This is a genomic window from Streptosporangium sp. NPDC002721 (assembly GCF_042888905.1).
Lineage (GTDB): Bacteria > Actinomycetota > Actinomycetes > Streptosporangiales > Streptosporangiaceae > Streptosporangium.
Genome location: NZ_JBIAQI010000016.1, coordinates 1 through 57,671 on the forward strand (window position 1 = coordinate 1; position 57,671 = coordinate 57,671).

At 71.0% G+C, this 57,671-nt stretch carries 45 protein-coding genes and 1 riboswitch (1 of these 46 running past the window's edge); of the genes, 26 read left to right on the plus strand and 19 right to left on the minus strand.

The annotated features are described in order from the left end of the window. The first annotated feature begins 414 nt into the window (after window positions 1-414). The 3 genes from ACFYWM_RS23265 (at window position 415) to ACFYWM_RS23275 (ending at window position 10,777) form a co-directional block, all read left to right on the plus strand. The gene (locus ACFYWM_RS23265) at window positions 415-8,310 is read left to right on the plus strand and encodes an RHS repeat-associated core domain-containing protein (RefSeq protein WP_389917536.1); all 7,896 of its coding nucleotides are present in this window, start codon (window positions 415-417) and stop codon (window positions 8,308-8,310) included. A 22-nt stretch (window positions 8,311-8,332) separates the two neighbouring features. Then, window positions 8,333-9,739, plus strand: a complete 1,407-nt coding sequence (locus ACFYWM_RS23270; protein ID WP_389917537.1) for a WD40 repeat domain-containing protein — start codon at window positions 8,333-8,335, stop codon at window positions 9,737-9,739. A 657-nt stretch (window positions 9,740-10,396) separates the two neighbouring features. Beyond that, window positions 10,397-10,777 carry a permease-like cell division protein FtsX gene (locus ACFYWM_RS23275; RefSeq protein WP_389917538.1) on the plus strand — a complete coding sequence of 127 codons (381 nt, stop codon included), beginning with the start codon at window positions 10,397-10,399 and terminating at the stop codon, window positions 10,775-10,777. Between the two features lie 742 nt (window positions 10,778-11,519). On the opposite strand, the gene cutA is transcribed toward ACFYWM_RS23275, so the two are convergent. The 6 genes from cutA to ACFYWM_RS23305 all read right to left on the minus strand — a co-directional run bounded on the left by cutA (window position 11,520) and on the right by ACFYWM_RS23305 (window position 18,774). Further along, on the minus strand, window positions 11,520-13,910 hold the full coding sequence (gene cutA, locus ACFYWM_RS23280; RefSeq protein WP_389917539.1) for an aerobic carbon-monoxide dehydrogenase large subunit: 2,391 nt from the start codon (window positions 13,908-13,910) through the stop codon (window positions 11,520-11,522). 46 nt (window positions 13,911-13,956) lie between these two features. Then, window positions 13,957-14,433, minus strand: a complete 477-nt coding sequence (locus tag ACFYWM_RS23285; protein WP_389917540.1) for a (2Fe-2S)-binding protein — start codon at window positions 14,431-14,433, stop codon at window positions 13,957-13,959. Further along, on the minus strand, window positions 14,426-15,295 hold the full coding sequence (locus tag ACFYWM_RS23290; protein WP_389917541.1) for an FAD binding domain-containing protein: 870 nt from the start codon (window positions 15,293-15,295) through the stop codon (window positions 14,426-14,428). The genes ACFYWM_RS23285 and ACFYWM_RS23290 overlap by 8 nt, the downstream gene beginning before the upstream one ends. After that, window positions 15,292-16,671 carry a uracil-xanthine permease family protein gene (locus ACFYWM_RS23295; protein ID WP_389917542.1) on the minus strand — a complete coding sequence of 460 codons (1,380 nt, stop codon included), beginning with the start codon at window positions 16,669-16,671 and terminating at the stop codon, window positions 15,292-15,294. The genes ACFYWM_RS23290 and ACFYWM_RS23295 overlap by 4 nt, the downstream gene beginning before the upstream one ends. A gap of 266 nt (window positions 16,672-16,937) precedes the next feature. Then, window positions 16,938-17,153 carry an RNA-binding S4 domain-containing protein gene (locus tag ACFYWM_RS23300; RefSeq protein WP_362681009.1) on the minus strand — a complete coding sequence of 72 codons (216 nt, stop codon included), beginning with the start codon at window positions 17,151-17,153 and terminating at the stop codon, window positions 16,938-16,940. 58 nt (window positions 17,154-17,211) lie between these two features. Continuing rightward, the gene (locus ACFYWM_RS23305) at window positions 17,212-18,774 is read right to left on the minus strand and encodes a PucR family transcriptional regulator (protein ID WP_389917543.1); all 1,563 of its coding nucleotides are present in this window, start codon (window positions 18,772-18,774) and stop codon (window positions 17,212-17,214) included. A 190-nt stretch (window positions 18,775-18,964) separates the two neighbouring features. Between ACFYWM_RS23305 and ACFYWM_RS23310 the strand changes: the two genes are divergently transcribed. From ACFYWM_RS23310 to ACFYWM_RS23330, 5 genes are all read left to right on the plus strand, one after another. After that, on the plus strand, window positions 18,965-19,858 hold the full coding sequence (locus ACFYWM_RS23310) for a DUF2877 domain-containing protein (RefSeq protein ID WP_389917544.1): 894 nt from the start codon (window positions 18,965-18,967) through the stop codon (window positions 19,856-19,858). Then, window positions 19,845-21,245, plus strand: a complete 1,401-nt coding sequence (locus ACFYWM_RS23315; RefSeq protein WP_389917545.1) for an FdrA family protein — start codon at window positions 19,845-19,847, stop codon at window positions 21,243-21,245. Before ACFYWM_RS23310 ends, ACFYWM_RS23315 begins: the two co-directional genes overlap by 14 nt. Window positions 21,246-21,313: 68 nt before the next feature. Then, window positions 21,314-22,720 carry a DUF1116 domain-containing protein gene (locus ACFYWM_RS23320; protein ID WP_389917546.1) on the plus strand — a complete coding sequence of 469 codons (1,407 nt, stop codon included), beginning with the start codon at window positions 21,314-21,316 and terminating at the stop codon, window positions 22,718-22,720. Window positions 22,721-22,940: 220 nt separating this feature from the next. After that, entirely contained in the window at window positions 22,941-25,067 is a 2,127-nt protein-coding gene (locus ACFYWM_RS23325) for a serine/threonine-protein kinase (protein ID WP_389917547.1), read from the plus strand. 72 nt (window positions 25,068-25,139) lie between these two features. Beyond that, window positions 25,140-26,441, plus strand: a complete 1,302-nt coding sequence (locus ACFYWM_RS23330; protein WP_389917548.1) for an MFS transporter — start codon at window positions 25,140-25,142, stop codon at window positions 26,439-26,441. Between the two features lie 146 nt (window positions 26,442-26,587). Here the strand turns inward: ACFYWM_RS23330 and ACFYWM_RS23335 are convergent, their stop codons facing one another. Together ACFYWM_RS23335 and ACFYWM_RS23340 are read right to left on the minus strand one after the other, a co-directional pair. Then, complete coding sequence (locus ACFYWM_RS23335) at window positions 26,588-28,183, minus strand: bifunctional 3'-5' exonuclease/DNA polymerase (RefSeq protein ID WP_389917549.1); 1,596 nt, start codon at window positions 28,181-28,183, stop codon at window positions 26,588-26,590. Between the two features lie 35 nt (window positions 28,184-28,218). Continuing rightward, window positions 28,219-29,724: a metallophosphoesterase family protein gene (locus ACFYWM_RS23340; RefSeq protein ID WP_389917550.1), complete on the minus strand. Its 1,506-nt coding sequence runs from the start codon at window positions 29,722-29,724 to the stop codon at window positions 28,219-28,221. Window positions 29,725-29,807: 83 nt separating this feature from the next. On the opposite strand from ACFYWM_RS23340, the gene ACFYWM_RS23345 reads away from it, so the two are divergent. Continuing rightward, a complete protein-coding gene (locus ACFYWM_RS23345; protein ID WP_389917551.1) occupies window positions 29,808-30,218 on the plus strand; it encodes an acyl-CoA thioesterase in 411 nt (136 codons plus the stop codon). 103 nt (window positions 30,219-30,321) lie between these two features. Here the strand turns inward: ACFYWM_RS23345 and ACFYWM_RS23350 are convergent, their stop codons facing one another. Continuing rightward, window positions 30,322-31,896, minus strand: a complete 1,575-nt coding sequence (locus tag ACFYWM_RS23350) for an FAD-binding oxidoreductase (RefSeq protein WP_389917721.1) — start codon at window positions 31,894-31,896, stop codon at window positions 30,322-30,324. A gap of 46 nt (window positions 31,897-31,942) precedes the next feature. Here ACFYWM_RS23350 and ACFYWM_RS23355 point away from each other — a divergent pair, with 46 nt between their 5' ends. From ACFYWM_RS23355 to ACFYWM_RS23370, 4 genes are all read left to right on the plus strand, one after another. Continuing rightward, window positions 31,943-32,563, plus strand: a complete 621-nt coding sequence (locus ACFYWM_RS23355; protein WP_389917552.1) for a TetR/AcrR family transcriptional regulator — start codon at window positions 31,943-31,945, stop codon at window positions 32,561-32,563. Next, window positions 32,560-34,104 (plus strand): glycerol-3-phosphate dehydrogenase/oxidase, encoded by a 1,545-nt coding sequence (locus ACFYWM_RS23360; protein WP_389917553.1) that lies wholly within the window; start codon window positions 32,560-32,562, stop codon window positions 34,102-34,104. The genes ACFYWM_RS23355 and ACFYWM_RS23360 overlap by 4 nt, the downstream gene beginning before the upstream one ends. Window positions 34,105-34,465: 361 nt before the next feature. Next, window positions 34,466-35,413: a sucrase ferredoxin gene (locus ACFYWM_RS23365; RefSeq protein ID WP_389917554.1), complete on the plus strand. Its 948-nt coding sequence runs from the start codon at window positions 34,466-34,468 to the stop codon at window positions 35,411-35,413. 104 nt (window positions 35,414-35,517) lie between these two features. Beyond that, complete coding sequence (locus ACFYWM_RS23370; protein WP_012893126.1) at window positions 35,518-35,832, plus strand: WhiB family transcriptional regulator; 315 nt, start codon at window positions 35,518-35,520, stop codon at window positions 35,830-35,832. Window positions 35,833-35,964: 132 nt separating this feature from the next. On the opposite strand, the gene rsgA is transcribed toward ACFYWM_RS23370, so the two are convergent. The 5 genes from rsgA to ACFYWM_RS23395 all read right to left on the minus strand — a co-directional run bounded on the left by rsgA (window position 35,965) and on the right by ACFYWM_RS23395 (window position 41,370). After that, a complete protein-coding gene (rsgA, locus tag ACFYWM_RS23375; RefSeq protein WP_389917555.1) occupies window positions 35,965-37,092 on the minus strand; it encodes a ribosome small subunit-dependent GTPase A in 1,128 nt (375 codons plus the stop codon). A gap of 524 nt (window positions 37,093-37,616) precedes the next feature. Beyond that, window positions 37,617-38,873 (minus strand): serine hydroxymethyltransferase, encoded by a 1,257-nt coding sequence (glyA, locus tag ACFYWM_RS23380; RefSeq protein ID WP_362681052.1) that lies wholly within the window; start codon window positions 38,871-38,873, stop codon window positions 37,617-37,619. A 32-nt stretch (window positions 38,874-38,905) separates the two neighbouring features. Further along, a riboswitch (ZMP/ZTP riboswitch) is annotated at window positions 38,906-38,989 on the minus strand. Then, on the minus strand, window positions 38,982-40,010 hold the full coding sequence (locus tag ACFYWM_RS23385) for a YihY/virulence factor BrkB family protein (protein WP_389917556.1): 1,029 nt from the start codon (window positions 40,008-40,010) through the stop codon (window positions 38,982-38,984). Its footprint overlaps the riboswitch before it by 8 nt. A gap of 91 nt (window positions 40,011-40,101) precedes the next feature. Beyond that, window positions 40,102-40,500: a YccF domain-containing protein gene (locus tag ACFYWM_RS23390; RefSeq protein ID WP_389917557.1), complete on the minus strand. Its 399-nt coding sequence runs from the start codon at window positions 40,498-40,500 to the stop codon at window positions 40,102-40,104. A gap of 72 nt (window positions 40,501-40,572) precedes the next feature. After that, window positions 40,573-41,370, minus strand: a complete 798-nt coding sequence (locus tag ACFYWM_RS23395) for a TIGR03084 family metal-binding protein (protein ID WP_389917558.1) — start codon at window positions 41,368-41,370, stop codon at window positions 40,573-40,575. Between the two features lie 72 nt (window positions 41,371-41,442). Here ACFYWM_RS23395 and ACFYWM_RS23400 point away from each other — a divergent pair, with 72 nt between their 5' ends. The 5 genes from ACFYWM_RS23400 (at window position 41,443) to ACFYWM_RS23420 (ending at window position 45,381) form a co-directional block, all read left to right on the plus strand. Beyond that, window positions 41,443-41,568 (plus strand): hypothetical protein, encoded by a 126-nt coding sequence (locus ACFYWM_RS23400; protein WP_389917559.1) that lies wholly within the window; start codon window positions 41,443-41,445, stop codon window positions 41,566-41,568. A gap of 365 nt (window positions 41,569-41,933) precedes the next feature. Next, window positions 41,934-43,616 carry a nitrite/sulfite reductase gene (locus tag ACFYWM_RS23405; protein ID WP_389917560.1) on the plus strand — a complete coding sequence of 561 codons (1,683 nt, stop codon included), beginning with the start codon at window positions 41,934-41,936 and terminating at the stop codon, window positions 43,614-43,616. 40 nt (window positions 43,617-43,656) lie between these two features. Further along, window positions 43,657-43,800 carry a hypothetical protein gene (locus ACFYWM_RS23410; protein ID WP_012893136.1) on the plus strand — a complete coding sequence of 48 codons (144 nt, stop codon included), beginning with the start codon at window positions 43,657-43,659 and terminating at the stop codon, window positions 43,798-43,800. Window positions 43,801-43,894: 94 nt separating this feature from the next. Beyond that, window positions 43,895-44,623, plus strand: coding sequence for a phosphoadenylyl-sulfate reductase (locus ACFYWM_RS23415; RefSeq protein ID WP_344746662.1), 729 nt, complete (start codon window positions 43,895-43,897; stop codon window positions 44,621-44,623). Continuing rightward, window positions 44,620-45,381 carry a sirohydrochlorin chelatase gene (locus ACFYWM_RS23420; RefSeq protein WP_389917561.1) on the plus strand — a complete coding sequence of 254 codons (762 nt, stop codon included), beginning with the start codon at window positions 44,620-44,622 and terminating at the stop codon, window positions 45,379-45,381. The genes ACFYWM_RS23415 and ACFYWM_RS23420 overlap by 4 nt, the downstream gene beginning before the upstream one ends. Window positions 45,382-45,518: 137 nt before the next feature. On the opposite strand, the gene ACFYWM_RS23425 is transcribed toward ACFYWM_RS23420, so the two are convergent. The 3 genes from ACFYWM_RS23425 to ACFYWM_RS23435 all read right to left on the minus strand — a co-directional run bounded on the left by ACFYWM_RS23425 (window position 45,519) and on the right by ACFYWM_RS23435 (window position 47,750). Further along, window positions 45,519-46,319 (minus strand): hypothetical protein, encoded by an 801-nt coding sequence (locus tag ACFYWM_RS23425; RefSeq protein WP_389917562.1) that lies wholly within the window; start codon window positions 46,317-46,319, stop codon window positions 45,519-45,521. A gap of 1 nt (window position 46,320) precedes the next feature. Next, window positions 46,321-46,818, minus strand: a complete 498-nt coding sequence (locus ACFYWM_RS23430; protein ID WP_389917563.1) for a SigE family RNA polymerase sigma factor — start codon at window positions 46,816-46,818, stop codon at window positions 46,321-46,323. A gap of 143 nt (window positions 46,819-46,961) precedes the next feature. After that, entirely contained in the window at window positions 46,962-47,750 is a 789-nt protein-coding gene (locus tag ACFYWM_RS23435) for a DUF1707 domain-containing protein (RefSeq protein ID WP_389917564.1), read from the minus strand. A gap of 143 nt (window positions 47,751-47,893) precedes the next feature. On the opposite strand from ACFYWM_RS23435, the gene ACFYWM_RS23440 reads away from it, so the two are divergent. The 4 genes from ACFYWM_RS23440 to glgX all read left to right on the plus strand — a co-directional run bounded on the left by ACFYWM_RS23440 (window position 47,894) and on the right by glgX (window position 54,284). Next, on the plus strand, window positions 47,894-49,342 hold the full coding sequence (locus ACFYWM_RS23440) for an ankyrin repeat domain-containing protein (RefSeq protein ID WP_389917565.1): 1,449 nt from the start codon (window positions 47,894-47,896) through the stop codon (window positions 49,340-49,342). Between the two features lie 265 nt (window positions 49,343-49,607). Next, a complete protein-coding gene (locus ACFYWM_RS23445) occupies window positions 49,608-51,227 on the plus strand; it encodes an isovaleryl-CoA dehydrogenase (RefSeq protein ID WP_389917566.1) in 1,620 nt (539 codons plus the stop codon). A 110-nt stretch (window positions 51,228-51,337) separates the two neighbouring features. After that, window positions 51,338-51,766, plus strand: a complete 429-nt coding sequence (locus ACFYWM_RS23450; protein ID WP_329083919.1) for an OsmC family protein — start codon at window positions 51,338-51,340, stop codon at window positions 51,764-51,766. 349 nt (window positions 51,767-52,115) lie between these two features. Further along, window positions 52,116-54,284 (plus strand): glycogen debranching protein GlgX, encoded by a 2,169-nt coding sequence (glgX, locus tag ACFYWM_RS23455; protein WP_389917567.1) that lies wholly within the window; start codon window positions 52,116-52,118, stop codon window positions 54,282-54,284. Between the two features lie 10 nt (window positions 54,285-54,294). Here the strand turns inward: glgX and ACFYWM_RS23460 are convergent, their stop codons facing one another. Next, window positions 54,295-54,681, minus strand: coding sequence for a hypothetical protein (locus ACFYWM_RS23460; protein WP_389917568.1), 387 nt, complete (start codon window positions 54,679-54,681; stop codon window positions 54,295-54,297). A 251-nt stretch (window positions 54,682-54,932) separates the two neighbouring features. Between ACFYWM_RS23460 and ACFYWM_RS23465 the strand changes: the two genes are divergently transcribed. The 4 genes from ACFYWM_RS23465 (at window position 54,933) to ACFYWM_RS23480 (ending at window position 57,309) form a co-directional block, all read left to right on the plus strand. Continuing rightward, window positions 54,933-55,670 carry a pyrimidine reductase family protein gene (locus ACFYWM_RS23465; RefSeq protein ID WP_389917569.1) on the plus strand — a complete coding sequence of 246 codons (738 nt, stop codon included), beginning with the start codon at window positions 54,933-54,935 and terminating at the stop codon, window positions 55,668-55,670. A 124-nt stretch (window positions 55,671-55,794) separates the two neighbouring features. Then, a complete protein-coding gene (locus ACFYWM_RS23470; protein ID WP_389917570.1) occupies window positions 55,795-56,166 on the plus strand; it encodes a hypothetical protein in 372 nt (123 codons plus the stop codon). A gap of 438 nt (window positions 56,167-56,604) precedes the next feature. Beyond that, complete coding sequence (gene msrB / locus ACFYWM_RS23475) at window positions 56,605-57,006, plus strand: peptide-methionine (R)-S-oxide reductase MsrB (RefSeq protein WP_389917571.1); 402 nt, start codon at window positions 56,605-56,607, stop codon at window positions 57,004-57,006. Between the two features lie 168 nt (window positions 57,007-57,174). Beyond that, the gene (locus tag ACFYWM_RS23480; protein ID WP_389917572.1) at window positions 57,175-57,309 is read left to right on the plus strand and encodes a hypothetical protein; all 135 of its coding nucleotides are present in this window, start codon (window positions 57,175-57,177) and stop codon (window positions 57,307-57,309) included. Here the strand turns inward: ACFYWM_RS23480 and ACFYWM_RS23485 are convergent. Continuing rightward, window positions 57,291-57,671, minus strand: partial view of a hypothetical protein gene (locus tag ACFYWM_RS23485; RefSeq protein ID WP_389917573.1) — the 3' portion only. It continues 231 nt past the right edge of the window; 381 of the gene's 612 nt are visible here — the last part of the coding sequence; the start codon falls outside the window, past its right edge; it ends in the stop codon at window positions 57,291-57,293. The genes ACFYWM_RS23480 and ACFYWM_RS23485 overlap by 19 nt on opposite strands.

A 57,671-nucleotide genomic window follows, 5' to 3' on the forward strand; every position in this document is an offset into this window, starting at 1 on the left:
GGAGTAGCCAGCCAATGGTCCGAATGGCAGGCCGGACGGATCGACACCTCCAAGCCCGTGGTCTCAGACCTCTCAGCCTCCCCAGGACAGCAGACCTCGGGGTTGTGGACATTGCCGTCCACCCAGCCGACCTTCTCCGCCGACGGCGGCGACCCCGAATCACGACCACTACGCCTGGAAGCCCAAGTCGAACACGACCCCTCAGCCAGCGCACAGGGCTCAGGACTGATCTGGTCCGACAGCGGTGACCTGTCGACCAGCGGGTGTTACACAACCGCCCCATGCTGGCTGCAAACCCCCGCCGTCACCTCAGGAAAACTGAAAGACGGCTGGCTCATCCGCTGGCGAGTACGAGCCTCCACCTCAACCGGAGTGACCAGCCAATGGTCCGAATGGCAGGAGGCCACGGTCTCGGTGAGCGGAACCGCCGGCAACGGCCTGGGCGCGGTGCCGGCCACCCGAGGCACCGACTCCTGGACGATGGCCTCGGCCACGCCATGGCTGTACGCGAAGGTGACCAGCGCCAACGGATCGAAACTGGTACTGGGCGCGGAGATCGAACACGACCCGGCCGCGCCCGCACAGGGCACCGGACCGATCTGGTCCGGTAAGGACACCACCTCCTACACCTCCGGCGGCAACGCATGGGTGCAGGTACCGGCCGGAAAACTCACCGACGGCATGAAGGTCCGCTGGCGGGTACGCGGCGTCACCACCGCGGGCGTCGAAGGCGAATGGTCACCCTGGCAGAACGCCACCGTGGACCTCGGAAAGCCGAGCGTCGACGGCCTGGGAATGAGTCCGGCGATTCGCGGCACGACGTCATGGACGGCAGAGTCGTTGACGCCATGGATGTACGCCAAGGTGACCGACCCGGAGAACCGGCCCGGCAAGCTCAATGTCGAGGTGGAGCACGACCCGGCGAAAACCGAGCAGGGCACCGGGCTGATCTGGTCGGGCGCCTCTGACAAGGAGTACGCGTCCGGGACCAACGCCTGGGCGGCCGTACCGGCTGAGAAGCTGACCGACGGCTGGCACATCCGCTGGCGGGCACGGGCCACGACCGCCTCCGGAGTGTCGGGGTCGTGGTCGGGCTGGGTGTACGCGACCGTGGCGGCGCTGCCGTTCGAGTCGTTCTCCCCGGCGCACAACAGTCAGGTGGGCACCCTGACGCCGGTGCTGTCGGCGAACGCGCGCCCCTTCAACAAGGGCGAGGTCAAGTACTGGTTCCAGATCTGCGCGGGCACCGCACCGAACTGGCGCTGGTGCAAGGACTCTGCGCAGACGACCGAAGGGTGGACCAAGGAAGGCACCTGGCAGGTAGACGACAAGCGGTTGAAGTGGGGTGAGACGTACTCGTGGATGGCCAAGGCTGCCACGACCTACACCACGGTGACCTCCTCGTGGCGGACCTTCACCCCCGCACCGGAGCAGGGCAACATCAACGGGCTGCTGGCCGCCGGCACGCAGGGCCGCGAGTTCAACCACACCTCGGGCAACTACGCCCATACCTCGACCGACGCCTCCGCGGCGGTGACAGGACCGCCGCTGTCGGTGAGCCGTACCTACAACAGCCTCGATCCCCGCACCGACGGTATGTTCGGCGCCGGGTGGACCACCCGGTGGGACATGCGGATCGAAACGGAGCCGACCGGGAACCTGCTGGTGACCTATCCCGGCGGCGAGCAGGTGCGGTTCGCGCCGACGGGCAACGGCAATTTCGCGCCCCCGCAGGGAACCTTCGCCACCCTGGCCACCGAGCAGGCGGGCGGCTGGCGATTGATGGACAAGTCGGCCACCTCCTACTGGTTCGACGCCTCCGGCCGCCTGGCAAAGATCACTGATTACCGGGGCCGGGCACAGGAGCTGACCCGCGACGCCGGCGGCAAGCTGACCAAGGTGACCACGACGGCCGGCCGGTCGCTGACATTCACCTGGGCAGGGAACCACGTGGCGAGCGTGTCCACCGACCCCGTGGACGGCAAACCGCTGACCTGGACCTACACCTACGAGGGTGACCAGCTGGTCAAGGTGTGCCCGCCGACCTCGGCGACCGCGTGCAACGGCTACACCTACGCCGCGGGCTCCCGCCACAAGAGCGTGATCACCGATTCGCGGCCGGAGTACCACTACCGGTTGAACGAAACAGAGACCCGTACCGGCACCATCGTCGCGAGCGCGGCGGGCTGGAACATCACCGAGGAGCAGGCCAAGCTCAACGGCACCACACCGGCCGACCTGGTGACCCGAGTGCCGGGCGCGCTGACCGGGTCGCCGGACACCGCGATGCGGTTCAAGGGCACGGCGAACTCGACCTTCGTGCAGCTGCCGCGGAACGCGGTCAGCGGCCAAGGCGGGGAACTGACGGTCGAGGCGTGGTTCAAGACCACCGCCTCCGGCACGGTCATCGGCATGCAGAACACGGCCGACAACACGCCGTCGGCGTCCGTTCCCCTGGTCTACGTGGGCACCGACGGTAAGTTGCGCGGCCAGTTCTTCACCGGTCTCTCCACCACCGTGCAGACGCCGATCACCTCCTCCGGAGCGGTGAACAACGGCGCCTGGCACCACGTGGTGCTGTCGGCGACCGAGACCAGGCCCGCCGGGAGCTCGACACCAGCGGAGCATACGCAGACGCTCTACCTTGACGGCGCCGCCGTGGGCACCCTGAAGGGGGAGATCCAGCACGGCGACATGTGGGAAACGCGGATCGGCTCCGGCCACTCCTCACCGGCCTGGCCGTTCACGACCACCGCCGCCGCGGTCTTCCCCTTCAACGGCGACATCGACGAGGTCGCGGTGTACGGCAAGCCGCTGGCGGCCGCCGCCGTACGGCGCCACTTCGCCGCCGTGACACCGCAGCCGCAGCTGACCCAGGCGACGTTGCCCTCGGGCCGGGCCTGGGCGGTCAACACCTACAACCCCGACGGCGGCCGGTTGGCCACACACACCGACGCCAACGGCGGTAAGTGGATCCTCGCCGACCCGGTGTACGAGAAGCAGACGACGCAGTCGACGTTCATGACGGTGAAGGTGACCGACCCGCACAACGGTGTGGTCACCTATGTGGCCGACGCGCAGCGCGGCTACCGGCCGGTGTCACAGACCGACCAGGTCGGGGCGACCACCAGGTGGGGCTACGACGTGGGCGGAAACCCGGCCAAGGTGATCGACGCCAACGGCAACGCGATGGAGCTGGCGTTCAACGAGCGCGGGAACCTGCTGTCGAAGAAGACCTGCCGCAGCACCGACAAGTGCTCCACGGAGTACCACTCCTACTTCGTGGACGCGGACAAGCCGTTCGACCCGCGCAACGACGTGAAGATCGCCCAGCGTGACGCCCGGTCGGGCTCGGCCACGGACGAGACCTACAAGACCTCGTGGACGTACAACGCCTTCGGTGAGGAGACAGGGCAAACCACGCCGGCTACCCCGGACTTCCCGCAGGGCCGCTCAACGGCGAAGGTGTACACCGACGGCAGCGAGCCCGCCGTCGGCGGTGGCCTCGCCCCGGCCGGTCTGGTGAAGTCCAGCAAGGACTTCAAGGGCAACGAGACCACGTACGCCTACACCGCCGCCGGAGACCTGGCAACGGAGACCGGCCCGACCGGCCTGGTCAAGAAGTACGAGCACGACGCGCTCGGCCGGCTGATCACGCAGACCGAGATCTCGGCGGCGTTCCCCGGCGGCGTCAAGACGACGATCACCCATGACGGGCTGGGCAAGGTCACCTCCCGCACGGGCACCGGCGTCAAGAACGACGTCACCGGAGTGACGCACACCTCGCAGTGGACCGGTACCTACGACGCGGACGGCCTACCGCTGACCGAGTCGGTGGCCGACCTGACCGGCGGCGACGCCAAGCGCACCACCACCTACACCTACGACGCCTACGGGCAGGTGGAGACCATCACCGGGCCGGAAGGCGGCGTGCAGCGATTCGCGTACGACCACAAGGGCCAGAAGACCGCCTTCACCGACGAACGCGGCACGACCCATCACTACGGTTACACACCGCGCGGCGAGCCGGCCACGACCACGCTCAAGGGCTGGACCGGCAGCCCGGTCAACCCGCAACCGGCCGCTGACGTGGTCATGAACTCCATGGCCTACGACCCGGCGGGACGGCTCGCCTCAGAGACCGACGCGATGGGGCGTACCACCGCATACACCTACTTCGCCGACAATCTCCCGGCAGAGAAGATCGCCAAGGGCGCCCGGCTGAACGGCTCGACCACCCCCAAGGACGTGCCGCTGGAGTCCAGGCTTTACGACGCCGCAGGCAACCCCACCCGGCAGATCACCGGCAACGGCACACTGCGAGTGGACGCCACCTACGACGCCGCCCGGCGCCTCGTCACCCAGACCGTGGATCCCGGCACGCTGAACCGCGTCACCACCGCCGCGTACGACGCCAACGACAACACGGTCAAGGTCAGCCAGAGCGTGGGGGGCACCGGCCGCACCGAGATCACCGAGTACGCCTACGACGCCGCCGACAAACCGACCCGCCAGACCGTGCGTAACGACGGGCAGGACCTGGTCACGACCTTCACCGTGGACGACCGCGGCCTGGTCACTGAGGTGACCGACCCGCGTGGCAATGCCTCCGGCGCCGACCGGGCCGCGTTCACCACCTCCGTGACCTACGACGCGGCCGGCCTGCCCACCCGGATCCAACTGCCGCCGGTCACGGTGGAACGCGCGGGCGCCGCGGCGGCCACCCTGCGTCCGACCACCAGGCTGGGCTACAACACCTTCGGCGACAGGACACGCCAGGTCGACGCCGAGGGCCGCACCACCACCTCCACGCTGGACCGGGCCGGGCGGATCGTCGAGCAGATCTTTCCCGCCTACACGCCGCCCGGCGGCCAGCCGATCACGCCCAAGGCGAGTGCCGGGTACGACGCCGCGGGCCAGCTGATCAGCTCCACGGACCGGCGTGGCCAGACCACCACGGCCGTCTACGACGCGCTCGGCCGCAAGGTGAAGGCCACCGCACCCAGAGTGGGCGCCGCACCGGCCGCGGTCTGGACCTACGACTACGACCTGCTGGGCGAGGCACTGGGGACCGCCGACCCCACCGGGGCCCGCTCGGAGTCCACCTATGACGACCTCGGCCGCCAGATCACCCTGACCACCATCGAGCGCAAGCCGTCCCAGGCCGCCTATGTCACCAAGATGGAGTACGACGACGCCGACCGGGTGGTCAAGACCATTCGGCCGACCGGCGACGCGAGCACACGCGCGTACGACGCCACCGGCGCGCTCACCACGCAGACCGACGCGCTGGGCAACACCACCACCTTCGCCTATGACCTTGCCGGACGACCCGTCAAGACGACCAACCCGCTAGGGCTGTCCACCACGGCCACCTACGACCTGGCCGCCAGGAAGACCCAAACCCAGGAACTGAACACCGGCGGCGCGCCGCTGCGTACCAATACGTTCGGCTACGACCTGGCCGGCAACCTGACCAGCCAGACATCGCCGGAGGGCCGCACCGTCACCCAGGTGTTCGACGCCGCAAACCGGCTGACCGAGGTACGGGAACCGGTCTCGGCCACCGAGACGATCACCAGCACCTTCGGCTACAGCGCCACCGGCGGCCAGACCCGCTCCACCGACGGGCGAGGAAACGCTACCCACACCACCTACAACACTCTCGGCCTGATCGAGTCGGTCATCGAGCCCAGCACCGCCGCACACCCGAACCCGGCCGACCGGACCTGGACCACCGGCTACGACGCCGCGGGCAACCCCGTGACCAGCCTCATCCCCGGTGGCGTCCGCGTCGACCGCGTCTTCGACGAGCTGAACCGGCTGACCAGACAGTCGGGCATCGGCGCCGAGGCGGCCACCGAGGACAAGACCTTCGACTACGACCTGGCCGGCAGGATCGTCAGCGCGAACGAGCTGAGCTTCACGCTGAACGACCGCGGCCTGCTGCTGAAGACCACCGGCGCGGGCGGTGACGTGAACGCCTACGCCTACGACGCCAACAACAGGCTCACCCAGCGCGTCGACATCACCGGCACGACCGCGTTCACCTGGGACGACGCCGACCGGCTCACCCAGTCGGTGGACCCGGTCAGCGCCACCGTGATCGGCTACGGCTACGACAACGCCTCCCGCCTGACCTCTATGACCTACGGCGCGGGCGCGCGCCGTGCCTACACCTACGACGAGCTCAACCGGTTGACCAAGGACCGGCTCACCACCTCCTCGGGCGGCGCCATCGCCTCCATCGAGTACGGCTATGACCTTGACGACAACCTGACCTCCAAGACGACCTCCGACACCGCGGGAGCGGGACGGAACATCTACACCTACGACTGGTCAAACCGGCTGACCTCCTGGACCGCCCCCGACAACAAGAAGACCGACTACACGTGGGACGCCGCGGGCAACCGGACCAAGGCCGGGGACAAGACGTTCACCTACGACGAACGCAACCGCCTGACCTCGGGCGACGGCCACACCTACACCTACACCGCACGCGGCACGCTCAAGGAGGACGCCAAGGGCATCGTCCACATCTCCAAGTTCGACGCCTTCGACCGCCTCATCAACGACGACACCGTCACCTACGACTACGACGCGCTCGACCGGATCCAGACCCGCACCCAGGGCGGGCAGACGGCCCACCACGTCTACGACGGGCTGACCGACAACCTCGTGGCCGTCACCGACGCCGCCAATGTCAAGAAGGCGAGCTTCGGCCGCGACGCGCTGGGCCGCACGCTCGGCATCAGTGACGGTGCCGGCGCCCAGCTGGCCTTCTCCGACCTGCGGGGAGACCTGGTCGGCGCCTTCACCGCGAACGGGACGGCACTGACCGACTCGGCGGCCTACGACCCGTTCGGCGAGGTGATCACCCGTACCGGGGCCACGCACGCGCTCGGCTACCAGGGCGGCTACACCGACCCCAACACCGGCAAGGTCAACATGGCGGCCCGCTGGTACCAGCCGAGCACGGGCAGCTTCGTCTCCCGCGACACCCTTACCCAGAACCCTGACCCCAGCGTGCAGCTCAACCGCTACGCCTACGCCAACAACAACCCGCTCACCAACATCGACCCTGATGGCCACAAGGCCACGAAGGCCGCGAAGATGGCGGCACAGGTAATGTTGACGTCGGTGAAGGCGACGATGACGATGACGCTGAAAACGGTCAAGTCGTCATCCAGCACCTCTGTGAACAGCGCTAAGTGCCCCAAGGGTGCCCAAAAGGGCAAAGGTGCGATTTGCAACGACGCGGCCGGCGAGTACAAGGACTGCAGGAAGGACAAAAACAGCACGGGAATCTGCCAGGGGATGAAAAATGACTACGTCAGTTGCCGTGGCGAGAAGCGGGCCGGTAACTATAAGGCCAACCACGGCGTCTGCTCTGATTTTGCGAACGAGTACGTGACGTGCCGCACAGGTAGCGACTATTACAGCGGACAGAGCCACGGCGTCTGCGGGGGTGCGGGCAGAGAGGTCCGTCGCTGCCAGTACGGAGAACTCGGCGGCGCTCGGGAAGGATACGGTCAGACGACCGGAGTCTGCGGACAGGTGCGATTCAACTACTACTCATGCCGCGCCGACAAGAGAGGCGACGATCCGGGATGCAGCACCTTCTCCGAAGTAAGCTATAAATGTGCGCTGCATAAGAACGTCCAGTGTAACGATCTGGAGGGTAAGTTCCTCGGGTGTTACAAGGGCGGCAGAGGCGGCTCAGCGAACGAATGCGCCTTCGGCGTGAACATGCTGGTTCACTGCCGCGACAGCGCAAATAGGAAGGTCTTCCAGAATAAGAACACCTGTAACAACACCTGGAATACCTTCTCCAAAGAATGCCAGGGCTCGAAAGGACTCGACGGCACGGTCTGTACCAAGGGTGAGAGTTGGCAGGACGTGTCCTATGCGATCTGTGAGAAGCGTGAACGCGGCCACTCGTGTGCGACCTATATCAGTCCGCAGGACGGATTGGATATCGACCAGGGCGGCGAATTGCCTCTTGTGTTCGTGACCGCTGGGCTCGACATCTGCGCGGCCGTCCTAGGTGTGGCTAAACCTGTTATCGCCGGAGGTTGTGGCATCGCGAAAGCGATGATCGACGTCATTAATGGTGTCATCAAGGAGATTGAACAGAGCGCAATAAGCGCTGCGCTCAATGGGAGCAAGGAACACGGGGAGTCAGGAGGTATTCAAGTGATCACTCGGACCTATGACTGCGTGAGCGGCACCCCAACCCGCTCGCTCAGCCATGGGCAGTGCGGCCCGCAGTACGAGCACGTCATCCGAAAAGAGTACGCGCCATTGTGAGTCGGACGGTTTGGAGACCTAAGTGAACAACCTGCCATGGGCCCAGCAAGCGGATTCGCGTGGCGACGTCCGCTGGAGAACGTTCGCGATCGGGCTCGCCGCGCTCCTGGCCACTTGCCTGGTCGTCGTGGGGCTCGCGTGGAAGCGCGAGCACGACAGGGCGTCGACCCAGGAGCGTGTCGCACTGGCCCACGGGCTCGCGCTGCACGCCGCTGACCTGCGTGACGCCGCCCCCGGCACGGCCCGGATCCTCGGCCTAGCGGCAGTCAAAATCCACTCCGACCCGCAGACGCGGGCGGGGCTGATCGACACGCTGGTCGCGGATCGCGGCGAGGAGCTCACGCCGGACGCCTCCGGAGAGGTGGCGCTGAGCGGCGACGGGCGGATCGCCCTGACCGATAGCGGTGACGGCGTCGGCGACGAGGTGAGCGTATGGGACCTCACGACCTGGCTCGATCCTAAAATCGTCGAGAAACCCGATCGGGTCACCGCGTTGAAGGGCAACAGGAAGGGAGTGGAGACGATGGCGCTGTCCTTCGACGGGCGGACCGCGCTGACCGGCGACGGCGCCACGATCGTGTGGGACCTTACCAATCTGGCCAGGCCGATCCGGATGGCCACGTTAGCGGGTGAGGGGAACGGCGGCGGGAGGGCACTGGCGTTGTCGCGCGACGGCCGTACGGCGGTGATCGGCAACAGTGCCGGCGACATGGCCGTATGGAATCTGACTGACCGGTCTCGTCCAGCGCGCCTGTCGGTGACGAGAGCACATGCCTCCTCCGTTCGCGATCTCGGACTCAGCGCGGACGGCGGGGTCGCCGTCACCGCGGACAACGACGGAACAGTGACGGTTTGGGACCTCGCCGACCCCTCGCGCCCGGTCAAGTCGGCCGACTTGGCACGGTCTGCGGCAACGACGGCGATCAGCGCGGACGGGCGCGTCGTCCTCGTTGGGAACGCGCGTCGGGTCGAAACCTGGAATCTCGACGACCGGTCGAGTCCGGCTCGCACAGCCGTGTTCGAAGTGCCTCTCGGTGACATGCATGACATGGTCCTGACCGCCGACGGGAAGACCGCCCTGCTCGCCGGACCGAGCGATTCCGGAAGCCTCTGGGATCTCTCCGACCCGTCCAAGCCGACCCGGCTGGCCGCGCTGAAGGGGTATGGGCGGGAGATCGGGTCCGTGGTTCTCGGCGCCGACGGCGGCATCGTCCTGGCGGCCGGCCCCGGCGGGGTCTCCGTATGGGATCTCAGGAATCTGGCCGAGGTCGTCGCCGACCCGGAGCGAGCGGCTTGTCGAGGCCATACCAACGCGCAGCTCAGCAAGGCGGATTGGGCTCGCTACACGGGTGGCGCCGACTGGTCGGACTACGCGGTGGAGGGCATGGACGTTCTTGTTGTCTGCTCCATGAACCCGGATCTCAGTTGAGGTCCTCGCTGAGGAACGTGCGACAGCGGAGGGTTCCCCGGCCACGAGAAGTCGGGTTCACGCGCTTGCACGTACTTCGTGCCGCCGCGGAGGGAGCGCGTCTCGCATCACCTGCCGTTGCCTTCGGTGTTTTCGCGCAGCGGGGACGAAACAAGGCGGGAAGCCGCTTTGGAGCATACGGGTGATTCAAAGGACACTTGTTGTGTAGAGCGCGGGCAATATCGTTTGCTCACTGTGAATGACCTGAGAAACACCCCGTGCAGCAATCGCCGTTCGTGTGATTATTGCGTGCACGTCCCGCACCTGCTGAAACGGCCAAATAAGAGCCCCAGGCGATTCTCGGGACATACTTGGCTTCTGTCTAAGCCTGCGGTTCAAGGTAATATCGAAGGCTCGACCGGCGTTCGGTTCTTCCGGGATCTTGGTCGGTATGATTTCTGGCCCTGGTGAGGAAAATCCTCCATCGAAAGGCGTCTCCGGTTCCGAAAAGGTCGTGTCGGCTGTTCTTCGGCGGCGGCTTTTGATAACAGTGATTGTTGCGACGGTTGCCGTCGTCCTGCGTGTGGTGGCGGGTTTCTTGCTCCGGGAACGGCCGTCCCTCACCGTCATGCCTCCGCCCGACGGGCCCTGGCCGGAGACGCTCTTCTCCGTCTGGCTGTGTCCGGACAAGAAGGGGAGGGGGCCGAGAAATGCCGGGGCGGATTCACCGGCCGACAGCGGCAGGCGGTCGAGACGGCGATCCGCGGGGTGCCCAGTGTTGAGAAGTTCGCGTTCGTGAGTGCCGAAGAGGCGGCCAGGCAGACGGCCGAGCAGTTTGGTGAGGAGAGTCTCCTGACCGAGGAGGAGGCGCCACCATCGTTCGACGGCCACCTGCGGAACGTCGGTGACAAGGACGTGACGCGTCCCCTGATGGACAGCCTGCGAGCAGCTGTGGAAGACCTGCCTGGCGTGATGTCCGTCAACTTCTCCACCGAACAGCTCTTTTGGGACGGGAAATCGGATCTGTCGATCCAGCTCTGCGGGGAGGACCCGGAGTAGGAAGCGCCCTGTAAGGGGCAGGGACGGCCAACCGGGCAGGAGCGAGAGGCGATACTCGCGACGGTCGACGGGATAGACAGGGTCTATTCCAGGAGGCCAAGCACGCGCGCAAGGTCGCCGGGCACAGGCTGGGCGAGCCGCCCGCCCTTGATGAAGTGGCCGAGAGCTACGAGATCAAGATTACCGACAGGCGGTGTGAGTACCCGCGGTGTACGAAGCGTGCGTCTATCGAGGGGCCGGACGGCTCTGCAAGGACGCCGTTCCCGTCTATGCCGACTGCCGCGGTCCCGATGCGAGCGGTGTGGTGACGAAGCGGAGCATCTGCGTCGAGGGAAACATCGAATACGAATACTGCAGGCATGCCTGAGGGGTCACCGTCAGCGGGGACGTCTGGCATGCCCGCGACGGCGGTTTACCAGACCTGCCAGCGTGGATCGCCGGTCCCCGAATGCGAGGCCAGGAGAGACGCATACGCGAAAACCCATCATCAGTAGCGTTATCACCTCATGGGTGGGATAGATGCCACGGCCCCGGCATGGTGAAGACGTGCCCACCCATCGTGATGTGCGTTCACGGCCGGAACAGTGTGAGCGGTCGGGGGCGTCGTCGCGGTGATACCGCCGGGCGTAGGCCGTGTTGGCGTGCCCTTTCCGGCGGAACGCGTCGGTGGTGAGATTCCCGCGGGCCGCCATCGGGCCGCGCTGAGAAGGCACGCCCCCGGAAGCCCCGACGACGACGAAAATCAGCCCGTGGCGGCGCGGCGCAGGTCGAACAAATCCGATGGGGAAATGGGCATCCTGTCGATCCGGATCCCCTCCGCGTCCTCGATCGCCGAGGCGAGCACCGCCGAGACCGGGATCACCCCCGCCTCCCCCGCGCCCTTGATGCCCAGCGGGTTCAGCGGGGACGGCGTCTCCAGGTGGGCGGTCTCGATGTGGGGGACCTCGGTGGCGTACGGCATCAGGAAGTCCATGAACGAGGCGTTCAGCAGCTGGCCGTGGCCGTCGTAGACCATCTTCTCGTACAGGGCCCCGCCGACGCCCTGGGCGACGCCGCCGTGGATCTGGCCCTCGACGATCATCGGGTTGATCAGCCTGCCGCAGTCGTGGACGACGGCGTAGCGCAGGATGCGGATCTCGGCGGTGAGCGGGTCGGTCTCCACGATGGCCGCGTGCATGCCGGAGGCGAAGGTCGAGCGGATCGGCGAGTAGTAGTCGCGGCCCTCCAGCCCCGGCTCCTCCCCCTCGGCCACCGGCGGCCGGTCGTAGGACGCGGCGCCCGCGAACTGGGTGGCCCTCGCCGCCTCCTCGTCGAAGGCGTAGCGCAGCGGGTTGGACAGCACCGCCACGGTCGCCAGCGGGATCGACGCGCCGGGGGTGCCCGCCACCCGCACCTCACCGTCGACGATCTCCAGGTCGCGGGGATCGGCCTCCAGCGCGTCGGCGGCGATCCGCAGGGCCTTCTCCTTCACCTTCCGGCAGGCGAGCGCGATCGCGTTGCCGCTCATCACCGCGGCCCGCGAGGCGAACGTGCCGACCGCGTAGCCGAACCTGCGGGTGTCGCCGGTGACGACCGAGACCCGCTCCATCGGCACGCCCAGCTCGGACGCGGCGATCTGGGCGAACACCGTCTCGTGGCCCTGGCCCTGCGAGGTGAGGCCGGTGGAGACGTGCACCCGGCCGTCGGAGGTGACCTGGACGTGCCCGCCCTCGTACGGGCCGACGCCGGTGCCCTCGACGTAGCAGCCGACGCCGATCCCGATCGTGCGGCCCTCCTCGGCGGCGCGGGCCTTCAGCGCGGGGAAGTCGTCCCAGCCGATCAGCTCCTTGAGCGTCCGCAGCGACTCGGGGTAGTCGCCGCTGTCGTAGATCAGCGGGCGGCCGTCCTGGAAGATCAGGCCCTGGTCGTAGGGGAACTCGTCGGGCTGGATGAAGTTGGCCGCGCGCACCGCCGTGCGGTCGGCCCCGAGGTGCTCGGCGATGTGGTCCATGGTGCGCTCCATGCAGAACACCCCCTGGGGGCGGCCCGCGCCCCGGTACGGGGTGACCTGCACGGTGTTGGTGTAGATCGAGGAGAACTCGACCCGGTAGGCGCCGATCCGGTACGGGCCCAGCAGCTGGGTGGAGGTGATGATCGGCACGATGATCCCGTACGGCGTGTAGGCGCCATGGTCATGCAGGATCTCGACGTCCAGGCCGAGCACCCGGCCCTCGTCGTCGAAGCCGACCCGGACCGACTGCACCTGGGCCCGCTCGTGCGCGGAGGAGACGAAGTGCTCGCGCCGGTCCTCGGTCCACTTGACCTGGTGGCCGAGCGTGATCGCCGCCCACGGGACCAGGATCTCCTCCGGCCACGGGTGGACGATCTTCACGCCGAAGCCGCCGCCCACGTCGGGGGCGATCACCTCGACCTTCGGCAGCGGCAGGCCGAGCTTGGCCGCGATCGCCATCCGGACGCTGGTGGAGGTCTGGGTGCTGGAGTGCACGCGCAGGGAGTGGTCGTCGGCGTCCCAGCGGGCGTGCACGCCGCGTCCCTCCAGCGGCATGGACGCGCTGCGCTCGATGTCGAGCCGGAAGGACAGCGTGTGCGGCGCGGCGTCGATCGCCTCGCGCGCACCGAGCCCGGCGGCCGAGGGCACCTCCTGGACCAGGTGCGCGCCGACGTTGCCGGGCACGCCCTCGTGGACGAGCTGCGCCGACTGCGCGGCCTCCTCCACGCCGACCACCGGCTTGAGGACCTCGTAGTCGACCCGGATGAGCGCGCAGGCGTCCTCGGCGAGGTAGCGGTCGCGGGCGACGACCATCACGACGGGCTCGCCGACGTGCCTGACGATCTCGCGGGCCAGCGGGTACGCGGTGCGGCCATGGGTGAGCGCCGGGTGCGGGATGAGCAGCGGCAGCGGCTCGGCGAGCGCGCCGGGCAGGTCCTCCCAGGTGTAGATCGCCACCAGCCCGTCGACCTCGATGGCGTCCGAGACGTCGATGTCGCGGATCCTGGCGTGGGCGTGCGGGGAGCGGACGAACGCCGCCTCCAGCGATCCGGCTCCCAGGTCGTCGACGTAGAGGCCCCTGCCGGTCAGCAGCCGGGGGTCCTCGCGCCGGACGACCGGCTCGCCGAACAGTTTCGTGGTCATGATCGCCTCACCTGCCGGCCCACGGGGAAGTGTCCCCCACGCCCGCTCACGGCTCCTCCGCCATGATCTCGGCCGCGCGGTGGACGGACTTGACGATGTTCTGGTAGCCCGTGCACCGGCACAGGTTGCCGGAGATGCCCTCCAGCACCTCCTCGTCGGTCGGCGCCGGGTTGTCGCGCAGCAGCGCGGTCACCGTACACAGGAAACCGGGGGTGCAGAAGCCGCACTGCAGGCCGTGGCACTCGGCGAAGGCCCGCTGCACCGGCGAGAGCGCGCCGTCACCGCCCGCGAGCCCCTCGACGGTGGTGATCTCGCGCCCGTCCACGGTGACCGCGAACGTCAGGCAGGAGCGGACGGGCTCGCCGTCCAGCAGCACCGTGCAGCACCCGCAGACCCCGTGCTCGCATCCCACGTGCGTGCCGGTCAGCCCGAGGTCGTGCCGCAGGCAGTCGGACAGCAGCTGCCGCGCCGGGACCTCGGCCTGCCGGAGCACCCCGTTGACGGTCAGCGTGATCTCATGCATCCGCGGCCTCCCTGGCGGCGTCACGGAGTGCCCGCTCGGCGAGGACTCCGGCGAGATGCCGCCGGTAGGCGGCGGTCGCGTGGATGTCGGCCTCGGGATCGACCCGTTCCCGTACGGCCTGGGCCGCCGAGTCCCAGCCGGCCGAGGCGGCCGGGCGGTGGCCGACGGCCTCGGTGACGTCGACGAGCAGCGGGACGGGGCCGAGGCTCACGCACGCCACCGTGGCCGAGGTGATTCGCAGGTCGTCGTCCAGGACGACCAGCGCCGCGATCCCGGCGAGGGCGTAGTCGCCGTGCCGCCGGGCGACCTCGCGGAACGCGGTGCCCGAGCGCGGGGGCGGCGCGGGGAAGAACGCGGAGACGGCCAGCTCGCCCGGGGCGACCGCCGACTCCAGCGGGCCGGTGAAGAAGTCACCGGCGGGGACCTCCCTGGTCGCGCCGGACCGCTCCAGCCGTACCGAACCCCTCAGCAGGGCGAGGACGGCGGGCAGCTCGGCGGCGGGGTCGGCGTGGGCCAGGCTGCCGACCACGGTCCCGCGGTTGCGGATCACCGGGTGGGCCACCAGCCGGAGCGCCCGGCGCAGCAGCGGCTGGGCGGCGGCGACCCGCTCGTGCCGTTCCACCTGGGTGTGCCTGGCCAGCGCGCCGACCCGGACGCCCGCCGGTCCGACGTCGACGAACGCCAGCTCCGCCAGCCGGTTGATGTCGACCAGGTGGGCGGGGGCGGCGAGCCGCATGTTCATCAGCGGGATCAGGCTCTGCCCCCCGGCGAGCACCTTGCCCTGCTCCCCGGCCCCGGCGAGGGCGTCGAGCGCCTCGCCGAGGGAGCGGGGTGCGTGGTATTCGAACGGGGGTGGCTTCACCCGGTGGCCTCTCGTCGTGGCTCGGACACCTCCGCCGGACCGGTGCCGCCCCGCCCGGCGATGACCCGGAGCAGGTGGTATCCGGCCACCACCACGATGGTGCCGAGGGCGATGCCCTCCAGCGTGAAGTCCGAACCGATCATATGCGTGACCGGGCCGATGGCGAGGATGATCCCGGCCCCGATCGGGACGAGGTTCACGGGGTCGGAGAAGTCGACCCGGTTCTCGATCCAGATCTTCGCGCCGAGCAGGCCGATCATGCCGTACAGGATGACGGTGATGCCGCCGAGCACGCCGCCCGGCGTGGCCGCGACCAGCGCGCCGAACTTGGGGCAGAGGCCGAACAGGATCGCGATGACGGCGGCGATGTAGTAGGCGGCCGTCGAGTAGACACGGGTGGCGGCCATCACGCCGATGTTCTCGGCGTAGGTGGTGGTCGGGGAGCCGCCGAAGGCGCTGGCGACGACGGTGGCGGCGCCGTCGGCGGCGACCGCCCGGCCCATGTACGGGTCCACGTCCGTCCTGGTCATCTCGCCGACGGCCTTGACGTGGCCTACGTTCTCGGCGAACAGCGCGATCGCGGCCGGCAGGACCAGCAGCACGGCGGAGAACCTGACGTCGGGCAGGTGCATGCTCGGCAGGCCGATCCAGTCGGCCGCGGCCACCGCCTCGAAGCTCACCCTGGGGTGCGTGTCGACCTCGCCGGTGGCCGCGTTGAAGGCGGTGATGTTCCCGAAGACCCTGTCGGCCACCCAGGAGAGCGCGAAGCCGATGACCAGGCCGAGAAGGATGCCGATCCTGCCGATGAAGCCCTTGAAGAGGCCGATGATGACGAACGTCACGACCATCGTGATCAGCGCGATCCACTGGTCCTGCTTCCAGTAGACGTCGGCGACCACGTACGCCAGGCCGAAGCCGATCAGCATGACGACGGCGCCGGTGACGACCGGCGGGAAGATCCGGTGGATCACCCCCACACCCAGGAAGTGCACCGCCACGCCCAGCAGCGCGAGGACCAGGCCGACGACCAGGATGGCGCCGGTGACGATGGCGTCGACGGCCGGGGTGTCGCCGCCGAAGAACCCCCGGATGGAGGCCACCCCGGCCACGAACGACGCGCTGGTCCCGAGGTAGCTGGGGACCTTCCCCTTCACGATGAGCAGGAACATGATCGTTCCGACGCCCGAGAACATGATGGCGACGTTGGGGTCGAGTCCCATCACCAGGGGGAAGACGAAGGTCGCGCCGAACATCGCCACGACGTGCTGGGCCCCGAACCCGACCATCCGCGGCCACGACAGCCGCTCGTCGGGTCTGACCACCTCTCCCGGGGCGAGCGTCCTGCCGTCACCGTGTTTCGTCCAACCTGCAACCATCGAGCCCCACCTCTCACCGGGCCGTCGGTCGGTGAACCACCCCGCGGGCTTCCCTCCGGCGAATCCCCTTACAGCTGTTGCGGGCACGTTAGGACGGAAAGCATGCCCTTACACCGTCATGATCTGCCAAATCTGAGCGGCCGACCAGTGGACACCTCGCGCACGGCCCGCCGACCCGCCCGGTGAGGATCGCGTACGGCGCCGCGGGCCTGGCGGGGACCACGCGCGACGTCCCGGCCGGCCCGGCTCCCCTGCCACGACACGCGCTACTTCGCCACCACGTGGATCTCGAAGCCGTCGCCGGTCACCACCTGGCCGTCGCGGATCTTGCAGGTCTTGCGGAGCTCGACCTCCCCGTCCACCAGCACGTTGCCGTCGGCGATGAAGTGCTTGGCCTGCCCGCCCGTCTCGGTGACGCCGCAGTATTTGAGCAGGTCGCACAGCGGGATGTACTCGGTGTCCAGCTCGAAGGTCTCGTTCACGCCGACCAGCTTAGATCCCGCGTAGGCGCCGGACGCGGCCGCGCATCCGGGCGAGGCGTCAGATCCCGCGCATCCGCAGGACGTGCAGGGCGAGGGTGAGGTTCAGGCGCAGGTGGGCGTCCTCGGTGAAGCCGCCGAGCATGCGCTCCAGCTTGCCGATCCGGTAGCGCAGCGTGTTGTAGTGGAAGTGCAGCCTGCGCGCCGTCTCGGCCACGTTGAGGTTGGTCTCCAGCAGCACCTGCAGCGTACGGCGCAGGTCGGCGTTCTCCGCGTCGTCGTCGGAGGCGAGCGGGCCGAGGGTCTCGCGGACGAAGGCGTGCAGCTCGGCGGTGTCGTTGACCAGGGACAGCAGCCGGTAGACGCCGAGCTGGTCGAAGTGCGCGACCGCGCCGTTGCCGTGGAGCTGGCGGCCCACCCGCGCGGCCTTCAGCGCCTGGCCGTACGCCTCGGGCAGCGCCTCGGCCCCGACGGCGACGCGGCTGGCGCCGGTGGAGAAGGTGGCGGGCAGGGACTCGGCGAAGGCCGCGGCGGCGTCCTTGGCCAGGCGGCCCGCGTCGACGGACGCGTCCACGACGGTGACGACCTCGTGGGAGAACCCGGCCACCGCGCCGCGCGCGTCGTGGCGGCGCATCGCACCGGTCCAGCAGGTGACCAGGCGGTCCTGGGCGGCCCGCTCGTCACCCTCGGGGTCGAGCTCGGCCACCAGCACGGTGACCGGGCGCTGCAGGTCCCAGCCGAAGGCCCTGGCCCGGGAGGCGACCCGCTCGGAGCCCCCGGCCCTGCCGGTGAGCACGTCGCGCAGGAAGTCGGCCCGGTACTTGCTCTCGACGGCGTTGACCGCCTCCTGCCGGGTCACCACCAGCGCGGCGACCGTCGCGGCACGTTCCAGAATGCCGACGTCGCCGTCACCGACGGACCCGACCGGGCCGCAGGCGACGATCCTGCCGTGGTGGTGGCCGCCCGCCACGACCGGCACCGAGGTGTGGTGCCCGTCGGGGGCGTCACGCAGTGTGGCCACGTGCTCGACGGGCCCGGCCGCGGCCAGCACGTGCCCCGTCCCGTCCAGCACGGCCACCCCCACGCCGAGCAGCCCGGCGACCTCGGCCGTCACCTCGCGCAGCCCGCCCCCGGCGAGCACGACCTGGACCAGCGCCCGGTGCGCCTCCTCGGCCCTGGCCAGCACGGCGGCCTGGCGGTTGAGGATGTCGGTCAGGACCTGGTTGAGGATGTCGTCGAAGCCGACGTTGTCGGGAAGCTGGATGAGCGGGAAGCCCAGCCGATCGGCCTGCTCCACCATCTCCTCGGGCAGCTCGTCGAGATAGCGGCCGAGCTTGATGGCGAGCGCGGCCAGGCCGCGCTCGTCGAGGTCGGCCACCAGCCTGCCGAGCGACTGGGGGGTGTTGCGCAGCGGGTATCCGGTGGTGAGCAGCAGCTCGTGCGGCTTGACCCAGGCCAGTACGTCGGGCACCTCCATCACGTTGAGGCGCTGCACGACGCGGTCCAGGCCCCGCTCCCCCGCGATCAGCCGGGCTCCCGCCAGTGTCGAGACGCCGAGGACCTCGCCGACGGCGACGCCATGGATGATCGTTCCGGTGCTCGCCGGCCGCACGGGGGGTTCCATGAGGTGATTGTGACTGATGGACACGTCTGTCAGGAAGAGCCAACCTTTGGGCAGACTGTTGGCAGCTTTCTCCGTACGGCCTGTGTCCACGCCCGTTCTACGGTCTGCTCAATGGATGGGGGAGTCCGTGAGCGAGCGAACCGCTGGAGAGAGCACGTTCAACACCCACGGGGCCGGCCGAGGAGCGCTCATGAGCGTTGGAACGCGCCCAAGGGCGCGGCGCGTGCACGTACGGACGCACGGGACCGGCGCGGCCAGCACCGCCCTGCGCCAGATGCTGGAGGCGCCCCGACGCCCGGCGCGGGTGCTGGCGGCCTTCCCCGCCGGCGTCTACCTTGAGGTACGCACCGAGCTGGAACCGCAGGTCATCGCGGTGGTGACCGGGGAGGCCACCCGCCTGCCCAACGCCATGGTGGTCACCGGCCCGATGCCGAAGGTGGCGGTGGGCGACGAGGCGTCCGTCGGCGACGGCTCGATCGACGTCGGGCGGCTCAGCCTGCGGGCCCACCGCTGGTGGAACCCGGCCCCGCCGCTCGGCCCGGTGGACGCGGCGCGGCTGGCCCGCTCGCTGCCGGCGATGGCGGAGCTGTGCGAGCGGTCGCCGAGGCGTCCCGGGCTGGAGGGCAACGGGGCGGCCGGGCTGCTGGCCCAGGGGTGCGCCGAGGGCTCGCTGCTCAAGAGCGTGATGGCCGCCGAGCAGCTGGTCGGCCTGGGTCCCGGGCTCACGCCGAGCGGCGACGACGTGCTCGCGGGCCTGCTGGTCGCGCTGCGCCACCTGGGCGGGGCGACGGGGGCGGGCCGGGCCGTGTGGCTGGCCGACTGGCTGGCCGCGGCGGTCACCTTCGACGTGCGCGGCAGGACCACCCCCATCTCGGCGGCGCTGCTGCACTGCGCCGCCCGGGGCGAGGCCAGCGGCGAGGTGCTGGCCGTGCTGCGGGGCACGACGGGACGGCAGTCCCTGGAGCCGGCGCTGCACCGCCTCCTGCAGCTGGGCCACACCTCCGGGGCGGACCTGGCGTGGGGGCTGCGGATCGGGCTCGCGGCGGTGATCGATCTGGAAGGCGGGGGCGATGGCGAGTACTGACGTGGTCCGGACGCGCACGGGGGTCTACCACGACTCCGTGAGCCTGATGCGGGTCAGCCGCGCGGCGTCCGCGCTGCCCGGCGTGGAGGTCGCCGTGGTGGCGATGGCCACCGAGCTCAACCTCGCGGTCGCCGCCGAGCTGGGGTTCGGCCTTCCCCCGGCGGACCCCGCCGACCTGCTGATCGCGCTGCGCGGCGAGGCGGACGCCCTGGAGGCCGCGTCCGCGGAACTCGACGGGCTGCTCGCCGCGCTGTCGGCCCCGTCCGCGGGCGGCGGCGGCGCCGAACGCCCCCCGCGCACCGTCCGCGCCGCGGCCCGCGAGCGCGCCGCCGGCCTGGTCCTGGTCTCGGTGCCGGGCCCGCACGCGTTCGCCGAGGCGCTGGACGCGGTCGAGGCGGGCCTGTCCGTGATGATCTTCAGTGACAACGTGCCGGTCGAGCAGGAGGTGCTGCTCAAGAGGCGCGCCGCCGAGCGCGGCGTGCTGGTCATGGGCCCCGACTGCGGCACCGCGGTGGTCGGCGGGGCGGGCCTGGGCTTCGCGAACGTCCTGCGGCCGGGCCCGGTCGGGCTGGTGGCCGCCTCGGGGACCGGCGCGCAGCAGGTGGCCTGCCTGCTCGACCTGGCCGGGGTGGGGGTCTCCCACGTGCTGGGGGTGGGCGGGCGCGACCTGTCCTCGGAGGTGGGCGGGCTGTCCACGCTGCGGGCCCTGGAGGCCCTCGACGCCGACCCCGCCACCGAGCTGATCGTCCTGATCTCCAAACCCCCGGCCCCCGAGGTCGCGGCGGCCGTCGAGGAGGCCGTCGCGAAACTCGGCACGCCGGTCGTGACCGCGCTGCTGGGTCCCGGCCGGGAGGACCTGACCTCGGTGACCGAGGCCGCGCTGCGCGCCCTCGGCGTCCCGGTCCCCGCCTGGCCCTCCTGGCCCGCCCCCGAGACGCCCGATGCGCCTTCGAGGGGGAACGTGCGGGGCATCTACTCGGGCGGGACGCTGTGCGCGGAGGCGCGGCTGGTCGCCGGGACCGGTGAGTTCACCGACTTCGGCGACGACGCCTACACGGTCGGCCGGGCCCACCCGATGATCGACCCGACGCTCCGGCTGGAGGCCCTGGCCGAGGTGCCGCCCGGTGACGTCGTACTGCTCGACGTGGTGCTCGGGCACGGCGCCGACCCCGACCCCTCCGCCGGGCTCGCGCCCGCGATCGCCGAGGCCGTCGCGAGAGGGGTGACGGCGGTGGTCGCGCTGGTCGGCTCCGAGGGCGACCCGCAGGGGCTGGCCGCGCAGGCCGGGGCCCTGAACGCCGCGGGGGCCGCGGTGTTCACGTCCAACGCCGAGGCCGCCGGGTACGCCGCGCGGGCGGCCGCCGGGACCGCCGCGAACGCCCGTTGACCCTTCACCGGAAGGCGAAGGTCTCCAGGCTCGTTTTCGAGCCCGGGTCTCAGGTTCAGGGAGAAGTGATGACGCTGTCCATGCTGTCCGGCGAGCCGGAAGTGATCACGGTGGGGGCCGACGTGCTCGGCGAGGCGCTGGACGCGCAGGCCGTCCCGAGGGTCCGGGTGGACTGGCGCCCGCCGATGCCCGGCACCGAGGCCGACCTGGCCAGGGTGCTGGCCGACCCGCGCAGGGTTGGCGCCAACGAGACGGCCGTGGGCCGCCTGGTCTCGGCGCGGCCGCAGCTCGTCGGGGTGCGGCCCGCGCACGAGGTGCTCGACCTGCCGGAGGGGACGTTCCTGCACGCGGGGCCGCCGATCGAGTGGGAACGGGCGTCGGGCCCGCTGCGGGGGGCGCTCATCGGGGCGATGCTGCTGGAGGGGCTGGCCGCCGACGCGGAGGAGGCCGAGGAGCGGCTCGCCGCCGGGCGGGCCCGGTTCGACTCCTGCCACCACCACCGGACCGTCGGGCCGATGGCGGGCGTGGTCACCCCGTCGATGTGGATGTTCGAGGTCCGCGACGCCGAGCACGGCGGCACCGCCTACTGCTCGCTCAACGAGGGCCTGGGCAAGGTGCTGCGCTACGGCGCGTACGGGCCCGAGGTGCTGGAGCGGCTGCGCTGGATGGCCGGGGTGCTCGGCCCGGTGCTCCAGGCCACCCTGCGGCGGAGCGGGCCGCTCGACCTCAGGTCGCTGGCCGCGCAGGCCCTGCAGATGGGCGACGAGCTGCACAACCGCAACCGCGCCGCCACCTCGCTGCTGGTGCGCGAGCTCGCCCCCGGCGTGGTGGAGGCCGCTCCCGGCCACGCCGCCGAGGTCCTGCGCTTCGTCAACGGCAACGACCACTTCTTCCTCAACGCGGGCATGGCCGCGTGCAAGGTCAGCACGGACGCCGCGCGGGACGTCCCCGGTTCCACGATGGTCGTCGCGATGGCCCGCAACGGCACCGACTTCGGGGTCCAGGTCTCCGGGCTGGGCGACCGGTGGTTTACCGGTCCCGCGGGCGTGCCGGACGGCCTCTACCTGGGCGCGTACGGCCCCGACGACGCCAATCCCGACATCGGCGACTCGACGATCACCGAGACGGCGGGGCTGGGCGGCTTCGCGATGGCCGCGGCCCCGGCGATCGTGCGGTTCGTCGGCGGGAACGTGTCGGACGCGACGGCCGCCACCCGGTCCATGTACGAGATCACCCTGGCCGAGCACCCCGCGTACCAGATCCCGGGGCTGGACTTCCGGGGCACCCCGGTCGGCGTCGACGTCACGCTGGTCGCCAGGACGGGCCTGCTGCCCACCGTGAACACCGGCATCGCCGGGCGGGTGGCCGGGACCGGACAGGTCGGCGCCGGCCTGGTCAGCCCGCCCGCCTCGGCCTTCACCTCCGCCCTGGCCGCGCTGGCCGAGGCAGCCGATCGTGAACATCGGACGTCTTAAAGATCTTTCATCTATTAAGATTGGGTAAAGCTGACAATCTGTCCATCCGCCGGTAGCATTCGGCGACGTCGGAGCGCGGGCGCAGGCTCAGTGGTCTGAGGAATACCGATCCTGACAAATACCGTCACGTGCTTTCTCAGCATGCAAACTTCCATGGCCGAATGCCATCTCGCTATCGTGTCCACCGCACAAAAGCGCTGGTTATGGGGAACGGGGAACGATGACCGATCGCTTGCTCGGGAGAAACCCCCAGGGGCCTGAGGGCGGCGATCCCGCCGGCGGAACACCGGAGGGCCAGGGCAGGCTGGTGGGCAGGCGCTACCGCCTGGTGTCGCCGGTGGGCCGTGGTGGGATGGGCATGGTGTGGCACGCGCACGACGTCCTGCTCGACCGCGACGTCGCGGTCAAGGAGCTGATCCTCCCCTACGGGCTCGACCACGCAGGCACCCAGGGAGCCCACCGGCGGATGCTGCGCGAGGCCCGCTCGGCGGCCCGGCTCAGCCACCCCGGCATCGTCACCGTCCACGACGTCGTCGAGGAGGACGGCCGCCCCTGGATCGTGATGGAGCTGGTCCGCGCCTGGTCACTGGAGCAGGCCGTACGGCAGAGCGGGCCGCTGCCGGTGGTCCAGGCCGCCGAGATCGGCGTCCGGGTGCTCGACGCGCTCCGCCACGCCCACGCCGCCGGGATCATGCACCGCGACGTCAAGCCGGGCAACGTGCTGCTCACCTCCGACCGGGTGGTCCTCACCGACTTCGGCATCGCCGCCATAGAGGGCGACGTCGCGATCACCCAGACCGGCCTGCTGATGGGCTCGCCCGCCTACATCCCGCCGGAGCGGCTCTCGGGCCAGCCGGTTACGCAGTCCTCCGACCTGTGGGCTTTCGGCGCCACTCTGTACGCGGCGGTCGAGGGGCGGCCCCCCTACGAGGGGCCGGACGCGGTGGCCGTGCTCGGCGCGATCCTCACCCAGGAGCCCAGCCGCCCGCAGCGGGCCGGCGCCCTGATCACCGTCATCGAGGGCCTGCTCCGCAAGAACCCCGCCGACCGGATGAGCGCCTCGCAGGTGTCCGACCTGCTCGACCGGGTGCTGCGCAGCCACGGCTCCAGCACCCCGAACCGCGCGCCCGCCCCTTCCGGCCCCTCGCCCTCGTCGATGCCGGTCCCTGGCGACTCCATGCCGATGCACCTGATGCCCCCGCTGGACGTACCGTCGGGGCCGATGCCCTCCCGGATCATCGAGACGCCCTCGGGCCCGATCCGGGTGCCCTACGGCTCGGGCAACGACTCCTCCGGCGGCCACCCGCTCCCCTACGACGCGCTCGCCGGCCCGTCGGGGTCCCACCGCGCGGACCTGCTGTCCTTCCCCGGCCCCGGCCCCACCACCGGCGGGTTCCCCCGGGTGGGCGGCCCCCTGGACGGCGCGGCCACCGGCCTGGGCGGCGGGCACCAGCGCGGCTACGACGCGCTGCGCATCCCGGCGACCGGCCCCGACGGCAACCCGTTCGACCCGCTGACCAGCTTCTCCGGCGACCTGCCCGCCGCCGCGCCGTCCGCGCCGGCGGCCGCACCGCGGCGCGGCGGGCAGAGCGAGGCGTCCCGGGCCCGCGAGGCGGCGCTCTGGCCCACCCCCTCCTCCCAGGAGGCGCCCTCCCGCCCCTCCCTACGCGACTCGCAGACCATGACCTCCCCCAGCCGGAGCGGGGGGCGCGTGAGCTCGCGCCGCGCGCCGGGAAACGGCGGCGACGGCCCCGACCTGCGCCTGCTGATGCTCGGCGGGGGCGGCGTGCTGGCCATCGTGGTCGCCGGGCTGCTCGTCTTCCTGCCCGGCGGCAACCCCGACCCCGCGACCCCCGCGACCCCCTCCGCGGCGATCGCCACGACGGCCGACCCGGCGACGCCCGACGGGCCGAGCGAGGTCCCCGCGGGCTTCAAGCTGGAGAACGCGGCGGGTGTCTCCGGCGCGGTGCCCGACGACTGGACGGTGAAGGAGGGCCCCGCCGGAGCGGCCACCTTCTCCGGGCCGAGGGGAGGCGGGCAGAGCCTCGTCGTCACCAAGGTGGCGGTCGCGGAGCCGGTGCTCGCGCTGAGCAGGGCGAGCAAGAAGGGCCTGGACGAGTACACCGAGGTCGGCGTGACCACGGTGGACTACCGCACGTGGAAGGCCGCGGACTGGGAGTACACCTACGTCCAGCCCAACGGCGTCCCGATGCACGGGCTGACGCGCTACGTCGCCGTCAACGGCCTGACCGCCTACCAGATCACGTTCAAGGTTCAGGACCTGGACTGGGAGAAGAACTCGGAGATCCTCCAGACGTTCTTCGCCACCTTCGTGCCGACCGACTGACCCCGCGGCCGTCCTTACCCTCTCGGCGAAACGGCCTCGTGGCGCGGTCATGAGCGATGGCAGACTTCGCTCGTGACCGCGAACCCCACCAACCCCGCGAAGCCCGGCAATCCCCCCGGCGAGGAACGGATCGCCGTCGTGCGGCGGCGGACGCTCGCCGTCCTGTCCGCCGCCCAGATCAGCGGCGGGATCGGGGTCGCCGTGGGGCTCACCTTCAGCTCGGTGACCGTGGAGGACCTCTCCGGCTCCACCGCGCTCAGCGGGCTGGCCGGGACCGCGACCGTGCTGGGCGCCGCGCTGTTCGCGCTGCCCACCGCGAGATCGTCCGGCAGGGGCGGCCGGAGGGCCGGGCTCACCCTGGCCTACGGGTGCGCGCTGCTCGGCTGCCTGGTCTCGCTGCTCGCCGTCGGCCTGGGGTCGTGGCCGCTGCTGCTGGCCGGGCTGGTGCTGTTCGGCGCGGCCAGCGCGGGCGGCCTGGCCTCACGTTACGCCGCGACCGACCTGTCCCCGCCGGGGCACTCGGCCCGGCACCTGTCGCTGGTGGTGTGGGCCACCACCATTGGATCGGTCGCCGGGCCGAACCTCGCGGAGCCCGCCGAACGGTTCAGCGCCGGGTTCGGGCTGTCGGCGGGCAGCGGCCCGTTCGCCCTCGCCCTGCTGAGCTTCGCGGTCGCCCTCGGCGTCATCGTGGTCGCCCTGCGCCCCGATCCGCTGCTCCTGGCCCGCGCCGCGCTCCCGGTCCCGGAGTCCCCCGGCCCCACCCTGGAGGCGGCCGGTTCCCCGAAGGGCGGCGGGGGCACGTTCCGTACCGCCTGGCGGGTGCTGCGCGGGACGCCCGTGGCGGGCCGCGCGCTGGTCGCGATCGCGGTCAGCCACACCGCGATGGTCTCGATCATGTCCATGACGCCGGTCCACCTCGACCACGGCGGCTCGACGTACACGGTCATCGGCATCGTGATCAGCCTGCACATCGCGGGGATGTACGTCCTGTCGCCCGTGGTCGGCTGGCTGGCCGACCGGGTCGGCAGGACACCGGTGCTGGTGCTGGGGATGGGCCTGCTGCTGGCCGCCGCCGCCCTCGCGGGCGGCGCCGGGGCGCACGACGTCACGCGGGTGACCGTCGGCCTGGTCCTGCTCGGCCTGGGCTGGTCGTGCGGGCTGATCTCCGGCTCGGCGATGCTCAGCGAGGCCGTGACGCTGGAGCACCGCACCCCGGTGCAGGGCCTCTCGGACCTGCTGATGAACGTCTGCGGCGCGACCGGCACCGTGATCGCCGGGGTGATCGTCGGCACCCTGTCGTACGGCGTGCTCGGCGCGGCCGTCGCGGTCATGGTGACGGTTACCGGCGCCTGGCTGGCCCTGGCCCGCACCTGAGCCACGACCGGGGTCTGAGCCTGGGCGTGGGCCTGGAGTTGGAGCTGAGCTTGGACCGGCCCCGAGGCCGGAGCCGGGGCCGGGGCCAAGACCGAAGCCGGGACCGAGGCTGAGGCCGGGGCCGGCGCCAGGGCCGTCGCCGGGGGTCATTTGGCGTCGGCGTAGCACCTGACCGGGACGGCCTGCATGGGGAAGCGCACCGGGGTCGCCCCGAACAGCAGCCGGGTCGCCTCCTCGGCGGCCCTGCCGACCGCCGCGACGACCTCGCCGGCCTGCTCGGCCGGGCAGTGCACCATCACCTCGTCGTGCTGGAAGAACACCAGCCTGGCCGGGTCGGGCAGCAGGCCGCGCAGCACGGCCATCAGCGTGAGCGCCCACTCGGCCGCGGTCGCCTGGACGACGAAGTTGCGGGTGAACCGGCCGCGGTCGCGGGCCGCGCGGGCTCCCTCGGGACCGGAGACCAGCTTCCGCCAGCCCTCGGAGGGCGGCGGCGAGGTGCGGCCCAGCCAGGAGCGGACCACCTTGCCCTCCTCACCCGTCCTGGCGGCGTCCTCCACGAACTGGTAGGCGCGGGGGAAGCGCTGGCGCATCACGGGCAGCAGCCTGGCCGCGTCTCCGCTGGTGCCTCCGTACATCGCCGACAGCATGGCGAGCTTGGCGTTGTCGCGCTCGCCGCCGAACGCCTGCGACAGCGCCTGGTAGAGGTCGGCCTCCCCGGCGGCCCTGGCCAGGCCGCCGTCTCCCGCCATCGCGGCCAGCACCCGCGGCTCCAGCTGGGCCGCGTCGGCGACGACGAGCGTCCAGCCCTCGTCGGCCACGACGACCTTGCGCATCAGCTTGTGGATCTGCAGGGCCCCGCCGCCGTTGGTGGCCCAGCGGCCCGTCACCACGCCGCCCACGACGTACTCGGGCCGGAAGCGGTGGTCGCGCACCCACTGGTCGGCCCAGGCCCAGCCGTGGAAGCTGTAGAACCTGGACATCTCCTTGTAGGCGAGCAGGGGCGCGACGCCCGGGTGCTCGACCCGCTTGATGTCGTGGGCCCGGGTGGAGGCGACCGGCACGCCCGCCGCCTTGAACGCCCTCACGATCTGCTGCGGGGAGTCGGGGTTGAACGAGGTGCCGAAGGCCGCCGCCACCTGGTCGGCCAGAGCCTGGAGCTTGGCGGGCCGCATGCCGTGCACCGGGCGCGGGCCGAGCAGGCCGGTCAGCAGCTCGTCGTGCACGTCCCGCCGCCAGGGCATGCCCTCCCGGGCCATCTCGGCGGCGATCAGCGCCCCGGCGGACTCGGCGGCGACCAGCAGCCGGAACCGCCTCGGGTCGGCGGTGGCCTCGACGCGCCGCAGCTGGTCGGCGTAGACGTCGGCGACCAGGTCCGCGTCGGGCGGGGGCGCCTCCTCCTCGAAGAGGGTGGCCTGCCGCGCCCGGGAACCGTGGTGGTCGTCGGGCACGGGAAGGCCGTGCAGCCGGGCGTGGGCCGCGGCGGCGGACCTCGGCTCGCCGAAACGCCCCTCGTGGGCCAGGAGCAGGCCCTCGGTCAGCGCCAGATCGTGGCAGCGCGCCAGCCGCACCCCCGCGGCGAGCAGCGCGGGATAGACCTCCCGCGTGTCGGCCCAGACCCAGCGCGGGCTCCGGGCCTCCAGCTCGCGGACGGCGGGGACCAGATCGGCGACGGCCTCGGCGGGCCCGTCGTCCACGCGCAGCACGCCCCCGCCCCCGGGAGCCGCCGCGACCGACACGTGCATACGCCCAGCCTGCCACGACCGTACGACATTCTCGCTCAGACGAGCGGTATGGAGATCTCGTCCTCGATCGGGGGTTCGATCTCCTGCTGCAGGCAGCCGGTGGCCGCGAAGCAGCGGATCGTCAGGACCTCGGGGGTCACCGAGACGTGCAGGAAGCTCTTGAAGAACGGCGGGGTGTCCCAGTCGGACAGCTCCGACAGGTAGCGGTGGAAGGTCCGGCCCACGGGCAGCCGCAGCGGCATCGGCCAGCCGCCGAGGATCCGGGCCGCCCACCTCATCCGCCGGGTGATCGGCACGGGCGGGATGTCCCGTACCGGGGTGTTGCCGATCTGGCGGGACATCAGCGCCGCGCTCTCGTCGGGGGTGAGGTAGAGCCAGCGCATGCGCAGCCGGTCGCTGTAGAGCCTGCTGTAGAACGACAGCGAGTCGCCGCGCAGCGGGTAGCAGCGGTAGTCGTCCTCGTCCAGGCCGCCGACGGTGACCCTCGGGATGGTGTGGGTGGCGTGCATGAAGGCACCGGAGCCGCCCGCCACGAGGTACTGGATGGTCCGGTCGCCGACCTTGATCGGGAAACGCTGGTAGTTGTGCACGTCGCCACCTATCGCCGCGACGTAGTTGTGCGCCGGGTCGGTGACGATGTCGTCGATGGTGCCGCCGCCGGCCAGCTTCGACGGCTTGTGGTCGTTGCGGGTGTAGATGGGCTTGCCGGTGATCAGCAGCTTGGGCCGGGGGTCGCGCGAGACCGTGCGCAGCCAGTCGGCCTGCTCCCTGTCGATGTCGCCGCGGATGCCGGTGTCCACGCCGACGATGAGCAGCCCCGGCGTCTCCATCGCCCAGTAGGGGGCGGGCTGCACGGCCCGCTGCCCGGGCCTCGCCCGCCGCTCGCGCGCCCTGGCCAGCCGGGCCTCGTCGATCTTCTCCGGCTTGCGCCAGAGCAGGCCGCGCAGCCCGGAGGGCGACAGCTTGAAGCCCTCGTTCTCGGCCTCCAGCGCCGGGGCGTCGCAGAAGACGCGCATGAAGCCGCCGAGCCCGTCGTACCAGTCGTGGTTGCCGGGGATCGCGTAGATCGGCGCCGGGTAGTCCTGGTACGGGCGGAAGAACTTGTCCTCGTACTCGTTGCCCGAGCCGGTGGGGTAGATCACGTCACTGGCGACGACCGCGAAGGCGGTGCCCTCGCCGATCTTGAGCATGCCCGGCACCACGGCGTACTGCGAGGCGTCGCCCTCCCCCGTGTCGCCGAGGACCAGGAAGGAGAACTCGGGGCCGACGTCCATCGGGACGCGGAAGGAGGGGTCGACGCCCCGGTCCCGCTGGGAGCCCACCCAGCGCGCCCGCACCTGGCCCGAGGGGTCTCCGAACAGGATCGCGAGGACCTCGTTCCGCGAGCGCCAGATGGTGCGCGGGTTCAGCCAGGAGAAGGTCTCCTTGCTGGGCAGCAGGTTCGTGAAGGTGCCCGTCTGGGCGCAGGACCAGCCCGCGCCCTCCTTCGACACCCGGGAGGACGCCTCGCGCCCGCGTTCCGCCTGTCCTGTGTCAACCATGCCTCATATCTTGGCAATGATCTTAAAGAGCCGCACGTCCTCCGGCGATCCGGGGCGCCCGCTCTCTGGAATACAGTTCTAGTGTGTACGCCTACTGGGAGACCGTTCCGACCAGGTGGAAGGACAACGACGTCTACGGCCACGTCAACAACGCCGTCCACTACTCGATGATGGACACGGTGATCAACACCTGGCTGATCAGGACCGCGGGCCTGGACATCCACGACGGCGACGCCATCGGCCTGTGCGTCGAGTCGCACTGCGTCTACCGGGCCTCGGTGTCCTTCCCCGAGGCCGTCAGGGTCGGGCTGCGGGTCGGTCACCTGGGCCGCTCCAGCGTCCGCTACGAGCTGGGGCTGTTCCGCGAGGACGGCGAGACGGTCGTGGCCGAGGGCCACTTCGTCCACGTGTTCGTCGACCGGGAGACCCGCAGGCCGGCCGGGATCCCCGGGCCGCTCCGCGAGGCCGTGGAGAAGCTCGTGGTCACCGGCTGAACCTCCCCACCCGGACACCGCGAGCCGAATTTCCCGGCAGGACCTCCCCGCCGGGCCTCCCCGGCCGGGCACCACGGGCCGGACTTCCCCGTCGAGCCTCCCGTCACCTCTCCGGGGGGACGAGCACCCCGGGGTTGAGGACGCCCTCGGGGTCGAGCCTGTCCTTGATCCCGCGCAGGATCTCCACGCCCAGGTCGCCGATCTCGGTCGCGTAGGCCTCCCGGTGGTCGCGGCCGACGCCGTGGTGGTGCGAGACGGTGCCCCCGGCCGCGACGATCGCCTCGTTGACCGACCGCTTGGCCGCCTCCCACTCCCCGACGGGGTCCTCGCCCTGCGCCGTGACGACCGTGAAGTACAGGGAGGCGCCGGTGCCGTACACATGGGAGATGTGGCACATGACCAGCGGCGAGCCGAGCGAGGCGTGCAGCGAGAGCCGTACGGCGTCGTAGAGGCGGGGCAGGTTGGACCAGAACCCGGCCGTCTCCAGCGTCTCGACGGTCGCCCCGGCGGCGAGCAGCGAGTCGCGCAGGTAGGGCGCGGAGTAGCGCCCGTGGGCCCACGACTCCCCCGGCTCCGTGCCGAGGGGGACGCCGCCGAGCCCCGACAGCACGGCCGCGACCCGCTCGCGCAGGGCGGGCACCTCGGAGAAGCCCTCGTACCCGGCGATCGCCAGGCAGCCCGCGCCGGTCGGAGAGGCGCCGATCTCGCCGGGGCGGGCCAGGCCGACCATCGTCTCGGTCTCGTCGGACAGGCGCAGCACGGTGGGCACGACGCCCTCCTGGACGAGGTGGCGCAGCGCGGCCGACCCCTCGGCGAACGACGCGAACCGCCACCCCTCGTAGACCCGCTCGGCGGGCGCGCGCCGGACGCGGAGCCGCAGGGAGGTGATCACGCCGAAGGCCCCCTCGGAGCCGAGGATCACCTGGCGCAGGTCGGGCCCGGCCGCCGACCTGGGCGCCCGGCCGAGTTCGAGGGTGCCGCGCGGGGTGGCCACGGTCATGCCGACCACCATGTCGTCGAAGCGCCCGTACCCGGCCGAGGCCTGGCCGCTGGAGCGGGCGGCGGCGAAACCTCCCAGCGTGGCGTACTCGAACGACTGCGGGAAGTGACCTAGGGTGAACCCGTGCCCGGCCAGAAGCCGCTCGGCCTCCGGGGTCCGCAGCCCCGGCCCCATCTCGGCGACCATCGACTCGGCGTCGACGGCGACCAGCCCGTTCAGCCTGGCGAGGTCCAGCGCGACGACACCGGCGAAGCCCCGCCGGGTGGCGACCAGGCCGCCGACCACGGAGGTCCCGCCACCGAAGGGGACCACCGCGACCCGGTGCGCGGCGCAGGCCGCCAGCACCTCCAGCACCTCCTGATGAGAGCCGGGCAGCACCACGGCGTCGGGGGCGTCGGAGCCGTCCCCGGCGCGCATGCGCATCAGGTCGGGGGTGGACTTGCCCCGGGTGTGCCGGACGCGGGTCTCGTCGTCGGAGCGCACGTGGCCGTCGCCGACGACGCCGCGCAGCTCCGCCAGTACGGGCGGGGGAAGGGTCGCGGCGGGCAGCCGCACCTCGCCGAGCTCGGCGGCCCGCTCCCTCCGGGGGCGCACGCCCAGCACGTCCCGGAGCAGTTTTGTGACCGGTTCCGGCAGGTCGGCGGCCTTGCGGGGGTCGCCCCAGCCGGACCAGAGCATGGGATCCGCTATCTTCGTCGGGTTTTCCACCCTTACACTGTGACACATGACGTCTATTCGTCACAATGCAGACATGGAGAGCGACAACCGGGTGCTGGACGCCGCCCGCGAGGCGGTCCTCGCGGTGGGGGTGCGGCGCACCACGCTCACCGACGTGGCGCGCAGGGCCGGGCTCTCCCGCATGACGATCTACCGCCGCTGGCCCGACGTGCGCACCCTCGTCGCCGACCTGATGACCCGCGAGTGGGTGCGCGTCGCGGATCGGTTCGCGACCGACGACCCGGTCACCTCGGCGGTGGCGGTGGTACGGGCATTGCGCGGCCACCCGCTCTGGCGAAAGATCGTCGAGGTCGACCCGGAGCTGCTGCTGCCCTACCTGCTGAACCGCAGGGGCGCCAGCCAGCAGGTCATGCTCGCGCTCGTCGAGGCCGCGATCGTCCGAGGTCAGGAGGGGGGCAGCGTGCGCCCCGGCGACCCGGCGAGGCTGTCCAGGGCCCTGCTGCTGACCGCCCAGTCGTTCCTGCTCTCCGGCTCGACCATGCTCGACCCGGCCGCTCCGGACGGCCCGACCGACCCGACCGATCCACCCGGCCCGACCGGCCTGGACGACCTGAATGACCTGGACGCCGAGCTCACCACGCTCCTGGAAAGGTACCTGCGACCGTGAACTCCTCTCTCAACGCCGCCCGCCGCGAGCGCGAGCTGGCCGAGGTACGTGACCTCGTGGTGGACGTGCTGGTGGTGGGCCTGGGCGCCACCGGCGCCGGGGTCGCGCTCGACGCGGCCTCCCGGGGCCTCTCCGTGGCCGCGATCGACGCCCACGACATCGCCTTCGGAACCTCCAGGTGGAGTTCCAAGATGATCCACGGCGGGCTCCGCTACCTGGCCAAGGGGCAGATCGGGGTGGCGTACGAGAGCGCGGTCGAACGCGGCCGCCTGCTCGGGCGCACCGCGCCGCACCTGGTCAGGGCCCACCCCTACCTGCTGCCGCTGGTCCCCGAGGTCTCCCGCCGCCACGCGGCGCTGGTGATGACCGGCTACCGCGTCGGCGAGGGGCTGCGCGTCGCCGCGCGCACGCCCCGCCACCTCCTGCCCGGCCCCTCGCGGATCTCCGCCGCGCAGGCCCTCGCCCTCGCCTCGCCGCTGAGCTCGCGGGGGCTGCGCGGCGCCCTGCTGTCGTGGGACGGGCGGCTGGCCGACGACGCCCGCCTGGTCGTCACCGTGGCCAGGACGGCCGCCGCCCTGGGGACGAGGGTCCTGACGCGCTGCCGGGCGCTGGAGCTGTCCGGCGAGGGCGCGCTGGTCCGCGACGAGCTCACCGGCGACACCTTCACGATCCGGGCCAGGACGGTGGTCAACGCCACCGGCGTCTGGGCCGCCGGGCTGCACCCGGGCATCCAGCTGCGCCCCTCGCGCGGCACCCACCTGGTGCTGCGGCCCGACACGCTGCCGGGCCTGACCGCGGGACTGCACGTGCCGATCCCCGGCGAGAGCAACCGCTTCGCCCTGGTCCTCCCCCAGCCCGACGGGCGGGTCCACGTCGGTCTCACCGACGAACCGGTGGACGGCCCCGTCCCGGACGTCCCGCCGGTGCCGGAGGAGGACGTGACCTTCCTGCTGGCCGTCCTGAACTCCGTGCTGGAGGAGCCGATCCGGCGCCAGGACGTGGCCGGGACCTACGCGGGGCTGCGGCCGCTGCTCGCCGCCGACGGCCGCACCGCCGACCTGTCCAGGAAGCACTCGCTGCTCACCACCCCGGACGGGATGGTGACGATCGTGGGCGGCAAGCTGACCACGTACCGCCGGATGGCCGAGGACGCGGTCGACCGGGCCGTGTCACTGGGCAGGCTCGACGCGGGCCGGAGCCGTACGAGGGAGCTGCCCCTCATCGGGGCCGTATCCGCGAGCGGCCCCGACGGCGCGGGCGGCGGGCAGGGCTCGGACGGTGACGGAGGGGATCGGGAGACCGCCCGGCTGCTGGAGCGGTACGGGAGCGAGGCGGGTGCCGTACGGGCCCTGATGGCGGAGGACCCCTGGCTGGCCGAACCCGGGCCGACCGGGGTCACCGGGGCCGAGCTCGTCTGGGCGGTCAGGCACGAGGGCGCCCTGGACGTGGACGACCTCCTCGACCGGCGGACCAGGATCGGCCTCGTCCCGCAGGACCGCGCCGCGGCCCTCCCCCTGGCCCACGCCGCGCTGGCCTACTGACCTCCCACCACCGGCCGTACCGGCCGTACCGGCCCCCACCGCTCACCGCACGGCCCTCGTACCGGCCCGCCGGCCCCTTACCGCTCATCGCACGCCTCGCCGGGGAGGGCGGCGCCGCTCGCCGCACGGCCTGTCGACAGGCCGCTGTTCGCCGGGCGTGGTGGATCGACGCCCCGCCGCTCCCTGGCCCCACCGGCCCCCTCGCCCACCGGGAGCCGGGAAGGCCGTCCGGCCGAGGACACCTTTCCCGCGACCGCCCCGCCACGGGCACATCACCGTCACACGCCTGTGATCGTTTCACTCTCGCCACGCCGGTTCGCCTGTTAGGTTAGTCTTACCTAAGTCAGAGCGAGGAGAGAGCGTGAGCACGGGGAACGGCGTGAGCAGGGCGGACACGGCGCCCAGGGGGTGCGCGCACCCGCCGGGCTGCCACACCGGCGAGCTGCCGGTCTACGCCAGCGCGACCGTCGGGGCCCGCTTCTGGCTGCTCATCGAGCACCCCGGCCCCTGGGCCTCCCACCTGGAGGACTGCAGCCTCCCCGAGGACGTCCACATCCTTATCAAACGCGCCACACGGCTCGGCATCCGGCCCCAGCTGATCCGTCGTCCCGACCGCAGGAACCCCGTGACCACCGGCATTCACGTCATGGTCGCCGACTCCGGTTCCGCCGAGCCCTGGATCGCCGAAGGCGTCATCGCAGGTCCGGACGATCTTAACCTTGACAGCGTGGTGGCCGGAGTGGTCCCGGAGTCCTGCATACTTGTGAGTGAGCCGGTTTTTCTGGTCTGCACGCATGCCAAGCGCAACGCGTGCTGCGCCCGCATTGGACTACCCCTAGCTCGGTCCTTGGCAAAAACATTGCCGGACACAGTATGGGAAACATCACATGTTGGCGGCGATCGATACGCCGCCAACCTCGTGTGCTTGCCACACGGGCTTTACTACGGCAGCATGTCTCAGGCTGCTGCGATCGCGGCAGCCGACGCGTACCGGTCCGGCGAGGTCATCCTCGACCGTTTCCGGGGACGCGCAGGCATCCCTGAGCCACTGCAGGCCGCTGAGCATTTCATCCGCATTCATACGGGTGATCTCTCGGTTGGCGGAGTGGCCGTGGAATCCTCCAGGTTGGACGGCGCCGTCACCGAGGCATTTGTGCGCGGTAGTGGCGCTCGTTTTCGGGTAGTGGTTGAACCCATGACGCTAACAACGCCATGTGGTACGGCTTGCGCCGATACGATCACTACCTACCGGCTGGTCACGCTGGACAGGCTCACCCCTGTGCGGTACGCCACGTCCGCCCTGACCTGACCTGAGGGAACATCACGGCCAATCCAGGCGTTGGACCCAGGGACGTCACAAGCGTCCAATGCGGCATTAACCAGAAATACCTCTCACTATAAGGTGGTTTTCTCATGTCTCAGGTACGTCGGCAGACCGCCCGGCCTCGGCCCAGCTGGGGCTGGCAGGATGACGCCGCGTGCCGGGGCGAGGACCTCGTGCTCTTCTTCGGCCCCGACGGCGAGCGTCAGCCCGAGCGTGACATTCGCGAGCGTAAGGCCAAGGCGATCTGCGCCCAGTGCCCCGTTCGCGCGGAGTGCCTCGACTATGCGCTTTCCCGTCCGGAGAAGTACGGCACCTGGGGCGGTCTGAACGAGGACGAGCGCGCCTCCGAGCGTCGCCGTCGTATGCGCCGCGCCGCCAGCGCCGGCATCAGTGCCGTCGCCTGAGCAGTACCTCCACCCGGCTTCCCCCGCACGTGTGATCTCGCGCACCCCCTGCGAGATCACACGTTGTCGTGTCGGGCCCCGCTCGTACGGCACCCGGGACGGGTGACCGCACGAGCGGGCTTTCCCCACGTGTCAGGGCCGGCTGCGGCCCGTCTTCCGCATCTCCTTGTGGATGATCTTCCACTTGTTCTGCAGCTCCTTGCGGAGCCTCGCGTCACTCCTGGACGCCATCCACGCGGCCTCCCGCTGGAGCTTGTTCCAGCTCTCCAGCCGCCGCTCGGGAAGCGTGCCGTCCTCGATCGCGGCGATCACCGCGCAGCCCGGCTCGCTGTCGTGGCCGCAGTCGCCGAACCGGCACCGCTCGGCGAGCTCCTCCAGGTCCGCGAAGACCATGTCCACGCCCTCGCCCATGTCGTACAGGCCGACGCGGCGGATGCCCGGCGTGTCGATGATGAGCCCGCCTCCCGCGAGCGGGATGAGCTCGCGGTGCACGGTGGTGTGACGGCCCCGGCCGTCTCCGGCCCTGACCTGCTGGGTCTCCATGACCCCCTGTCCCGCCAGGGCGTTGACGAGCGTCGACTTGCCCGCGCCCGAGGCGCCGAGCACCACCGCGGTGCGCGTGCCCTCGAGGTATCCGCGGACGATGTCGACCCCCTCGCCCGTGACGGAGCAGATCGCATGCACGTCCACCCCCGGCGCCGCCGAGGCGACCTCCTCCATCAGGAAGTCGAGGCCCTCGCCGATCAGGTCCGACTTGGTGACGAGCACCACGGGACGGCCACCGCTCTCCCAGGCGAGCGCGAGCAGCCGCTCGATCCTGCCCAGGTCGGCGGTGTCGGTGGCGTGCAGGGCGGGTTCGGCGACGAAGACGACGTCGACGTTGGCGGCGAGCACCTGCCCCTGGGAGTCGCCGGAGAGCCCGCCCCTGGAGACTCGCGCGACGCCGCCGCGCACGAACGCGGTGCGCCGGGGCAGCAGCGCCGCCAGCTCGAAGCGGCCCTCGGCCAGGTGACGGAGCCCGACCCAGTCGCCGACGCAGGGCAGGGCCACGGGGTCGGCGGCGGCGTCACGCCGCACCCTGGCGCCGTAGTCGGCCCGGAGATGACCGGAGGCCGTCAGCACCTCGGCGACACCGCGATCGACGCGGGACACCCGGGCCGGGGTCAGGTCCACGGGAAGCTCGGCGGCGAAGGAGTCGTTCCAGCCGAGCGCGGTGAGAGCGGATGAAGAAGATACGAATGACGAAGACGACGAAGACAACGTAAGCACCCTTGTGAAAGGCCGGGTGCCCTGTCGCGAATCGGCTAGGCGGGCACCCGGAGGTTGATGGACGGCAGGCTCACCAGAAAGACCCGCATAGTCCTCACCTCCTCACCTCATCGCCGTACCTCTCCCGGACGGCGTCGTCGGGAGAACTTTAGCGCAGTGCCTCCCGTCCGGCGCAAACACATTTGCGATGTTTCCCGCGACCGCTCCCGAAGGGTTCCAGCCCGTCCGTACGCCGCCGTCGCCCGGCGCGCCCCGGAGGGTTCCCGAAGAGCCCGGCCCGCCCGTACGCCGCCGTCGTCCGGTGAGCCCCGGTTCTCGCACCCCAGGGGGTTCCGGCTCGGATGTGGATCCCCGCCGCCAGGGCGCCCGATCACGCGAGAACGCCCGGCCGGGAGGTCCCGGCCGGGCGTTCCCGTCCTGCTCAGCATGATCGATGTGATCGATCAGCGCCTCACGGCGCCTCCGGGGCCCTCACTCACGGGCCCGCGGATCTCAGGAACCCGCGAGGGGCGCGGTCACAGGCCCGGGGCGGGGAAGTGGGAGGTGAGCTCCCTGACCTCGCCGTGGACCCGGGTGATCACGTGCTTGGCCTCTTCCTCGTCCTTGGCCAGGGCGGTGACGACCTGGTCGATCCAGGCGCCGATCTGCCGCATCTCCGCGACGCCCATGCCCCTGCTGGTCACGCCCGCGGTGCCGATGCGGATGCCCGAGGGGTCGAACGGCTTGCGCGTGTCGAAGGGCACGCTGTTGTAGTTGGTCTCCAGCCCGGCCTTGTCGAGGGCCTGGGCGGCGGGCTTGCCGCCGATGCCCTTGGGGGTCAGGTCGAACAGGATGAGGTGGTTGTCGGTGCCGCCGGAGACCAGGTCGAAGCCCCGGCCCAGCAGCTCCTCGGCCAGCGCCTGCGCGTTCAGGACGACCTGGCGGGCGTAGTCCTTGAAGTCGTCGGTCGACGCCTCCTTGAGCGCCACCGCGATGGCCGCGGTGGTGTGGTTGTGCGGCCCGCCCTGCAGGCCGGGGAAGACGGCCTTGTTCAGGGCGGTGGCGTGCTCGTCGGAGGTGGCCATGAGCATGGCGCCCCGGGGACCGCGCAGGGTCTTGTGGGTGGTGGTGGAGATGACGTCCGCGTGGCCGACCGGCGACGGGTGGGCGCCACCGGCCACCAGGCCCGCGATGTGCGCGATGTCGGCGGCGAGCACGGCCCCGACCTCGCGGGCGATCTCGGCGAAGGCCGGGAAGTCGATCGTGCGCGGGACCGCGGTGCCACCGCAGAAGATCAGCTTGGGACGCTCGCGCAGGGCGATCTCGCGCACCTCGTCCATGTCGACGCGGCCGGTGTCCTGGCGCACGCCGTAACGGACCGGGTTGAACCACTTGCCGGTGGCCGAGACCGACCAGCCGTGGGTGAGGTGGCCGCCGAACGGCAGGCCCATGCCCATGACGGTCTCGCCCGGCTTCAGGAAGGCCAGGTAGATCGCCAGGTTGGCGGGCGAGCCGGAGTAGGGCTGCACGTTGGCGTGGTTGACGCCGAACAGTGCCTTGGCCCTGTCGATGGCGAGGGTCTCGACCTGGTCGATGACCTGCTGGCCCTCGTAGTAACGCTTGCCGGCGTAGCCCTCGGAGTACTTGTTGGTCAGGACGGTGCCGGTGGCCTCGAGGACGGCCTTGGAGACGTAGTTCTCCGAGGCGATCAGCTTGACGGTGTCGGACTGCCGCCGCTCCTCGGCCCTGATGAGCTCGGCGATCTGCGGATCCACGCTGGAAAGAGCGCTCATGCGCCTTCACTCCCCTGTCATCGTCGACATCGCGCGAAGACCCAGGCGCTCGGCCTCCTCGCTTTTTCGCTCCCCGGTGGTCTCTCCCACCTTATGCGCCAGTCGCGCTTAGACGATAGCGGACTGGGCCCCGCGCCCGGCTCGACCTGCGCCCTCGACGGGCCAGAGCCGGTCGACCTCGGCGTTGAGCGTGGCGCCGATGAGCACCGCCAGCGCGGTGATGTAGAGCCACAGCAGGACGGCGATGGGGGCGGCGAGCGAGCCGTAGATGGAGACCGGCGAGAACCAGGCGGCGAGGACGGCGCGCAGCACGGCGGCGCAGACGATCCAGATGACGAGCGCGAGCAACGCCCCCGGTAGCTCGCGCCACCAGCGCGTGCGTACGGGCACGCTCACGTGGTAGAGCAAGGTGAGGAAGATCACCGAGCCGATGACGACCACCGGCCAGTAGAGGATCTCGACCAGCACGGCGTAGTCGGCCGGCAGGGCCCCGCGCAGCGCGGCCGGGCCGAGGACGAGCACCGGCATCACCACCAGCCCGATCAGCAGGCCCGCGAGGTAGAACCCGAAGGACATCAGGCGGGTGCGGATGATGCCGCGCTCCTCGCCGAGGCCGTAGGAGACCGAGATCAGGTCGACGTAGACGAAGAGCGCCCGCGAGCCCGACCAGAGCGCGAGCAGGAAGCCCAGGGAGATCAGCGAGACCTGGTTCTCGGGTTTCAGCACGTCCTCGATGAGGGGGGTGACGACGGTGTCGACGGCGTTGTCGGTGAACAGCAGGTGGGCCTGCTGGTCGATCCAGTCGCTGACGTTCTTGACCGTCTCGGGGCCGAACACCCGGGTCAGCTGGCCGAGCACGCCGATCAGGCCGAGCATGAACGGCGGCAGCGACAGCAGCGCGAAGAAGGCCGCCTCGCCCGCCAGGCCGGTGACGCGGTAGGTGATGCCCGCGTTCGTGGTGGCGACGATCAGGGTCCACACATCGGTGCCGCGGATCCACGACAGCAGCGCCCGCAGCCTCACCCAGACGCCCGCGCGGCGGACCCGCGCGATACCGGCACGCAACCGCACCCCGGGCCCGCGCGGGCGGCGCCGCTCGGGCCCGGGCCGATGGGCCGGGGCATCAGTGGACGTCATGCCACACAACGGTATTCCTAGCCGCGCTTGATCACGAGTCGGGCGGGCAACGATCGAATCTCACGCCTGCCCGTGCGGCATGTGGCGAAACCTACCGGCGGTAGAACGCCTCCGCGTCGCCGGTGTCGACGACACGCGCGCCCAGCGGCAGCAGGGAGATCGGGATCAGCTTGAGGTTGGCCAGGCCCAGCGGGATGCCGATGATCGACAGGAAGAGCGGGATCGAGGTCAGCAGGTGCCCGATCGCCAGCCAGATCCCGGCCACGACGAACCAGATCACGTTGCCGACGGTCGACAGCGCCCCCGCCTCCGGGTCGCGCGCCACGGTCCGGCCGAAGGGCCACAGCGCGTAGCCGGCGATCCTGAACGAGGCGATGCCGAACGGGATCGTGATGATCAGGACGCAGCACACGATTCCCGCGAGAACGTAGCCGATCGCCAGCCAGACCCCCGCGAAGACCAGCCAGATGACGTTCAACAAGGTCCGCATATTTCCGAGCATGTCAGGCGGGAGAGGGCCGGCTCCATCCGGTGTCTCCCTGGGACGTCCCTGATCGGACCCCTACCCGGACGAGGTCCGTACCCGGGCGGGGTCCGTGCCCGGCGGTCCGGCGAAGGCCTGGGCGATCGCGGTCCACGTCCGGGCGGTCTCGCCGTGTACCAGCAGGGAGGTGTCGTCGAGGTGGCGGCGCCGGACCACCAGGAGGCAGAAGTCGATCATGGGGCCGCGGACCACGTCGGCGGCGTCCGGGGGCCCGGCCTCCCACGGCGACCCGTCGGGCATGGTCAGCTCCACCCGCACCGGGCACGACGGCGCCTCCAGGCCGCGCACCGTGAAGTTGTACGGCAAGGCGCGCGCCCCGAGCGTCGCCACGTGCCTGAGCCTGGCGGTCGGCACGCGGGTGACGCCGAGCGCGTCCGCCACGTCCTGCCCGTGGGCCCAGGTCTCCATCAGGCGCGCGGTGACGAAGGACGCGGCCGACATCTCGGGCCCGTACCAGGGCAGCCTGGCACCGGCGTCCAGCCGGGCGAAGGCCTCCAGGGCGTGGGCCCGCGCCCCGCGGAACCACTCGCGGAGCTGGTCGGCGCTCAGGCCGCGCGAGGCGGCGGCGAGCTCGTCCACCGCCGAGCCGCCGCGGGCGAGGAACGCGGGCTTGGCGACGCGGAACGCCTCGGGGTCGGTGGCGGAGACGGTGGCGGCGTCGTCGAACCAGGCGAGATGGCCGACCTGGTCCCGGATCGCCCAGCCCTCGGCCGGGGTGGGCAGTTCCCACTCGTCCGGGCCGAGCCCTTCGATCATGGTGTCGAACTCGGCCGTCTCCGCGCGCAGATCCGCCAGCAGCTCGTCCATCAACCCCATGACGCCTCCATGTAACAGCCCAGGCAAGGGTAACCGAGGAATATTCTGGAAGGAACAGAGCATGATGGAATCATGATCTGCGAGGACTGCAAGGAGCGGCGGCACGACGAGTGCCGGGGAGGCTCGTGGTGCGACTGCCAGCACCAGCCCACCCCCAGGCCCCGGGAGTCGGCGCTGGACTGGCCGCGCCAGGGCTGACCCGCGCCCCGGCGCCCCGCCCTCCGGACGAGCTCCTCCCGCCGTGCCCGGCGCGTGTCGGGGGTCCCGCACCTTCGTCCAGATAGTGGACCTGACGTTGGACATCCCCGATGCCCGAGGTATCGTCGTAGACATGCCAGCGGACCCGTTGCTCGTCGTGCGACGCCACGTCGACCTTCTGCGTGTCCGCAGTGCCATCTGTTGTGACGTCCGTTAACCGTCGCCCCCTGCTGATTTCACCCAGCTCGGCCGCGTAACAGGCGTCCTCCTCTGAGTAATCAACCCCCGCACTCGACGATGAGGCGGGAGGTGCCGCCTGTGCGCGTCCGGAAATCATTCCATCGAGCCACAATAAGGACGCGCACATGACGACCCCTGCCCGGTCGGCGAATCGACATCACAAGCGCCCGCGCGGCGAAGGCCAGTGGGCTCTCGGCTACCGCGAGCCGCTGAACAAGAACGAGGAGAACAAGAAGAACGACGACGGCCTCAACGTCCGTCAGCGGATCATCGACGTCTACTCCAAGCGCGGCTTCGACTCCATCGACCCCGCCGACCTGCGCGGCAGGATGCGCTGGTTCGGCCTCTACACCCAGCGCAAGCCCGGGATCGACGGCGGCAAGACCGCGATCCTGGAGCCGGAGGAGCTCGACGACCGCTACTTCATGCTCCGCGTCAGGATCGACGGCGGCCGGCTCGACCTGGCCCAGCTGCGCGTGATCGCCGACATCTCCAACCTCTACGGCCGGGGCACCGCCGACGTCACCGACCGGCAGAACATCCAGCTGCACTGGATCGAGATCGAGGCCGTCCCCGACATCTGGGAGCGCCTGGAGTCGGTGGGCCTGTCCACCACCGAGGCCTGCGGCGACACCCCGCGCGTGATCCTGGGCTGCCCGCTGGCCGGGATCGACACCGACGAGGTCCTCGACGGCTCCGCGCTGGTCCAGGAGATCCACGACACCTACATCGGCGACCCGGCCTTCTCCAACCTGCCGCGCAAGTTCAAGTCCGCGGTGAGCGGGTGCCCGGCGCACTGCACCGTGCACGAGATCAACGACGTGGCGTTCGTGGGCGTCGTGAACGAGCACGGCGAGCGCGGCTTCGACCTGTGGGTGGGCGGTGGCCTGTCCACCAACCCGATGCTGGCCAAGCGGCTGGGTGTCTTCCTCACCCCGGAGCAGGTCGCCCCCGCCTACGGCGGCGTGATCGGCATCTTCCGCGACTACGGCTACCGCCGCCTGCGCCACCGGGCCAGGATCAAGTTCCTGATCAACGACTGGGGCGCCGAGAAGTTCCGCGACGTCCTGGAGAAGGAGTACCTGGGGTACGCCCTGCCCGACGGCCCCGCGCCCGAGCAGCCGCGCGGCGGCCGCAGGGACCACGTGGGCGTCTTCCCGCAGAAGGACGGCAACTTCTACGTCGGCTTCGCCCCGAAGGTCGGCCGCCTCGACGGCGACAAGCTGCACCTGATCGCCGACATCGCCGAGCGGCACGGCTCCGACCGGGTGCACACCACGGTCGAGCAGAAGATGGTCATCCTCGACGTGGCGCCCGACAGGGTCGACAGCCTCGTCGCCGAGCTGGAGGCGGGCGACCTGCGGGTCAACCCCTCCACCTTCCGCCGCCAGACCATGGCCTGCACCGGGATCGAGTTCTGCAAGCTGGCCATCGTCGAGACCAAGGTCACCGCGGCCGGCCTGATCGACGAGCTGGAGCAGCGGCTGCCCGACTTCAAGCACCCGCTGACCATCAACGTCAACGGCTGCCCCAACTCCTGTGCCCGCATCCAGGTGGCCGACATCGGCCTCAAGGGCCAGCTCGTCGTCAACGACGAGGGCGAGCAGGTCGAGGGCTTCCAGATCCACCTGGGCGGCTCGCTGGGCGTTAACCCCGGCTTCGGCCGCAAGGTCCGCGGCCTGAAGACCACCTCCGAGGATCTTCCCGACTACGTCGAGCGCGTGCTCCGCAACTTCGAGAAGCAGAAGGACGAGGAGGAGACCTTCTCCGCCTGGGTCCAGCGCGCCGACGACGCGGACCTGAAGTGAGCGGCCGGCACGCCGGCCCGCCGGAGACGGGAGCGGGCGGATGAGCGAGCGAGCCGTTCCCTTCCACTGCCCGTACTGCGGCGAGGAAGACCTGGAGCCCTACGAAGGCGACGGCGGCTGGTACTGCCGGTCGTGCGTGCGCGCCTTCAAGCTGAAGTTTCTCGGAATCGGGGTGCGCTCGTGACGCGCGGCGAATCCAACGGGATGCACGTGACGAACGCGACGGCCCGCGAGGCACGACCTGCCCGCGCGGCGAATGAGGATTGGGTGAGCGAGCGATGACACTGGTGGACATCGAAGTCGGATTACGTCAGCAGCGGGGGACGCTCGACCTGCAGGAGATCGTCGAGTCCGCCGCGCGCTTCCTGGAGGACGCCTCGGCCCTTGAGATCATCCGCTGGGCCGCGGCGACCTTCGGCGACCGGCTCTGCCTCACCGCCTCGATGAGCGACGCCCTGCTGATCGACCTGGTCAGCCGGGTCAAGCCGGGCGTGGACGTGCTGTTCATCGACACCGGCTACCACTTCGCCGAGACGATCGGCACCCGTGACGCCGTCCAGCAGGTCTACGACGTCAACGTGATCGACGTGAAGCCGTCCCGCACGGTGGCCGAGCAGGAGCGCGACCTGGGGCCGCGCCTGTTCGGGCGCAACCCCGACCTGTGCTGCTACCTGCGCAAGGTCGAGCCGCTCAACCGCGCCCTGGAGCCCTACCTCGCCTGGGTCTCCGGCATCCGCCGCGACGAGGCCGTCACCCGCGCCGGCGTCAAGGTCGTCGAGTGGGACGCCAAGCGCCAGATGGTCAAGATCAACCCGATCGCCAGGTGGACGCAGGAGGACGTCGACAACTACATGGCCGACAACGGGGTGCTGATCAACCCGCTGCACTACGACAACTATCCCTCGATCGGCTGCGCCCCCTGCACCCGCCAGGTCGCCCCGGGAGAGGACCCGCGCAGCGGCCGCTGGGCGGGCATGGGCAAGACCGAGTGCGGGCTCCACGTATGACGTGGCGTGCCAACGGCACGGCCTCCGGGACGCCGCTGGTCGCGGTGGCGCACGGGTCCCGTGACCCGCGCGCCGCCGCGACGGTGGAGGACCTGCTCGACCTGGTACGGGAGGCGCGGCCCGAGCTCCTGGTCCGCACCGCCTACCTCGACCACGCCTCCCCGACGCTTCCCATGGCGCTGTCGGGGCTGGCCGAGGCGGCGGTGCTGCCGCTGCTGCTCACCGAGGCCTACCACAGCCGGGTCGACATCCCCGGCGCGCTGGCCGAGGCGACGGCCCGCAGGCCCCTGCTGCGCGTGCACGCGGGCGCCACGCTGGGCCCGCACCCGCTGCTGGTCGGCGCGCTGGAGCGGCGCCTGGCCGAGGCGGGCGTGGAGCCGGGCGAGCCGGACACCGCCGTGGTGCTGGTCTCGGCCGGCTCCAGCGACCGGCGGGCCAACGCGACGGTCGCCGGGATCGCCGGGGACTGGGCGAGGCTGCGCGGCTGGCGGTCGGTGACCGCCGCCTACGCCTCGGCCGCCGGTCCCACCCCCGAGGAGGCCGTGCTGCGCCTGCGGCGCTCGGGAGCCTGCCGGGTCGTGGTCGCCCCCTACCTGCTGGCCCCCGGCCACTTCGCCGACAAGATCCGCCGGGAGACCCTGGCCGCGGGCGCCGACGCCGTCGCCGACGTGCTGGGCGCCGCCCCCGAGGTCGCGGCGGTGCTGCTCGAACGCTACGAGCGGGCCGCGCACGGCTGGAGGGCCCTGGCCACCGCCTGAACCCCGGACCGGGACCGGACCGGACCCCTGGGGCCATCAGGGGCCCTGGTCAACCGCCTGGCCCCTGGCCCGGACCGCCTCGGGCCCTCAAAGGCCCTGGTCACCGCCTGGAGCCTGGCCCGGACCACCAGAGGCCCTCAAGGGCTTCGCGGGGGTGCGGTGTCCTTGCCCTCGCAGGTCAGGCGGACCATCTCCCCGGTGCGCGAGTCCATCTGGCGCACGTTGTCCCGGCAGACCGGGCGGAACATCTCCCGTACCGTGATCGACCACTTGAGGGGGAAGGGTTCGGCCGCGGCGAGTTGCTCCTCCCAGCCCTCGAAGAACTCGTTCATCCCCTCGGCCAGTTCGCGGGCCGTCCTGCCGGCCCTGTCGACCTCGCCGGGCAGGACGGCCGCGGACACGACCTGCTTCCCGGCCGGGCGATCCCTGCTCCCGATCATCCCCTGGTTCGGGGTGTCCCAGAAGATCTCCATGGTGTATCCGTCGGGACCGGTTCCGCAGAGGTGCCGTTGGGGAGGACCGTCTCCGATCCAGACGAGTGCCCGCCGCAGCGGTCCTGCGCAGAGAACGGTCACCTTCAACGGCGTGTTTCCGGGTTCGATCCGGAGCTCCTCGCGTGTCCCGCCCGTCCTGTACTCGCCGCTCGCGACCTTGTCTCCGGGGTAGGGCCCTCCCAGCGGCTGTGACGTCGTCGGGACGGTGGGGGACGGCCGCGTCATGACGCCGTTCCAGACGTCCGGGTCGTTCGCGACGCCACCCGCGGGTGTGCTGAGGGCCACCGCGACGGTGAGTGCGGCCGCGACCGCGCCACCCGCGGCCCAGCGGCGGCGGCGCCTGATCGCGCGGACTCGCCGGTGGACACCCGCGACGGTCACCCCGCCGCCGTGGCCCTCGTCCTCGTTCAGGATCTCGCGCAGCTCGGATTCGGTGATGGTCATCTCAGCTCCCCGTGGTGGTCGCGGCGACGGCCGCGGGATCGACGCGCAGCTTGCGCAGTGCCCGGCTGGCCTGGCTGCGTACGGTCGCCACCGAGCAGCCGAGGATTTCGGCGATCCGCTGGTCGGGCAGGTCGGCGAAGTAGCGCAGGACGATCACGGCCCGCTGCCTGCCGGGAAGCCCGGCCAGGGCCTGCCTGACCGCCTCCCGCGTGGCCGTCGCGTCCATCGCGTCGCCGTCCGGAGCCTCGGGGAGGACCTCGCTCGGTACCTCTCCCCGCCACCTGCGCCGCCACCAGGTGGCATGGGTGTTGACCAGGATGCGATAGACGTACGGGTCCGGGTCGTCGCCCACCCTCCGCCAGGCGAACCACGCCTTGGCCAGGGCCGTCTGCAACAGGTCCTCCGCCGTGCCCCAGTCGCGGCACAGCAGGTACGCGGCCCGTAACAGGCGGGCCGAGCGCTGCTCCACGTAGTGCTCGAAGTCAGCCCGATCTCGCATCGGGGGATCCTCACTGCTCGGTGTATGTCACCGATCACTACGCCTAAGGGATCCCGGGACGTTGCACGTGTGGCGGAGCTCGCCCGCCGGGGGCTCTCCGTACGGCCGGAGTCCTCCGCGCGGGCGGCGAGAGCGGGCCGCCGTCAGTGGCGGGGCGGCTGCGGAGGGTGGGGAGGCTGAGGCGGCTGGGGCGGGGTGGGGTGCCAGGAGCGCGGGTCGAGCAGGTGCTCCTGGTGGGAGGGGTGGAGCCATTGGGAACCGGAACCGAGCCCGTAGTGGCCCTGCTCTCCGGTGAGCTCGCGCAGCTCGTCCCACTGCTTGCGCCAGGCGGCTATGGCCTTCTTGAGCGGCTTGGTCTTGGAGTCGCCGACCACCTTGACGTCTCCCATGACGGCGTAGGCCCTGACCCGGACGAGCGGCGCGTTCGTGCCCGGGGGCGCCTCGTTGACCTGGACCTTCTTGTCGCCCATCACGGCGACGCCGTCGAGCTCGACGTCCACCCCGTCCGGGACGATGATCTTCACGTTCCCCATGACCGCGGTGGCCATGATGTCGACCACTCCCCCGGTGCGTACCTCGGCCTGGCGCAGGTCCAGCACGACGTCGCCCATCACGGCGACGGCGCCGAGCGGCTTGTCGATCCGCCACGAACCGCGCCGCTTGGAGCTGCTCATCACCGCCACGAACCAGCGCCGCACCTGGCCGCGCTCCGGCGGGGGCGGACGGTAGGCGGGCGCGGGGACCGAGTGCCCGCCGGGCAGGTCGGAGGTGATCACGGCCAGTTCGGCCTGGGTGCGGGCGATGTAGGCCGCCTCGGTGCGCTCGGTCAGCTCCCCGAGGGTCAGACGGCCTTCGACGGAGGCGACCCGTAACCGCTCGACGATGGCTTCCCGCTCCGCGTCCGAGACCCGCATTTCCCCGGGATCATTCATAACTCACAACATATCGCGAGTTGTCGCGATAGGGGATCCCTCGGACGAAGGAGGCCGGATAAACACATCGGATGACGCCTTCTCGCCGGGCGCGGGACCGGCGTACGGCCGAGGCGGGGAGGCACGCCATATGATCCGGAGGCATGTACCGAGAACTCCTGGACGCGGTGGCGGCCAACGACGCCGAGCGGGCCGAGCGGCTGCTGCGCGACGGCACGAGCGCCGACCCCGAGGGCGCGGAAGAGCCCACCGCCCTTTACCTGGCATCGAACCGGGGCCGCGTGGCCGTCGTGCGTGCGCTGCTGGACCACGGAGCCGACCCCAACCGGACCAGCGGCGGCGAGGACGAGGGGCTGCCCCTGTCCGCCGCCTCCGCCTGGGACCGTGTCGAGGCCCTGGAGGCGCTGCTGGCCGCCGGTGCCGACGTGTCCGGGCGGGAGGCCGGCGGCTGGACCGCCCTGCTCTGGGCCGCCGCCAACGGGCGGGCCGCCGCGGCCCAGGCCCTGCTCGCCGCCGGGGCGAACCCCGAGGACGCCACCGAGGGCGGCGACACCGCGCTCACCCTCGCCACCCGGCGCGGCGCCCTGGGCGTCGTGCAGGCGCTGCTGGAGAAGGGCGCCGAGGCCGACCGGCCCGACGGCGACGGCGACACGCCGCTGTCCATCGCCTACGACTGGCTGGGCACCCAGCTGGAGAGCGCGCTCCTGGAGCAGCTCACCGAGCAGGTCCCCGAGGACTCGCAGTTCGTCGTGGGGCGCAGCAGGGCGAAGGACGGCACCGACCTGGTGACCGTCGCGGCGGTGGGCCCCGACGGGACCCGCCTGGCCGAGCTCACCTGCCAGCGCGGGCACGCGGCCGTCGCCACCCTGCTGGAGGACGCCACCGGCGAGCGGCTGCCGTTCGACGAGCTGGTCGAGCGGGCGATGCCCTACCGCGACGTCGACGAGGAGGCCGAGACCTGGTGGACCGTGGCGAGCTCGCTGAGCAGGCGCGGCGACGGGGAGACCTTCGACGCGGCGGCGCGGCTGTGCTCCAGCGAGGACCCGCGCAAGCGGGAGTTCGCCGTCGACGTGATCGCCCAGTTCGGCTTCACCGACGACGAGAAGCCCTACCTGGAGGAGGCGCTGCCGATCCTGCGCCGGATGGCGGCCACCGAGGGCGACGAGCGGGTGCTGCGCTCGGTGCTCGGCGCGCTCGGCCACCACGCCGACCCGCGCGCCCTGCCCGAGGTGCTGGAGATCGTCACCGCCGACGGCTGGACCCGCACCCAGGCCGATCCCGCCGCGCTGGCCGCCGTCCTGCCCACGGGCCACGCCGAGGGGCTCGCGCTGCTCATCTCCATGACCGAGGACCCCGACCCGGAGGTACGCGACTGGGCCACCATGGGCCTGGCCGGGCTGCCGGAGGACAGCGAGCGGATCCGTGACGCGCTGGCCGCCAGGCTCGACGACGAGGACCTGAACGCGGTCGCCGAGGCCACCCGGGGGCTGGCCACCCGGGGCGACGCGCGGGCCCGGCGGGGCGCCGAGCGCGTGCTCGCCGAGAGCGACGAGGACGACGACTACCTCCGGGACCTGGTCAAGAACCCCTGACCCGCGGCCCGGGCCTCCCGCCCGGACGTCCGCCCCGCATCATGATCCCGTCCCTGTCTCGGCGTCAAGGCGGGGGCGGGTCGTCGCACGTGGCCCTGACCGGCCGGGGCCGCCCGCGTACGGCGGGATGAATCCTCGGAAACCGGAGGCCCACCTGTGGACGAAAATCGGATATAGCACTCAACCAAGGGCAGCACCCCCCAGAAGGATGTTGGGATAGGCGCAGAGGCCGGCGACGAGCCGGATGATCCACCGGAGGCCGCACGTGACCCATGACGTCTTCAACCAGGCCCACCCTCTCACCGGACATGACGTGTCCGCCGACGCCGCCCTGATGGACGGCGTGGCACGCGAGGGTGCGGGCTGGGCCACCGGGGAACTGCGCAGGCTCGGCCTTCTCGCCGGTTCCGAGCAGGCCCAGGAGTGGGGACGGCTGGCGAACGAGCATCCGCCCGTCCTGCGAACCCACGACCGGTACGGACGGCGGATCGACGAGGTGGAGTTCCACCCCGCCTGGCACGAGCTGATGACCGTCGCCGTCGACAACGGCATGCACGCCACCCCCTGGTCGAGCGCCAGGCCGGGCGCGCACGTGGCCCGCGCCGCCAAGTTCTACGTCTGGAGCCAGGTCGAGGCCGGGCACGGCTGCCCGATCTCGATGACCTACGCCTCGATCGCCGCGCTGCGCCACAGCCCGGCGCTCGCCGCCGACTGGGAGCCCCTGCTGGCCTCGCGGAGCTACGACTTCGGGCTGCGCCCGCCGCTCGGCAAGCGCGGCGTGCTCGCCGGGATGGCGATGACCGAGAAGCAGGGCGGCTCCGACGTGCGCGCGGGCACCACCCGCGCCGAACCGCGGGCCGACGGCAGCTACGTCCTGACCGGCCACAAGTGGTTCAACTCCGCCCCGATGTGCGACGTGTTCCTGGTCCTCGCCCAGGCCCCCGGCGGGCTGTCGTGCTTCCTGCTCCCCCGCGTCCTTCCCGACGGCACCCGCAACGCCCTCCACCTGATGCGGCTGAAGGACAAGCTGGGCAACAGGTCCAACGCCAGCGCCGAGGTGGAGTACCACGGCGCGACGGCCTGGCTGGTGGGCGAGGAGGGCCGGGGGCTGCGGACCATCCTGGAGATGGTCAACATGACCCGGCTCGACTGCGTGATCGGCTCCGCGGCCGGCATGAGGTACGGCGTCACGCAGGCCGTCCACCACACCCGGCACCGGGGCGCGTTCGGCAGGAAGCTCGCCGACCAGCCGCTGATGCGCAACGTCCTGGCCGACCTGTCCCTGGAGTCGGAGGCGGCGACCGTCCTGATGACGCGGCTGGCCGGGGCCACCGACCGGGCCATCGCCGGTGACCGGGCCGAGGCCGCGTTGCGCCGTACCGCGCTGGCCGTGAGCAAGTACTGGATCTGCAAGCGCGCCCCGGTCCACGCGGCGGAGGCGCTGGAGTGCCTGGGAGGCAACGGCTACGTCGAGGAGTCGCAGATGCCGCGGTTGTTCCGCGAATCGCCGCTGAACGGCATCTGGGAGGGGTCGGGGAACGTCGCGGCGCTGGACGTGCTGCGCGCCCTGGGCCGCGAGCCCGAGGCCCAGGAGGCGTTCTTCGCCGAGGTCGCGCTCGCCGCCGGGGCCGATCGGCACCTGGACGCCGCCGCCGACCGCCTGCGCAAGTCCCTGGACGACACCACCGACTTCGAGCCGAGGGCCCGGCGTGTCGCCGAGGACATGGCGCTGGTGCTGCAGGGCTCCCTGCTGGTCCGGCTGGCTCCCGCGGCCGTGGCCGACGCCTTCTGCGTCTCGCGCCTGTCCGGCGACGGGGGCCGCGCCTTCGGCACCCTGCCCACCGGCCTGGACCTGGACGCCCTCGTCGAGCGCGCCTCGTTCTGACCCCTGCCCCCGGGCTTCCGGGACAACGGGGCGCTCCGGGTCACGGGGAGGTGACGGCGCCGAGTAGGGTCGGTCATGGCCAACGGTTCATGATCGAAAGGACAATCGCCATGGCGACGACACGTACCGCGACGACTCAGTGGAAGGGCGCGCTGCTCGACGGTTCGGGCAGCGTCTCCCTCGACTCCTCCGGGGTGGGCACGTTCGACGTGTCCTGGCCCTCGCGCGCCGAGCAGGCCAACGGCAAGACCTCCCCGGAGGAGCTCATCGCGGCCGCCCACTCCTCGTGCTTCTCGATGGCCCTCTCCCACGGGCTGGCCCAGGCCGGCACCCCGCCCCAGACCGTGGAGACGAAGGCCGACGTGACCTTCCAGCCCGGCGAGGGCATCACCGGGATCGTCATCTCGGTCCGCGCCCAGGTCCCCGGCCTGACGGCCGAGCAGTTCCAGGAGGCGGCCGAGACCGCCAAGGCGAACTGCCCGGTGAGCAAGGCCCTCTCGGGCACGACGATCAGCCTCAACGCCGAGCTGCTGAGCTGATCACGCTCCGGCTCTCGCGAGCGGGGTGACGGGGACCGGACCGCTCCGCAGGGCGTCCACCACGGGCGGCCGCCCCGGAGCGGACGGTCCCCCTGAGAGCGGACGGTCCCCCTGAGAGCGGGCGGTCGCCTCGAACCGGTCACCGAGGGTGGCCGGCCGCGAGCCGGCCATGACGCCTTCGCGGCCACGCGTGCACCTCCGGTCACGCGCGGTCGCGTGGCGCGTACGGAAAAGGGAGGTACGGAAAGCACGCCATAGCCCGGATACGAAACTCCTCGATACCACCTTAAAGTGACAAGGGCGGAAACACCCTGCACACAGGGAGCCTGACCAGAGGAGAAAGGGTCACATGCGCGCAGTCTGGCCGGGAGAGTCATATCCGCTCGGCGCCACCTGGGATGGCGTGGGTACCAACTTCTCGCTGTTCTCCGAGGTAGCGGAGCGTGTCGAACTCTGCCTTTTCGGAGACGACGGCCGCGAGGAGCGCGTCGAGCTGACCGAGGTCGACGGGTTCGTCTGGCACGGCTACCTCCCGGGGATCATGCCGGGGCAGCGGTACGGCTACCGCGTCCACGGCCCCTACAACCCCTCCCAGGGGCACCGGTGCAACCCTTCCAAGCTGCTCCTCGATCCCTACGCCAAGGCCGTCGAGGGTGACGTGAGGTGGAACGAGGCGATGTTCTCATACCAGTTCACCGACCCGGGCAACCGCAACGACGAGGACACCGCCCCCTTCATGCCGAAGAACGTGGTGATCAACCCGTTCTTCGAGTGGGGCAACGACAGGTCGCCCCGGACCCCGTACCACCAGACCGTCATCTACGAGGCGCACGTGCGCGGGCTCACGATGCGCCACCCCGCGGTGCCCGAGGAGCAGCGCGGCACCTACGCGGGGCTGGGCCACCCGGCGGTCATCGAGCACCTGCTGAGCCTGGGCGTCACCGCGGTGGAGCTGATGCCGGTGCACCAGTACGTGCCCGAGCACGCGATGGTCGCCCGGGGGCTGACCAACTACTGGGGCTACAACACGATCGCCTACCTGGCCCCGCACGCCGCCTACTCCGGCTCCGGCCAGCGCGGCGAGCAGGTGCCGGAGTTCAAGGCGATGGTACGGGCGCTGCACGAGGCGGGGATCGAGGTCATCCTCGACGTGGTCTACAACCACACCGCCGAGGGCGACCACATGGGGCCCACGCTGGGCTTCCGCGGCATCGACAACCGGTCGTACTACCGCTTGCACGACGGCGACCGGCGCTACTACCTCGACTACACCGGCTGCGGGAACTCCCTCAACGTCCGCTCGCCGCACGCCCTCCAGCTGATCATGGACTCGCTGCGCTACTGGGTGCTGGAGATGCACGTGGACGGCTTCAGGTTCGACCTGGCCTCCGCCCTCGCCCGCGAGCTGCACGACGTCGACCGGCTGAGCGCCTTCTTCGACCTGATCCAGCAGGACCCGGTGATCTCCCAGGTGAAGCTGATCGCCGAGCCGTGGGACGTGGGGCCCGGCGGCTACCAGGTGGGCAACTTCCCGCCGCTGTGGATGGAGTGGAACGGCAAGTATCGCGACAGCGTGCGCGACTTCTGGCGCGGGAGCGGGTCCGCGCTGCCGGAGTTCGCCTCCCGGCTGACCGGGTCCGCCGACCTCTACGCCATCTCGGGGCGCCGCCCGGTGGCTTCCATCAACTTCGTCACCTGCCACGACGGGTTCACCCTGACCGACCTGGTCTCCTACGACCGCAAGCACAACGAGGCCAACAAGGAGAACAACCGCGACGGCACCGACGACAACCGGTCGTGGAACTGCGGGGCCGAGGGCCCGGTGGAGGACCCGGAGATCGTGGCCCTGCGCCGGCGCCAGCGCCGCAACCTCCTGGTCACCCTGTTCGTCTCCCAGGGCGTGCCGATGCTGCTGGCCGGCGACGAGATCGGCCGGACCCAGCACGGCAACAACAACGCCTACTGCCAGGACAACGAGACCTCCTGGGTCGACTGGTCGCTGGTCAGGAGCGAGGGGGACCTCCTCGACTTCGTCAGGAGCCTGTCCAAGCTGCGGCGCGAGCACCCGGTGTTCCAGCGGCGCCGCTTCTTCCACGGCCACAAGGCCGACGACGGGACCCGCGACATCGTCTGGCTCACCCCGGCCGGTGAGGAGATGACGGCCGGTGACTGGCACACCGGCTACGCCAAGTCGCTGACCGTCTTCCTGAACGGCGACGCCATCACCGAACCGGGCACGCGCGGCGAGCGGATCGCGGACGACTCGTTCCTGCTCCTGATCAACGCCCACCACGAGGACATGTCCTTCACCCTGCCCGAGGCGAGGTACGGCAAGCGGTGGCAGCGCGTGCTGGACACCGCGGACGACGGTCCCGGCGAGGCTCCGTTCGCCGCGCCGGGCGCCTCCGCAAGCGTCTCGGCGGGCGCCTCCGCGGGCGCCGAGGAGTCGTGGCCCGCCGACGCCTCGGTGGAGGTGACCGCGCGCTCGGTGCGGATCCTGCGCTGCGTGCGCCTGTGACGGGTGTTCCTCAGGCCCCGGACGCGACCGCGGCGGTGAGCAGGACGAGAACGAACGTCGTCACCCCCACGGCACCGTGCAGCAGGACGGCGACCATGGGGAAGCGCTGCTCGGCGCCGCGGGCGTGGCGGCCACCGCCCAGCCAGCGGGTGAACATCGTGAAGCCCAGCAGCGCGGAGGCCGAGAGCACCCCGAACGACAACCAGGCGAAGAGCGGGTCGAGGGTGAGCACGTAGACGACCCAGCAGGCCAGGGCGGAGACCGCCAGGACCGGGTGAGCGAAGATCAGCAACGTGGGGAACCGGGTGACCTTGGTCGCCTGCTGTCTCAGCCCTCCCCCGGAGAGCCACAGGTACAGCAGGTAGATCCCGACGATCGCGGTGATCAACCATGTCACGATCGCGACAAGCCCCACACAGCCCTCCCGTGTCTCCCAGATGAATCATGTATCGGGAGCCGACCGAAGTCACTACAAGCCGTCACAACCGTTATGGACCGCGCCGGGAAAGCTCGCAGGCCGCCTTCGTGCAGAGGTGTCTCCGTACAGGGGTGTCTCCGTACAGGGGTGTCTCCGTACAGGGGTGTCTCCGAGCAGAGGTGAGACAGCCTCCGTACGGAGGTGGGCGGGCTCCGTGCGAAGGTGGGGCAATGCGTCTCATCCATCCCGAGAGCTCGGCCGAGGTCGACCTCGCGCGGGCCTACGCCTACCCGGCCGGCCCGTGCCTCCGGATCAACATGGTCGCCAGCGCCGACGGCGGGACCTGGCTGAAGGGGTTGTCGGGCGAGCTGTCCGGCAGGGGTGACCGCCAGGTGTTCTGGGTGCTTCGCGGGCTGGCCGACGTCATCGTGGCCGGGGCGGCGACCGTACGGGCCGAGGGGTACGGCCCGGCACGCTCCAGGCCGTCGTGGCGGGGGCTGCGCGAGGGCCGCCCGGCCGTCCCGCCGGTGGCGGTGATCACCCGCGGGCTCGACCTCGACCTGTCGGGCCCGCTGTTCGCCGAGGCGGAGCCGTACGCGCGCACGATCGTCGTCACCTGCGAGGCCGCGCCCAGGCAGCGCCGAGAGGAGGCCGCCAGGCACGCCGACGTGATCGTGGCCGGGGACGAGCGGGTGGATCCGGCGCTGGCGATGCGCGAGCTCGCCGCGCGCGGCCTGAGCCGGGTGCTGTGCGAGGGCGGGCCGAAGGTGAACGCCCAGCTGGCCGCCGCCGACCTGGTCGACGAGCTCTGCCTCACGGTGAGCCCGGTGCTGATCGGCGGGGACGCCGCCAGGGTCCTCGACGGCCCCTCCTCGCTCGCGCGCCTGCGCCTGGCCCACGTCCTGGAGGACGAGGGGTTCCTCTTCACGCGGTACGTCCGGCGGCACGAGGAGGCCGTGGCTTCCTGAAACCGGGACACGGCGACACCGGAGTCTCGCAACCTCGCGACGGGGCTCGGAAAGATCCCGTGGTTCGTACGGCCGGGATGGCGTTCGTATGGACATCTTCGTAAAGAAACGATATATCTCGAATATGCCTCGAACCTCTTCCTCCGGTGACGAACTGCGCGCCTCGCTTGAGGCCCGTCGCGACCTCGGGCCGGAGTACGAAGACTCCCTCGTCGAGGGTTTCCTGGAGAAGGTGGACCAGGAGATCGACAAGCGGGTGGACGACCGGCTCGCCGCCCGCACCCGCAAGGAGAGCCCCGCGGTCCGCCCCTCCGTGGACGCCGGGCAGCGGCTGGCCCTCGCGATCATCTCCCTCGGGCTCGGGGTGCCGGGAACGGTCGCGGTGTCCTTCTCCGAACTGGGCGACTCACTCCTCGGGTTCGTCCTGGTGCTCATGTGGGTCGGGATCATCGGCGTGAACGTGTCGTTCACCCTCGGACGACGCCGCCAGGACTGAGTCCTCCACCGACATCGGTCAGGCGGGCGCGGGCGGTGGCCCGCCAATCGGGATGATCGTGAACCGAGCGGTCGCGGCGAGGTCGAGGTCTCAGGCGGGATCGGGTGGGTCCGCCCCGGAGCCGCCTCGGCGGCGGGACCGGGCACTCGACGGGACGGACCGCACAATCACCTGCCGTACCCACCGATGTCCGGGCGCTGGCGCGCCACCCGAACGGTGGCCTGTGGCCGTCTGCGGCGTGCTGGACGGCCGGCAGATGATTTCACCCCTCAACAGGAAGGCGAATCACCCTCCACATACTTAAAGACGCCAAAACGGTCATCAAAGGATGCTTCGCCCACCAAGATTTTTCCAGGAGCACCGGCCGGGCGTCCTACCCCGAACCCCATCCCGGGACTCGCCCCTCCGTCCGCTCCGGCGACCGCATAGGCTGGAGCGATGGACAAGGTGGTAAAGAGCGACGCCGAATGGCGCGTCCAGCTCTCTCCCGAGGAGTTCCACGTGCTCCGCCAGGCGGGGACCGAGCGTCCCTTCACCGGAGAGTACGTCGACACCAAGACAGTGGGCGTCTACAGCTGCCGGGCCTGCGGCACCGAACTGTTCCGGTCCGACACCAAATTCGACAGCCACTGCGGCTGGCCCAGCTTCTACGAGCCGTCGAAGTCCGAGGCGGTGACGCTGATCGAGGACCGCTCGATGGGCATGACCCGCGTCGAGGTCAGGTGCGCGACCTGCGACTCGCACCTCGGCCACGTCTTCCACGGCGAGGGCTACGGGACGCCCACCGACGACCGCTACTGCATCAACTCCGTCTCGCTGAGGCTGGAGCCCGTCGAGTAGGCTGCCGGCCCAACCACAGAGGCCCCGCCGGACCTGCTCTGGCGGGGCCTTCACGCGCTCGGACAGTCACATCGCCCGTCCGGGAGGTTAGCCGGCCACCGGGAGGGGCAAGCGAGATGACGCGTAGTATTCGGACATCTCCGTAGCGTGTTCACCTAAGGAGCCCCCGTGCATCTCCGTCACAGATGGGAGATCATCGAGACCATCGGCCGGGTGGTCACCCAGCGCTGCTCGATCTGCGGCAGGACCAGGGTCCGGGTGATCCCGGCGGCACGGCGCGTCGACTATCGCGGCCTCGGGTAGGTGAGGCGGCAGTCGGAGTCGTCGGGGCCGAGGATGTTGGCCAGGACCGGGTTGCCGTTCTCCCCGAACTCCGCCTGGACGAAGACCACGGGGCTGGGCATGCCGAGCTCCCCGACGAGATAGTCGACGCCCGCCTCGCAGAGCTTGATCGCCTGCTTCGAGTTGTCCGCCGTCTCCGGCAGGTCCGTGTATATCCGCAGATAGCCGCCGACCATCCGGATGTCCTTGACCCGCTTGGTCACCTTGCGGCTCTCGAAGTAGGCCACCGCCTTCTTGTCGGTGTGCTTGGAGGGCCCCGACGCCTCGGTCTCCCTGTCCTTCCGGCGTTTCTTCTCGGTCTCGGCCCGTTTCTCGGCCGCGGC

Coding starts and splice junctions, on each gene's coding strand:
- ACFYWM_RS23405 (WP_389917560.1), top strand. CDS start 41,934: ATGACGACCCCTGCCCGGTCGGCGAATCGACATCACAAGCGCCCGCGC.
- ACFYWM_RS23335 (WP_389917549.1), bottom strand. CDS start 28,183: ATGCACGTGTCGGTCGCGGCGGCTCCCGGGGGCGGGGGCGTGCTGCGC.
- msrB (WP_389917571.1), top strand. CDS start 56,605: ATGGACAAGGTGGTAAAGAGCGACGCCGAATGGCGCGTCCAGCTCTCT.
- ACFYWM_RS23400 (WP_389917559.1), top strand. CDS start 41,443: ATGATCTGCGAGGACTGCAAGGAGCGGCGGCACGACGAGTGCCGGGGA.
- ACFYWM_RS23390 (WP_389917557.1), bottom strand. CDS start 40,500: ATGCGGACCTTGTTGAACGTCATCTGGCTGGTCTTCGCGGGGGTCTGG.
- ACFYWM_RS23430 (WP_389917563.1), bottom strand. CDS start 46,818: ATGCGAGATCGGGCTGACTTCGAGCACTACGTGGAGCAGCGCTCGGCC.
- ACFYWM_RS23415 (WP_344746662.1), top strand. CDS start 43,895: ATGACACTGGTGGACATCGAAGTCGGATTACGTCAGCAGCGGGGGACG.
- ACFYWM_RS23340 (WP_389917550.1), bottom strand. CDS start 29,724: ATGGTTGACACAGGACAGGCGGAACGCGGGCGCGAGGCGTCCTCCCGG.
- ACFYWM_RS23425 (WP_389917562.1), bottom strand. CDS start 46,319: ATGACCATCACCGAATCCGAGCTGCGCGAGATCCTGAACGAGGACGAG.
- ACFYWM_RS23395 (WP_389917558.1), bottom strand. CDS start 41,370: ATGGGGTTGATGGACGAGCTGCTGGCGGATCTGCGCGCGGAGACGGCC.
- glgX (WP_389917567.1), top strand. CDS start 52,116: ATGCGCGCAGTCTGGCCGGGAGAGTCATATCCGCTCGGCGCCACCTGG.
- ACFYWM_RS23285 (WP_389917540.1), bottom strand. CDS start 14,433: ATGCATGAGATCACGCTGACCGTCAACGGGGTGCTCCGGCAGGCCGAG.
- ACFYWM_RS23420 (WP_389917561.1), top strand. CDS start 44,620: ATGACGTGGCGTGCCAACGGCACGGCCTCCGGGACGCCGCTGGTCGCG.
- ACFYWM_RS23410 (WP_012893136.1), top strand. CDS start 43,657: ATGAGCGAGCGAGCCGTTCCCTTCCACTGCCCGTACTGCGGCGAGGAA.
- ACFYWM_RS23295 (WP_389917542.1), bottom strand. CDS start 16,671: ATGGTTGCAGGTTGGACGAAACACGGTGACGGCAGGACGCTCGCCCCG.
- ACFYWM_RS23385 (WP_389917556.1), bottom strand. CDS start 40,010: ATGACGTCCACTGATGCCCCGGCCCATCGGCCCGGGCCCGAGCGGCGC.
- ACFYWM_RS23320 (WP_389917546.1), top strand. CDS start 21,314: ATGACGCTGTCCATGCTGTCCGGCGAGCCGGAAGTGATCACGGTGGGG.
- ACFYWM_RS23350 (WP_389917721.1), bottom strand. CDS start 31,896: ATGCTCTGGTCCGGCTGGGGCGACCCCCGCAAGGCCGCCGACCTGCCG.
- ACFYWM_RS23440 (WP_389917565.1), top strand. CDS start 47,894: ATGTACCGAGAACTCCTGGACGCGGTGGCGGCCAACGACGCCGAGCGG.
- ACFYWM_RS23470 (WP_389917570.1), top strand. CDS start 55,795: ATGCCTCGAACCTCTTCCTCCGGTGACGAACTGCGCGCCTCGCTTGAG.
- ACFYWM_RS23355 (WP_389917552.1), top strand. CDS start 31,943: ATGACGTCTATTCGTCACAATGCAGACATGGAGAGCGACAACCGGGTG.
- ACFYWM_RS23450 (WP_329083919.1), top strand. CDS start 51,338: ATGGCGACGACACGTACCGCGACGACTCAGTGGAAGGGCGCGCTGCTC.
- ACFYWM_RS23305 (WP_389917543.1), bottom strand. CDS start 18,774: ATGGAACCCCCCGTGCGGCCGGCGAGCACCGGAACGATCATCCATGGC.
- glyA (WP_362681052.1), bottom strand. CDS start 38,873: ATGAGCGCTCTTTCCAGCGTGGATCCGCAGATCGCCGAGCTCATCAGG.
- ACFYWM_RS23465 (WP_389917569.1), top strand. CDS start 54,933: ATGCGTCTCATCCATCCCGAGAGCTCGGCCGAGGTCGACCTCGCGCGG.
- cutA (WP_389917539.1), bottom strand. CDS start 13,910: ATGACCACGAAACTGTTCGGCGAGCCGGTCGTCCGGCGCGAGGACCCC.
- ACFYWM_RS23315 (WP_389917545.1), top strand. CDS start 19,845: ATGGCGAGTACTGACGTGGTCCGGACGCGCACGGGGGTCTACCACGAC.
- ACFYWM_RS23325 (WP_389917547.1), top strand. CDS start 22,941: ATGACCGATCGCTTGCTCGGGAGAAACCCCCAGGGGCCTGAGGGCGGC.
- ACFYWM_RS23370 (WP_012893126.1), top strand. CDS start 35,518: ATGTCTCAGGTACGTCGGCAGACCGCCCGGCCTCGGCCCAGCTGGGGC.
- ACFYWM_RS23435 (WP_389917564.1), bottom strand. CDS start 47,750: ATGAATGATCCCGGGGAAATGCGGGTCTCGGACGCGGAGCGGGAAGCC.
- ACFYWM_RS23310 (WP_389917544.1), top strand. CDS start 18,965: ATGAGCGTTGGAACGCGCCCAAGGGCGCGGCGCGTGCACGTACGGACG.